This window comes from Thioalkalivibrio sp. XN279, assembly GCF_011089885.1.
In the GTDB taxonomy this organism is placed as follows: domain Bacteria; phylum Pseudomonadota; class Gammaproteobacteria; order Steroidobacterales; family XN24; genus XN24.
Genome location: NZ_JAANBD010000027.1, coordinates 1 through 56499, shown reverse-complemented (window position 1 = coordinate 56499; position 56499 = coordinate 1). Strand labels below are relative to the sequence as shown.

The following is a 56499-nucleotide window of genomic DNA, read 5'->3' as shown; positions in this document are numbered from 1 at the left end:
GCCGCAGGCAGCGCCAGGCGCTCCGGATGCAGGGCTGCAAGGGTTTTCGGTGCGACCTCGGAGAACACCAGGATCACCAGGGTCAGGATGCCGGCGCCGATCGCGATCGCTCCTTCGCCGCCGACGCGCAACGCGATCACGGTGACCAGCGAGGAGGCGAAGATGTTGACGAAGTTGTTGCCCAGCAGGATCAGGCCGATGAGGCGATCGGGGCGTTGCAGCAGGGCCTCCGCCATGCGCGCCGCGCGATGACCCTGGCGCGCGCGGTGGCGCAGCCGGTAGCGGTTGACGCTCATCAACGCCGTCTCGGTGCTGGAGAAGAACGCCGAGAGCAGCAGCAGCAGGGCCAGCAGGGAGAACAGTGTGCCTAGCGGGACCTCGTTCAAGGCGGGTGCGGACCTCCTAGCCCCACTGACGGCCGAGGATGAACTCCAGCACGAAGCGGCTGCCGAAATATGACAGCGCCAGCAGGCCGTATCCGGCCAGCACCCAGTGCACCGCCTGGCGGCCGCGCCAGCCGAGGCTCATGCGGCCGAACAGCAGCACCGCGAACACGCTCCAGGCCACGAGGGACAACACCGTCTTGTGCAGCAGGTGCTGCGCGAAGATGTCCTCGAGGAACATCAGCCCGCTGAAAAGCGCGAGCGTGAGCAGCGAAAAGCCGGCCACCAGCGCCGTGAACAGCGCGGACTCGAGGGACTCGAGCGGCGGCAGGATGCGTGTCCATGCCTGCAGGCGGCGCTGGCGCAGCGTGCGCTCGCGGTACAGGAACAGGATCGCCAGGGCGGCACCGAGACTCAGCAGGCTGTAGGCCAGGATGGACAGGGTCACGTGGGCGTGAATGCCCCAGTCCGGCGCGGCGCCGCTGGGCGCGACCGGGTCGGGCATCAGCGCCGCGAGGGCCGCCAGGCCCGCCGCCGGCAGAACCACGGCCGAGAGGCCGCGGAAACGCGGCTTGAGCGCCGCGAGCAGCGCGAAGGCGGCCAGCAGCCAGGCGACCAGGGAGAGGACGCCGCCCAGCGACAGGGCCGGGCCGCCAGCCGCGCCGATCAGCATGGCGAGGCCGAAGGAATGCAGTGCCAGCCCGGCCGCGCCGGTGAGCAGCGCGGGCGCGACACGGTCTAGCGCGGGCTCCGCGGATCCGCTCGCCAGCTGGCGCCGCAGCAACTGCAGCCCGGAAGCAAGGTAGAGGAGGAACACGATGATCGGTGTCATCAGGGCGCTCGATGGCCAGGGTCAAAACCGCATTCTGACACAGCGCCGCACCGGTATAGAAACGGGGAAATCCGAAGCGCGGCGCGGCGGGTATAATTGCCCACCGATTCCAGCAGCGACGCCGCCCGATGTTCGAGAACCTGACCGACCGCCTGTCCCGCGCCGGCGACGCCCTCAAGGGGCGTGGCCGCATCACCGAGGACAATATCCGCGACACCCTGCGCCAGGTGCGCATGGCCCTGCTGGAGGCGGACGTGGCCCTGCCCGTGGTCAAGGACTTCATCGCCCGCACCCGCGAGCGGGCGCTGGGCGCGGAGGTGGCCAAGAGCCTCACGCCGGGCCAGGCCTTCGTCAAGATCATCCACGACGAACTCGTGCGCACCATGGGCTCGGCCAACGAGAGCCTCAACCTGCGCGCCCAGCCGCCTGCGGTGGTAATGCTGGCGGGCCTGCAGGGCGCAGGCAAGACCACCACTGCCGCCAAGCTGGCGCGGCGCCTGCAGGAGCGTGACGGCAAGAAGGTGATGGTCGCCAGTGCCGACGTCTACCGTCCGGCCGCCATCCTCCAGCTCGAGCGCCTCGCCGCCGAGATCGGCGCGGCTTTTTTCCCCAGCGAGGCGGGGCAGGACCCGGTGGAGATCGCGCGGCGCGCGCTGGAGGCGGCACGGCGCGAATTGTGCGACGTGCTGATCATCGACACCGCCGGCCGCCTGCACGTGGACGGCGAGATGATGGCCGAGGCGGCGCGCATTCACGCGGCGGTGAGCCCGGTGGAGACGCTGTTCGTGGTCGACAGCATGGCCGGCCAGGACGCGGTGAACGCGGCGCGCGCCTTCGGCGAGGCGCTGGACCTCACCGGCGTGATCGTGACCAAGACCGACGGCGACGCGCGCGGCGGCGTGGCCCTCTCCGTGCGCCAGGTGACCGGCAAGCCGATCAAGTTCCTCGGCGCCGGCGAGAAGACCACTGCGCTCGAGCCCTTCCACCCCGACCGGCTGGCCTCGCGCATCCTCGGCATGGGGGACGTGGTGTCGCTGGTGGAGGAAGTCCAGCACAAGGTCGACCGCGAGCAGGCCGACAAGCTGGCGCGCAAGATTTCCAAGGGGCAGGGCTTCACGCTGCAGGACCTGCGCGACCAGATCCGGCAGATGCAGGACATGGGCGGACTGGCGGGCCTGCTGGACAAGCTCCCGGGCAAGGCCGTGCCGGCCAAGCTCGATTCCCGCCTCGGTGAGCGCGAGATGAAGCGCCAGGCCGCGGTGATCGACTCCATGACCCCGCGCGAGCGCCGTCATCCCGCGGTCATCGACGGCTCACGCAAGCGGCGCATCGCGGCCGGGGCGGGGGTGCAGGTACAGGAGGTCAACCGCCTGCTCAAGCAGCACGCCCAGATGCAGAAAATGATGAAGAAATTCAGCAAGGGCGGGATGACGAAGATGATGCGCGCCATGAAGGGGCGCCTGCCGCCGGGCTTCGGTTGAGGGCGCTGCGGCCTCGCTCTTCCCATCAGGCGAATTTCCAGTAGAATAGCGGGTTTACTTGCGGCAGCCCCTGGGCGGCCGCGTTGCGGTGCCCGGGTCCTGCCCGGCACGGCGTCCAGCGCAAACGAGGAAATCTGGATCCATGGTGACGATTCGTCTTACCCGGGGCGGCGCAAAGAAGCGGCCCTTCTATCACGTGGTGGTGACCGACAGCCGGAACCGTCGCGACGGGCGCTACATCGAGCGGCTCGGCTTCTTCAACCCGGTGGCGACCGGCAAGGAAGAGGGCCTCAAGCTCGACCTGGAGCGCGTGCAGTACTGGCTCGGCCAGGGTGCGCAGCCGTCGGAGCGCGTGGCCAGCCTGATCAAGCAGGTCGAGAAGCAGGCGGCCTGAGTCCGGCCGCGGAGCGACCGCGGCGGGGTTGATCATGAGCGCCGGCAAGCGGGTGATCCTGGGCAAGGTCGGCGCGGTGTTCGGTGTGCGGGGCTGGGTAAAGCTCTGGTCCTACACCGACCCGCCGGCGAACCTGCTCGATTACAGCGAGCTCGAGCTGGGACAGTCGGGCTCCTGGGCTCCGGCGAAGCTGGCCGAGGCGCGACCCCACGGCGAAGCCCTGGTCGGGCGCTTCGAGGGCGTTGCGGACCGGGACGCCGCTGCGGCGCTGGTCGGCGCGGAGTTGGCGGTAGCGCGGGAGGCGCTGCCGCAACCGGGCGAGGGAGAGTTTTACTGGACCGACCTGGTCGGGCTCGAGGTGTTCAATCGCGCGGGCGTGAACCTGGGCCGCGTCCGGGAGATGATGGCCACCGGGGCGAACGACGTCATGGTGGTCGAGGGCGACAGGGAAAGGCTGGTGCCTTTCCTGCCCGGGCACTGGGTGGACCGGGTGGACCTGGCAGGCGGACGGATCGTCGTCGACTGGGACCCGGATTTCTGAGGACGGCGGCATGCGCTTCGAAGTCGTGACGCTGTTCCCCGAGCTGGTCGCCGCGGTGGGCCGGTTCGGCGTGGTGGGACGCGCCGTGGAGCGGGGCCTGCTGCAACTGGGGATGACGGATCCGCGCGAGTTCGCGACGGATGCGCACCGCACGGTGGACGACCGGCCTTACGGCGGCGGCCCCGGGATGGTGATGAAGGTCGAACCGCTGCGCAGCGCGATCCGGGCCGCGCGGGCGAAGCTGCCGCGGGGCAGTCGCACCGTGGTGCTGTCGCCGCAGGGGCGGGTGTTCGACCAGCGGGTGGCGCGGGAGTACGCCGCGTTGCCGGCGCTGCTGCTCGTGGCGGGACGCTACGAGGGCATGGACGAGAGAGTCGTGCGCATGGAGGCGGACGAGACACTGACGGTCGGCGACTATGTCTTGAGCGGGGGCGAGATTCCCGCGATGCTGGTGGTCGACGCGGTCGCGCGGCTGGTGCCGGGCGTGCTGGGTGACGAGGACTCCGCGCTGGAGGACTCGTTCAGTGACGGGCTGCTGGATTGCCCGCACTACACGCGACCGGAGGAGGTCGACGGCCTGCGGGTGCCGCCGGTGCTGCTTTCTGGCGACCACGCCGCGATTCGGCGCTGGCGCCTGCAGCAGGCGCTGGGGCGGACCTGGAGCCGGCGTCCGGACCTGCTGGCCGGGCGCGAGCTGACGCAGGAAGAGCAGGGACTGCTGGAAGAATACATCGCCGCACGGGAAACCGACGGCGCGGAATGAACTGGAACTGGACTGGCTTTGGCCTGGGTGCGGGTGACGATATGAGCAACATCATCGAAGAACTGGAAAAGGAACAGATGCAGCGGGAGATTCCCGACTTTGCCCCCGGCGACACCGTCGTCGTGCAGGTCAAGGTCAAGGAAGGCAACCGCGAGCGCTTGCAGGCGTTCGAGGGCGTGGTGATCGCCCGGCGCAACCGCGGCCTGAACTCCGCCTTCACGGTGCGCAAGATCTCGCACGGCGAGGGCGTGGAGCGCGTGTTCCAGACCTACAGTCCGAGCATCGCGGGCATCCAGGTGAAGCGCCGCGGCGACGTGCGTCGCGCCAAGCTCTACTACCTGCGCGAGCGCACCGGCAAGGCTGCACGCATCAAGGAAAAGGTCTGATCCTTGCTGGGCCGTAGCATCGGCCGGGTGCTGGGCTTCGCCTGGCGGATCCTGGACGGGATCCGCCGCGTGGTCCACCTCGTGCTCATGCTGCTGGTGCTGGTGGTGCTTGGCGCCATCATCGCGCAACGCCCGGGCAAGCTGCCCGAGACCTTTGCCCTGGTGCTCAGTCCCCAGGGCGTGCTGGTCGAACAGTATGAGGGCGATCCGCTGGAGCGCGCGCTGGACGCCGCCCAGGGGCTGGATTCGAACCAGGTGCTGGTCAGCGAACTGGTCGACCTCATCGAAGACGCCGCGGCGGACTCGCGGGTCACCGCCATCCACCTGGAGCTCGACGGCTTCGAGGGCGGCAGCCTGGACAAGCTGGAGCGGGTCGCAGCAGCGATCACCCGCTTCCGCGATGCGGGCAAGCTGGTGGTCGCGTCGGGCGCCAGCATCGAGCAGGCGTCCCTTTACCTCGGGGCGCACGCCGACGAGTTGTACCTTGATCCGGCGGGCGACCTGTTCTTCACGGGCTACGGCTTCTACCGCAACTATTTCCGCAGCGCGCTGGACAAGATTTCAGTGGACTGGCACGTGTTCGCGGCCGGCGAGGCCAAGAGCTACGGCGACCCGTACGTGCGCGACAGCATGTCGGAGGCCGCCCGCGCCAACCTGCAGCCTATCGCGGACGGCCTCTGGGGCAGGTGGCGACGGGCCGTTGCCGAGGCGCGCGGGCTGGAGCCGGCGCTGCTCGACGATTACGTCGATCGCTTCCTGCCGCGGCTGCGCGCGGCCGAGGGCGACATGGCCCGGGCAGCGCTGGATGCCGGGCTGGTGGACGGCGTGCGCACCCTGGCAGAGCTCGAGGAGCGGCTGGCAGAGACCGGCGCGCGCGACGAGGACGGCAAGTTTGCCGGCGTCTTCGCAGAGGACTACCTGGCGGCGCAGCGAGTCGCGCAGGCAGCGCGGCCGGGCGACGGCGAGGGGCCTGCGGTCGGCCTGATCGTGGCTCGCGGCAACATCCTTCCGGGCTACCAGCCCTCCGGCAGCATCGGCGATGCCAGCCTGCGCGACCTGCTGCGCCGGGCGGCGGAAGACGAGGACGTCCGCGCCGTGGTGCTGCGCGTCGACAGCGGCGGCGGCAGCGCACTGGCCTCGGAGGCCATCCTGCGCGAGATGCAGATGGTGCGGGACGCCGGCAAGCCGGTGATCGTTTCCATGGGCGGGGTGGCGGCTTCGGGCGGATACATGATCTCCCTGGCCTCGGACGAGATCTGGGCCCATCCCACCACCGTGACCGGCTCCATCGGGGTGGTCGCCATGTTCCCGAATTTCGGGCGCCTGTTCGACCGGCTCGGGATCAGCGTGGACGGCGTCGGGACCACCCGTTTCAGCGGCGCCCTGCGGCTCGACGAGCCCATGAGCGACGAGGTGAAGGACGTCATCGAGACGGTCGTCGACGGCGTCTACACGCGCTTCAAGGGCCTGGTGGCGGAACACCGCGACATGTCCCCCGACGAGGTGCAGCGCTTCGCCGAGGGCCGTGTCTGGCTGGGTTCCACCGCGCTGGAGGCGGGCCTGGTCGATCGGCTGGGCACCCTCGACGAGGCCCTGGCGAGCGCGGCATCCATGGCCGGCCTGGAAGAGGATTTCCGCGTCGAGTCGATCGAGCCTGAGCTCGGATTCGCGGAACGGTTCATGGCCGACATGCTGACGCGCGGGGCCCGGGCGGGCTTGGTCCGCCTGCCGGGTTCATGGCTGGCGGAGGCACCCGCGCCGGTGCGCAGCGTGCTGCAGGAAGCCGGGCAGCTCGGCGAACTGTCCGACCCCCGCGACCTCTACTATCACTGCTTCTGCGACACCTTCTGAGGGCGCGGTTCAGCTCCAGTCGAGGATCACTTTCCCGGACTGGCCGGACCCCATGGTCTGGAAACCGGCCAGGTAGTCGTTCGCCGCGAAGCGGTGCGTGATCACGGGCGTGACGTCCAGCCCGCTCTGCAACATGCTCGCCATCTTGTACCAGGTCTCGAACATCTCGCGGCCGTAGATGCCCTTGATGGTCAGGCCCTTGAAGATGACCTGGTTCCAGTCGATCGCCATCTCTCCCGGCGGAATGCCGAGCAGGGCGACGCTGCCGCCATGGTGCAGGGTGCGCAACATGTCGCGGAAGGCTTGCGGGTTGCCGGACATCTCCAGGCCAACGTCGAAGCCCTCCTGCATTTCCAGCTCCTGCATCACCTCGTCCAGCGTCTGCCGGGACACGTTGACCGCGCGCGTGGCGCCCATCTTGCGCGCCAGCTCCAGGCGGTAGTCGTTGACGTCGGTGATGACGACGTGGCGCGCGCCGACATGGCGTGCTATGGCCACGGCCATGATGCCGATGGGACCGGCGCCGGTGATCAGCACGTCTTCGCCGACCAGGTCGAAGGACAGCGCGGTGTGCACCGCGTTGCCGAGCGGGTCGAGGATGGAGGCGACCTCGTCGCTGATGGCGTCGGGCAGCTTGAACACGTTGCTGGCGGGGATGCACAGGTACTCGGCAAAGCAACCCTGGCGGTTGACGCCCACGCCCACGGTGTTGCGACACAGGTGGCGTCGGCCGGCGCGGCAGTTGCGGCAATGGCCGCAGGTCAAGTGGCCTTCGCCCGACACGCGGTCGCCCGGCTGGATGCCCTGGACCTCACTGCCGACCGCCTCCACGACGCCGACGAACTCGTGCCCGGTCGCCATGGGTACCGGAATGGTGCGAGCCGCCCACTCGTCCCAGTTGTAGATGTGCATGTCGGTGCCGCAGATGGCCGTCTTGCGGACCTTTATGAGGACGTCGTTGTGGCCCGGTTGCGGGCGCGGGATGTCCTGCATCCAGATGCCGGGTTCGGCCTTGGCCTTGACGAGCGCGCGCATGTTGGACTCCGTGATGAAGAGGTTTGCTGTCGGGTTCGCCGGCCCGGCTTCAGCCGATGACACCGAGCTCGCGCCCGACTTTCTCGAACGCCGCGACGGCTTTCTCGAGGTGATGGGTACTGTGGCCCGCGGACATCTGGGTGCGGATGCGCGCCTCGCCGTGCGGCACGACCGGGTAGGAGAAGCCGATCACGTACACGCCTTCCTCCAGCAGCCGGTCGGCCATGGCGGTGGCAAGCTTCGCGTCGCCGAGCATGACGGGGATGATGGGGTGCGAGCCGGGCTTCAGGTCGAAGCCCAGGCGCGTCATGCGCTCGCGGAAGAAATGCGTGTTGTCCCACAGGCGACGGCGCAGCTCGTTGCCTGATTCCAGCAGGTCGAGCACGCGGATGGAGGTGGCGGCGATGACGGGCGCGACCGTGTTGGAGAACAGGTAGGGACGCGAGCGCTGGCGCAGCCAGTCGACGATGGGCGCGCGGGCCGAGACGAAACCGCCGGACGCGCCGCCGAGGGCCTTGCCCAGGGTCCCGGTGATGATGTCCACCCGGCCGAGCACGCCATGGCGCTCGTGTGTGCCGCGCCCGGTGGCGCCGAGAAAGCCGGTGGCGTGGCAGTCGTCGATCATCACCAGCGCGTCGTAGCGTTCCGCCAGCGCGCAGATGCGTGCCAGGTCGGCGATGGTGCCGTCCATGGAGAACACACCATCCGTGGCGATCAGGCGCACGCGTGCGTCGGCCGCCTCCGCCAGTTTTGCTTCCAGGTCGGCCATGTCGTTGTGGCGGTAGCGATAGCGACGCGCCTTGCACAAGCGGATGCCGTCGATGATGGAGGCGTGGTTCAGCTGGTCGCTGATGACTGCATCCTCTTCGCCGAGCAGGGTCTCGAAGAGCCCGCCGTTGGCATCGAAGCAGGAGGGATAGAGGATGGTGTCCTCCATGCCGAGGAAGGTGCTGATGCGCCGCTCGAGTTCCTTGTGCGGAGTCTGCGTGCCGCAGATGAAGCGCACCGACGCCATGCCGTAGCCGTAGCGGTCGAGCGCTTCGTGCGCCGCGGCAATGAGCTCCGGGTGATTGGCGAGGCCGAGGTAGTTGTTGGCGCACAGGTTGATGACCTCGCGGCCGCCCTGCATGTTCACCGCGGCCTGCTGCGGCGAGTCGATGACGCGTTCGGACTTGTAGAGACCCTGCGCCTTGAGCTGGTCGAGCTCCCCGCGCAGCCGGTCGAGCAAAGCCTGGTTCATCCTGGTGTCCTGCTGCATTGAAGCGGCAATTATAGCAAGGGCGACCCCTGCAACCGGAGCCTCCTGCGCTAAAATACGCGCATGGAACACGAGGAGGTCCGGCTGGATCGCTGGCTCTGGGCGGCGCGGTTCTTCAAGACCCGCGGCCTGGCGCAGGAAGCGATTGCGGGCGGGCATGTGCACGTCAACGGGCAGCGCAGCAAGGCGGCCCGCCCGGTGCATCCCGGCGACCGCCTGGAGATCACGCGCGGCGAGGAGCGTTTCGAGATCGAGGTTGTCGCGCTGGCCGTGCGCCGCGGGCCCGCGGCCACGGCGAGAACCCTGTACCAGGAGACTGCGGCCAGCGTTGCTGCGCGGGAGGCTGCGCAGCAGTTGCGGCGGGACCTGGCCGGCAGCCGGCCGCCGCCGACCCGCCCCGACAAGCGGGCCCGCCGCCGCATCATCAGCTTCACCAAGACCCATGAATCCTGAGATGATGGGCGGCCACGGGATGAGCCTGCTTGCGCCGCCCGCCAAGTCACTTCCCTTTGCGCGTTGTATCCGGAGCCGTTCATGAAGCCGCTGATTGCTGCACTCCTGTTAACCCTGTCATGCATTGCGAGCGGCGTTCCGGCGGCTGCAGCGGAGTTGCCCACGGCACAGCCCGCTGCGCTCCAGGACACGCTGCCGGCGCTGCAACAGGCGCTGGTCGAAATGCATGGCGAGGCACAGCGTGAGCGCATCCGCCGTGGATTGCGGCAGGCTGCCGGACTGTGGCGCGCCGAGGATGGCGATGCCGACGCGTTCGCGGAGTTCGCCCGCACGTATTTCGTCTCTGACCAGGAAGCGCTGGACGCGATGTTCGAGCGCTACCAGTACCTGCTGGAACGTTTCAACGGCCATATGAACAAGCTGGTGCAGGAACTGCGGCGCCACACCGACCTCGATCTCGGTCCGGTCGAGTCATTCGACAGGCTGTTCGCGGGGTTCGACCCGTCGGCGCACCTGGCCGAAGACATGTTCGGCAGCGGCATCGCTTTTGTCGCCCTGCTGAATTTCCCTCTGACCACGCTGGAGGAGCGCCTCGCCGAGGGCGACGAGTGGAGCCGCCGGCAATGGGCCGAGGCCCGTCTCGCGCAGCGCTTCGGGCGACGGGTTCCGGCCGAGGTGAACCAGGCGATCGCGCAAGCCAATGCACGGGCGGACCAGTACATCGCCGAGTACAACATCTATATGCACAACCTGGTCACCCAGGACGGCGAGCGCCTGTTTCCCGAGGGGATGCGGCTGCTTTCCCACTGGAACCTGCGCGACGAGATCAAGGCGAACTACGGCGCCGAGGACAGCGCGGAGGCGCTGGCGAAACAGCGCATGATCCAGCGCGTCATGGAGCATATCGTGGCGCAGACCATACCGGCAGTGGTGATCAATAATCCGGCGGTGGACTGGGACCCGTATGCCAACACGGTCGCATCGGGATCCGGCCGCGAAGGCATTCCGGGCGCCGCGGCGCCGGACAACGCCCCGGAACCCGACGAGCGCTACCGCGTGCTGCTGGACACTTTTCTCGCGGCTCGTCTCGCAGACCCGTATTCGCCCGCTGCGCCGACGCTGATCGCGCGCCGCTTCGACGAGAACCGCGAGATTCCGGAGGAGCAAGTCGAGGCCATGCTGAAGGCCGTCGTGTCCTCGCCACTGGTGCCGCGAGTCGCGCAGCTGATCGAGACTCGCCTCGGTCGCCCGTTGGAGCCGTTCGATATCTGGTACAACGGTTTCAGGGCGCCCAGCCCTTATTCCGCGGCCGAACTCGACGCGATTGTCGCCAAGCGATACCCCACGGCCGAGGCTTTCGATGCTGACCTGCCGAATTTGCTGGTCGAGTTGGGCTTCAGTCGCGAGCGTGCCGACTACCTGGCGGCGAACATAGTGGTGGAGCCGGCGCGGGGCTCAGGCCACGCCTGGGGTGCGGGAATGCGCTCGCAACAGGCGCACCTGCGCACCCGGGTCGAGCCCGGCGGCATGAACTACAAGGGCTACAACATCGCCATCCACGAGCTCGGCCACAATGTCGAGCAGACTTTCTCGCTGAACGAAATCGATTACACGCTGCTCGAGGGTGTGCCGAACACGGCGTTCACGGAGGCCCTGGCCTTCGTGTTCCAGGCGCGTGACCTGGAGCTCCTGGGCCTGGCGCAGCCGGACCCCGCCGCCGAGGCGCTCAAGACCCTGGACGACTTCTGGGGAACCTTCGAGATCGCCGGCGTCGCGCTGGTGGACATGGCGGTCTGGCACTGGATGTACGACAACCCCGATGCCACGCCGGCGGAACTCAAAGCAGCCACCCTGCAGATCGCGCGTGACGTCTGGAACGACTACTACGCGCCGGTATTCGGCATGCGCGACGTCCCGTTGCTGGGGATCTATTCTCACATGATCCACTCCCAGCTTTACTTGCCGGACTATCCCATCGGCGGGCTGATCGCGCACCAGATCGAGGAGCACGTGCGCAAGACGGGCGAGGTGGCCGCGGAGATCGAGCGGATGTCACGCATCGGCGACATCAGTCCCGACCTGTGGATGCGCCAGGCGACCGGGGCGCCGGTAGGCGCAGAAGCGTTGCTTGGCGCCACCGAGCGTGCGCTGGAGGAGTTCGAATGAGCGGTGATTCGGCCTTCATTTTTGCGGACAGCCAGGCAATGCCTTCAGGTGTGGCCGAGCGGGTCAATCCGCGCTACCTGGCAGACGAAACACCGCTGGTGCACGAGCTCGCGGACCTGGCGCGCCTCGGGCCGGAGGAAACTGCGGCGGTGCGGGCCACGGCGCTCAAGCTGGTGGAATCGGTGCGGCGCAATCGCAAGCGCGTCAGCGGGCTGGACGCTTTCCTGCAGCAATACGACCTGTCGAGCCAGGAAGGCGTGGTGCTGATGTGTCTGGCCGAGGCGTTGCTGCGCGTGCCCGACAAGGCCACCGCGGACCGCCTCATCGCCGACAAGCTCACTTCCGCCGACTGGCGCAGCCATCTCGGCACCAGCGATTCGACCTTCGTCAACGCCTCCACCTGGGGGCTGATGCTGACCGGGCGCATCATCCGCCCGGCCAGCCGCGACGTGGAGCAGCCGGGCAAGTTCATGCAGCGGCTGGTGAGCCGGCTCGGCGAGCCGGTGGTGCGCGGGGCCATGCGCCAGGCCATGCGCATCATGGGCCACCAGTTCGTCATGGGCCGCACTATAGGCGATGCGCTGAAGCGGGCTTCTGCGGGCGAGGGCGCGGCCTACCGCTATTCCTTCGACATGCTGGGAGAAGCGGCGCTGACCGCGGCGGACAGCCAGCGCTACCTCGAGGCCTACCATGCGGGCATCCGCGCCATCGCGGCGGCAGACCGCAAGCCGGCGTCGATTTTTGCCGCCGACAGCATCTCGGTGAAGCTTTCGGCGCTGTTCCCCCGCTACGAGTTCGCCAAGCGCGAGCGCGTGCTGGAAGAGCTCACGCCGCGCATCCTCGAGCTGGCCGTGGCGGCGCGCGAGGCCGGCGTCGGTCTCACCATCGACGCCGAGGAGGCCGACCGGCTGCAGATCTCGCTCGAGCTGTTCGAGCGCGTGTTCCGCGACGACGCCCTGCAGGGCTGGGACGGCTTCGGCCTCGCGGTGCAGTCCTATCTCAAGCGCGGCCTCGACGCCTGTCGCTGGGTGATCGCCCTAGCCGAGGAGACCGGGCGCTGCATCCCCATACGCCTAGTGAAAGGCGCCTACTGGGACGCGGAGATCAAGCGCGCGCAGGAAACCGGGCTGGAGAGCTATCCGGTCTTCACGCGCAAGGTGAACAGCGACGTCTCGTTTCTCGCCTGCGCGCGGGCGTTGCTCGCGGCCCAGGGCCGCGTCTATCCGCAGTTCGCCACCCACAACGCCCACAGCGTCGCCAGCATCATCCATTTCGCTGGCGAGAATCGCCAGTTCGAGTTCCAGCGCCTGCACGGCATGGGCGAGGAACTCTACGCAGAGGTGATCGGCAAGGACCATTTCGACCTGCCGTGCCGGGTCTACGCCCCGGTGGGCAACCACGAGGACCTGCTGCCTTACCTGGTGCGTCGCCTGCTGGAGAATGGCTCCAACACGTCCTTTGTGAACCGCATCGTCGACGAGGAGGCGCCGGTCGAGCAGATCGTTGCCGACCCGGTGGCCACCGTGGATGCGCTCGACAGCATGCCGCACCCCCGCATCCCGCCACCGGCCGGGATCTTCGGCGAGGAGCGCAGTAATTCGCGCGGCGTGAACCTCGCTGACCCGTCCGCGTTGCTGCCGCTGGCCGCGGCGATGCGCGCCGCCATGTCGCAGGCGCGGCGGGCGATGCCCGTCATCGACGGCCGGCACGCCGCCGGCGAGGCGCGACCGGTGCGTGATCCCGCCGACAACCGGCGCGTGGTCGGCGAGGTGGTGTGGGCCGCCGAGACGCAGGCGCGACAGGCGCTTGAGGTCGCGCACCAGGCCCAGCCGCGCTGGAATGCGGCCGGAGCGGCGGCGCGCGCGGCCGTGCTGGAGCGCGCGGCGGACCTGTTCGAGGTGAACGCGCCCGAGCTCCTGGCGCTGTGCATCCGCGAGGGCGGGAGGACCCTGCCGGACGCGGTCTCGGAGTTGCGCGAGGCGGTCGACTTCTTGCGCTATTACGCCGCGCAGGCGAAGCGCGAGTTCGCCGCGCCGGTTCGCCTGCCGGGTCCCACCGGGGAGAGCAACGAGCTGTCGGCCCACGGGCGCGGCGTGTTCCTGTGCATCAGCCCGTGGAATTTCCCGCTGGCGATCTTTACCGGCCAGGTCGCCGCCGCCCTGGTCACCGGCAACACCGTGCTGGCGAAGCCGGCGGAGCAGACGCCACTGACCGCGTCTGCAGCGGTGCGCCTGCTGCACGAGGCGGGGGTGCCTGGTGCGGTGCTGCACCTGCTGCCCGGCAGCGGCCCGCAGCTCGGCGGCGTGCTGCTCCCCGACGAGCGCATTGCCGGCGTCGCTTTCACCGGGTCCACGGAGGTCGCGCGGCTCATCAACCGCACGCTTGCGGCACGTGACACGGCCATCCCCACCCTCATCGCCGAGACTGGCGGGCAGAACGCCATGCTGGTGGACAGCTCCGCATTGCCGGAGCAGGTCGTGCTGGACACCGTCAAGTCGGCCTTCAACAGCGCCGGACAGCGCTGCTCGGCGCTGCGCGTGCTCTACCTGCAGAAAGACATCGCGGACCGCACGCTGCGGCTCCTCAAAGGCTTCATGCAGGAGCTGCGTATCGGCGACCCGGCGCTGCTGTCGACCGACGTCGGCCCGGTCATCGACCGCGAGGCGCTCGCGACCCTGGAAGCGCACGTCACGCGCATGGAGCAGCAGGGCAGGGTGCTGGCGCGCTGCCACCTGCCGGCGGCGGCGGTCAACGGCACCTTCCTGGCGCCGACCGTGGTCGAGCTCGACGGCATCGGCCAGCTCGAGGGCGAGGTCTTCGGCCCCGTGCTGCACGTCGTGCGCTACGCAGCTGCCGACCTGGAGCGCGTCCTCGACGAGATCAACGCCACGGGCTACGGCCTGACGCTCGGGGTGCACAGCCGCATCGACGCCCGGGCGCGGGAGATCTTCGCCAAGGCGCGTGCCGGCAACGTCTACGTCAACCGCAACATGGTCGGCGCCGTCGTGGGCGTGCAGCCCTTCGGCGGCTCCGGGCTGTCGGGCACCGGTCCCAAGGCCGGTGGCCCCGCCTACCTGCACCGCTTCAGCACCGAGCGCACCCTGACCATCAACACCTCGGCGGTGGGCGGCAACGCCAGCCTGCTGTCCCTGTCGGACGGTTGAGGCGAGCGTCGTGGCGATCAGCATATTCGACCTGGTCAAGATCGGTGTGGGCCCCTCCAGCTCCCACACCATGGGTCCGATGCTGGCGGCGCGGCAATTCCTGCTCGACCTGCAGGAGCGCGACCTGCTCGCGCGCGTGGAGCGCGTGGGCGCGCAGCTCTACGGCTCGCTGGCATTGACGGGCAAGGGACACTGCACCGACCGCGCCATCCTGCTGGGGCTCGAGGGGGAGGAGCCGAAAACCCTGGAGCCGGCGACCGTCGAAGAGCGCCTGGAACGCATTCGCGGCGCGGGGCGATTGCGCCTGCTGGGCGAGCGGGAGATCGCTTTCGACGAGCCCATGGACCTGCTGTTCCACAAGGAGCAGGTGCTGCCGCGCCACGCCAACGGCATGCGCTTCACTGCATTCGACGCCACAGGAGAGACACTGGCGAGCGAGAGCTTCTATTCCATCGGCGGCGGCTTCATCGTGCGCGGCGAGGAAGAGGAGGCGGGCCAGGGCGAGGCCAAGGTCTCGGTGCCGTTCCCCTTCGACAGTGCAGCGGAGCTGCTGGAGCAGTGCGGCCGCCACGACATGAAGATCCATGAACTGGTGCTGGCCAACGAGACGGCATGGCAGCCGCCGGAGGACACGCGGGCGCAGCTGCTGGATCTGTGGCAGGTTATGAAGACTTGCGTGCGGCAAGGCTTCGAGGCCAAGGGGGTGCTGCCCGGCGTGCTGAAAGTCCCGCGCCGCGCGCCGCGCCTGTACCGCGAGTTGTGCGGTGAAGGGGCCGCCGGCGACTTCATGGACTGGGTGAACGCCTATGCGCTGGCCGTGAACGAGGAGAACGCGGCCGGCGGGCGCGTCGTCACGGCCCCGACCAACGGCGCCGCCGGGATCATCCCCGCGGTGCTGCACTACTACCGCCGCTTCGTCAGCGGGGCGGACGAGGAGGGCGTGCTGCGCTTCCTGCTGACCGCCGGCGCCATCGCCATCCTGTACAAGAAGAATGCGTCCATTTCGGGCGCGGAAATGGGCTGCCAGGGCGAGGTCGGCGTAGCCTGCTCGATGGCCGCGGGCGGGCTGGTGGCGGCCATGGGCGGGAGCAATGCGCAGGTCGAGAACGCCGCGGAGATCGGCATGGAGCACAACCTGGGACTGACCTGCGACCCGATCGCGGGCCTGGTCCAGATTCCCTGCATCGAGCGCAACGCCATGGGCGCGGTGAAGGCCATCAACGCGGCGCGCATGGCTTTTCGCGGCGACGGCAGCCACAAGGTCAGCCTGGACCAGGTGATCGCCACCATGCGCCAGACCGGCCTCGACATGTCGACCAGTTACAAGGAAACCTCGCGCGGCGGCCTCGCGGTCAACGTGCCGGAGTGCTGAGCCGTGAGCAAGCGCGTCCAGTCCCGGGGCGAGGAGATCGCCAACAGCGTGAGCCACGGGGCCGGATTCGTCGCCGCTGCCGTCGCGACGCCGTTCCTGCTCGCCGAAGTGGGGCGCAATGGTGGGGTCGCCGACCTCGTCGGCGCGGTGGTGTTTGCCGTCACGGTGATGCTGGCCTACCTTTCTTCCACGCTCTACCACGCGGTGCCTCAGCCGCGCGCCAAGCAGTTGTTGCGCGCCATCGACCACGGCTCCATTTTCCTGCTGATCGCGGGGACATACACCCCTTTCACCCTGGGCGTGCTTCGCGGCGGCTGGGGCTGGACGCTGTTCGGGCTGGTCTGGACCCTGGCGCTGGCCGGGGTGGTGATGAAGGCGCTGGGCGGGGTGCGTTTCCGGCGCCTGTCAGTGGTGGTGTACCTGGCCATGGGGTGGCTGGTGATCGTCGCCATCGACCCGCTGCTGGAGCGGATGGAGCCGGCCGGCGTGGCCTGGCTGGTGGCCGGCGGCGTCGCCTACACCGCGGGCGTGGTGTTCTATGCCCTCGATCGCTACCGTTTCTGCCATTTCGTCTGGCACCTCTTTGTGCTCGCGGGCACGGTGTGCCACTTCATCGCAGTCATGCGTTATGCCTCGGGCGGCGCCGGCCTGGCGCCCGCCTGACCCCCCTGCGGAAACTGCTGACAGTATTCCTGCGGATGCCGCCCGGACGGATGCCGTCCTAAGCTCGAAACGGTAACGATCTCGGACCGGGCAGGGGCACCGTCCGCATGCGGGAGTACACGCCAGCCACGGAGGGCTACGCCGCCTTCCGCGGCTTCAAGACCCGCTTCAGGGTGGTCGGCAAGAGTCAGTCTCGCCGCGCGCTCCTCTGTATTCATGGCGGGCCGGGTTACGGACTCGACTACCTGGAGCCCCTGGATGCCATGCAGACCACGGGCCGACAGGTCGTGTTCTACGACCAGCTCGGATGCGGCCGCTCCGACCACCGCGGGCCGGACGCCGGGTGGTCGATGGCCCTGTTCCTCGAAGAATTGCAGGCAGTGCGGGACGCTGCGGGCCTCGCGGAGTGCCACCTGCTGGGACACGGCTGGGGCGGGATGCTCGCGCTGGAGTATGCGTTGGCCCAGCCCGGCGGGATCGAGAGCCTGGTGCTTGCGGACACGGTGGCCAGCATCCCGCAATGGCGCCAGGGACTCGCTCGCCTCGGCAGCAGCATGCCCGAGGAGATCAGCGGTCCGCTGCAGCGGCACCGTCTCACGGGAAGCCTCGCGACCCCGCCGTGCCGCTGCATCATCGACGCCTTCCTGCGGCGCCACTTCTGCCGTATGAACCCATGGCCGGAGTGCCTCGAGCGCAGTGTCGAGGAAGCCCGCCGCCACCCCGGGGCCCGGCTGGCCATGCTCGGACCCAGCGAACTGGAGCCGGCAGGGCAACTGGCGGACTGGGACGTCACGGCGCGCCTGGGGGAGATCGAGACGCCGACGCTGGTGGTCTCAGGGCGATACGACCTGGCGCCGCCGGAGGCTGCGGCGACGCTGTATCGCGGCGTTGCGAGCTCGGAGTGGGTCGTGTTCGAGCACAGCGCGCATGTCCCCCACCTGGAGGAGACGCAACGCTACCTCGAGGTGCTGGACGGATTCCTGGCCAGGACCGAGGGGCGGCGCGGGCCGGCCAGCGGTTGAAGAGGATGCCTCAGGCGGGTTGCTTGCGCGGATAGTCGAACCAGCACAGCTGGGCTTCTGTGGGGCGGATATCGGTCCAGGCTGTGGCAGCGAACTCCACGCACAGCATCGCTGCAGTCGGCATGTTGTCGATACGGATGTCGTCCAGCCGGTTGGCGACCTCGGTGAGGCCAGGGTTGTGGCCGACGACCATGAGGGTGTCGATGCCCGCCGGCGCCGCGCGGATCACGTCCAGTATCTCGTCCGGGGACGCCAGGTACAGCTGCGGCGCCTCCTCGATGCGATCTTCCCGATAGCCGATTTCCCGGGCCACCCCGCGCGCCGTCGCCAGTGCGCGTACGGCCGTGCTCGAGATCACCAGGTCAGGCACGAGCCGGCGCTGGGCCAGCCGTCGTCCCATCTCGGGCACATTGCGCAGCCCCCGCGGCGCGAGCGGACGCTCGAAGTCGTCGATGTGGGCATCATCCCAGCTCGACTTGCCGTGTCGCAGCAGGATCAGGCGCAGCATCGTTCAGTCCGGGAGTTCCACTTCGATGCGGCCCGCGTGGATGCGCACCGGAAAAGTCTGCACCGCCGCGTAGGCGGGCGGCGTGAGGGCGCGGCCCGTGCGCAGGCAGAAGCGTGCCCCGTGCCGCGGGCATACCACCTGGTCGCCGACGACCGGCCCGCCTGCCAGTTCCGCGCCGTCATGAGTGCACACATCCTCGATGGCGTAGAGCGTGCCGTCCACGTTGAACACTGCGGCTGTCAGGTCGTCCGTCTCCAGCAGGGCGAAACCGCCCGGCTCGATATCACCCTCAGCGGTCACGTCGTGCCACTTGCCCATCAGTACATCCCCGTCTGCAGTCGCGCCGCCTCGGACATCATGTCGCGGTTCCACGGCGGGTCGAAGGTGAGTTCGACCCGGGCCTCGCGGATGGTCGGAATGATCTCCAACTTGTCTTTCACATCCATGACAAGCACCTCGCCCATGCCGCAGCCGGGCGCAGTGAGGGTCATTTTCACTTCCACGTCGCGGTCGCCGCCGTCAGCGTGCTTGAGCTTGCATTCATAGATCAAGCCGAGATCGACGATATTGATCGGGATCTCGGGATCGAAGCAGGTGCGCAGCTGTTCCCACACCAGGTCCTCCACGTCCTCGTCCGCGGCGTCCGGCGGGAGTTGTGGCGGCGGCACGGGCGCCTTGCCCAGTGCATCCGCGTCTTCCCCCGCGATGCGGAACAGGTTGCCGTCGAGATAGACGGTGAAGCTGCCGCCGAGGGCCTGGGTGATGAGCCCGCGTGCACCCTTGCGCAGCACCACCTGGTCGCCGGCGGGCACGATGATGGCGACGCAGTCGCGCGCCAGGGTGACGGGTTCGCTGTCTTGTCCGTACATGCGTGGCCTTCCGCGGTTGAGCTTTATTCGGTGCTGACGGTGCCGCCCGCTTCGAGGGCGGAGTGGGCGGTGTGCCAGCAGAGGCTGGCGCATTTTACCCGGGTCGGATATTCGCGCACGCCTGCCAGGGCCGCCAGCTTGCCGATTGCGCCCGGATTGGGTTCCTCCCGCCCGGTGAGCATGGCGTGCATGTGCTCGAACAGGGCTTCGGCCTCGGCGCGGGTGCGGCCGCGCAGGGCCTCGGTCATGAGAGAGGCAGAAGCCACCGAGATGGCGCAACCGGAACCCTCGAAGGAAATGTCCTCGATGCGATCCTCTGCGTCCAGCTTCAGGTAGACCTGCAGCTTGTCGCCGCACAGGGGGTTGAGCCCCTCCGCGTGCCGGCAGGGCGGCGGGATCTTGCGGAAGTTTCGCGGCTTGCGGTTGTGATCGATGATCACGTCGCGATAAAGGTCGGCGAGGTCCATCAGGCGAAAACCTCCCGCGCCTGTTGCAGCGCCGCCGCCAGCCGGTCGACCTCGTCGCGGGTGTTGTAAAAGGCGAAGGATGCGCGCGCGGTGGCCGGCACGCCGTAAAAGTCCATCACCGGCATGGCGCAGTGATGCCCGGTGCGGATCGCCACCCCGGCATGGTCGACGATGGTGCCGATATCGTGCGGGTGGACGCCCTCCAGCGTGAAAGAAATGACGGCCGCCTTGTTTGGCGACGTGCCGATGATGCGCAGGCCGGCCACTTCCCCGAGGCGGGCGGTGCCGTATTTCAGCAGTTCGTGCTCCCACGCGGCCGCGGCCTCGAAGTCGAGGCGCTCCAGGTAGTCGATTGCGGCGCCGAGCCCGATGGCGCCGGCGATGTGCGGCGTGCCGGCCTCGAATTTCCACGGCAACTCGTTGTAGGTGGTCTTCTCGAAGGTGACGGCGAGGATCATGTCGCCGCCGCCCTGCCAGGGCGGCATGGCGCGCAGGAGTTCTTCCCGGCCCCACAGCACGCCGATGCCGGTAGGGGCGAACATCTTGTGGCCGGAGAAGGCGTAGAAGTCGCAGCCGAGCGCCTGCACGTCGACGCGCATGTGCGGCACGCCCTGCGCTCCATCGAGCAGCACCAGCGCGCCCGCTGCGCGCGCCAGGGCGGTCAACTCCGCCACCGGGCTGATGGTGCCGAGCGCGTTCGATACATGGGTGAACGCCAGCAGGCGCGTGGCGGGCCCTATGATCTCGCGTGCCGCCGCAACATCGATCTCGCCGCTCTCGGTCATCGGGATGACCTTCAGCTCAGCCCCCGTCTGCTGGCACAGGAGCTGCCAGGGCACGATGTTGGCATGATGCTCCAGGTGGCTGATCACGATCTCGTCGCCGGCGCCGAGATTGGCGCGGCCCCAGCTCTGCGCCACCAGGTTGATGGCTTCCGTGGTGCCGCGGGTGAAGATCACCTCGCGCTCGGAGGCGGCGTTGATGAAGCGGCGCACCTTTTCCCGCGCGCCCTCGAAGGCATCGGTGGCGCGCTGGCTGAGCTGGTGCACGCCGCGATGCACGTTGGCGTGATCGCGCCGGTAATACTCCGCCACCGCCTCGATGACCTGCACGGGATGCTGGGACGACGCGGCATTGTCGAGGTAGGCGAGGGGCTTGTCGTGGATTTCCTGGTGCAGCACCGGAAAGTCGCGCCGCACGGCCTCGACGTCGAACCGTGCCGCGGGCACCGCGGTTTCCTTGCTCACAGCGCTCATGTGAACTCCCTGATGCGGTCCGCATCCGGCAGGCGCCCCACCACCAGCTGCTCGGCATGGCGTCGCAGCGGCGCCAGCGGCATGCGGGCCAGCACCGTGTCGGCGAAGGCAAAGGTCAGCAGGCTGCGCGCAGTCTCCTCGTCGAGGCCGCGCGAGCGCAGGTAGAAGAGGGCGTCGGCGTCCAGCTGCCCGGTGGTCGCGCCGTGCGAGCACTTCACCTCGTCGGCATAGATTTCGAGCTCCGGCTTGGTGTCGATCTCCGCCTCAGGTGACAGCAGCAGGTTGGCATTGGACTGCTGCGCATCCGTGCCCGCCGCGCCCGGGCGCACGATGGCCTTGCCGTTGAACACGGCGTGGCTCTTGCCGGTCAGCACGCCGCGGTAGAGCTGGTCGCTGGAAGTGCGCGGCACGGCATGATCGACTCGCGTGTGGTTGTCGATATGTTGCCGGTCCCGGGCCACGTACAGGCCGTTCATCTCGACGTGGGCCCCGGGCGCCACCAGGGCGGCGTCCAGGTCCAGTCGGGCGATGCGCCCGCCGACGGCCAGGTTGTGGCTGACGAGGGTTGCGTCCCGCTCGATGCGGGCGGCCAGCACGCCGAGATGAAAAGCGCCAGGGCCGCTTTCCTGCAGGCGGTAATGTTCGATATGGGCGCCGGCTTCCAGCGCCACCTCGGTCACGGCCAGGCCGAGCGACTCGCCGGCCGCCGGCCCGTAATGCTCGATCAGGGTGGCGCGGCTGTTGACGCCGGCGCGCACCAGCACACGGGGGCAATCCAGCGCAGGACTGTCGCCACCGCCGCCAAGGAACACCAGCCGCAAGGGCTGCTCGAGTTCCAGCCCCGGGGCGAGATCGAGCAGCACGCCGTCCTGGAACAGGGCGGTGGAGAGCGCGGCGAAGCGGTGCCGGGCCGGGTCCGCCACGGTGCCGAGCAGTTCGCGGCAGGCCGGATGGTCGGCCGCGACCGCTGCGGCCAGCGACATGACGCCCAAGCCTTCGGGCAGCGCCGGCGCGGCGGCCAGCCGCCCGTTGATGAACACCAGCGTGGGGCAATCCAGCCCCTCGATCTCAGGCGTGGCCGGCACGCCCGCGACCACGGCGCCGAAATTGCGTCGCGTCACCAGCTTGAGATCGGTGTACTTCCAGTCCTCGTCGCGGCGGGTCGGAAAGCCTGCGGCCGTGAATTTCGCCAGGCCCGCCCGGCGCCGCTGCCGCAGCCACTCGGGCCCGCCGGCCGTCGCAGCGGCCTGCTCGATCCACTCGGGCAGGGCAGGGGCCTGATCGCTCCTGGCGGCGGTGGCGCTGCTCATGCCGCGTCCGCCCCCTCGCGCAGCCAGTCGTAACCGCGCTCCTCCAGCTCCAGCGCCAGCTCGCGCCCGCCGGTGCGCACGATGCGACCGTTCGACAGCACATGCACGAAGTCGGGCACGATGTAGTCCAGCAGGCGCTGGTAATGCGTCACGACCACCATGGAACGCTCGGGCGAGCGCAGGCTGTTGACGCCGTTGGCGACGACCTTGAGCGCATCGATGTCGAGGCCCGAGTCGGTCTCGTCGAGGATCGCCAGCGCCGGTTCCAGCACCGCCATCTGCAGGATCTCGTTGCGCTTCTTCTCGCCGCCGGAAAAGCCCTCGTTGACGCCGCGGTTGAGGAAGCTGTCGCCCATCTGCATCAGCTTCATGCGCTCCTTCACCAGGGCGAGAAACTCGAAGGCGTCGAGCTCCGCCTCGCCGCGATGCTTGCGCACCGCGTTCAGCGCCGCCTTCAGCAGGTAGACGTTGTTCACGCCCGGGATCTCGACCGGGTACTGGAAGGCCAGGAACACGCCCTCGCGTGCGCGCTCCTCCGGCTCGAGCTCCAGCAGGTCCTGGCCGCGGTAGGTCACGCTGCCCCCGGTGACCTCGATCTCGGAGCGCCCGGCAAGCACGCCGGCCAGCGTGCTCTTGCCGGAGCCGTTCGGGCCCATGATGGCATGCACTTCTCCGGGGCCGACCTCGAGGTCGAGTCCCTTGAGGATGTCGCGCTCTCCGGCGCGGGCGCGCAGGTTCTTGATGCTCAGCATTGCTCTCTCTTCCTGTCTGCTATCAGCCGACCGCGCCTTCGAGGCTCACGCTCAGCAGGTTCTGGGCTTCAACGGCGAACTCCATGGGCAGCTCGCGGAACACTTCCTTGCAGAAGCCGTTGACGATCATGTTGACGGCGTCTTCCTCCGAGATGCCGCGCTGGCGGCAGTAGAACAGCTGGTCGTCGCTGATCTTGGAGGTGGTCGCCTCGTGCTCCACCACGGCGCTCGGGTTGCCGATCTCCATGTAGGGAAAGGTGTGGGCGCCGCACTCGCTGCCCATGAGCAGCGAATCGCACTGGGTGTGATTGCGCGCGCCCTCGGCGCCGGGAAGGATCTTCACCAGGCCGCGATAGGCGTTCTGGCCGCGACCGGCAGAGATGCCCTTGGAGACGATGGTGCTCTTCGTGTTGCGGCCGATGTGGATCATCTTGGTGCCGGTATCGGCCTGCTGCATGTTGTTGGTCAGCGCCACCGAGTAGAACTCGCCCACGGAGTTGTCGCCGCGCAGGATGCAGCTCGGGTACTTCCAGGTGATGGCCGAGCCGGTTTCCACCTGCGTCCAGGAAATCTTGGCATTGCGGCCGCGACAGTCCCCGCGCTTGGTGACGAAGTTGTAGATGCCGCCGACGCCGTTCTCGTCGCCCGGGTACCAGTTCTGCACCGTCGAGTACTTGATCTCGGCGTCGTCCTCGGCGATGAGCTCCACCACTGCGGCGTGCAGCTGGTTCTCGTCACGCATGGGCGCAGTGCAGCCCTCGAGGTAGCTCACGTGGCTGCCCTCGTCGGCCACGATCAGCGTGCGCTCGAACTGGCCGGTGTTGGCGGCGTTGATGCGGAAATAGGTCGACAGCTCCATGGGGCAGCGCACGCCCTTCGGGATGTAGACGAATGAACCGTCGGTGAATACTGCGGAGTTGAGCGCGGCGAAAAAGTTGTCGCCGGGCGGCACCACGGTGCCGAGATACTTCTCCAGCAGCTCCGGATACTCCTGCACCGCCTCGGAGAAGGGGCAGAAGATGACCCCGGCGTCCTTCAGCTTCTGCTTGAAGGTCGTGGCCACCGAGACGCTGTCGAACACGGCATCCACCGCCACGCCCGCGAGCCGGGCGCGCTCGTGCAGCGGGATGCCGAGCTTGTCGTAGGTCTCGAGCAGCTTGGGATCGACTTCGTCCAGGCTCTTCGGCCCGTCGGTTTTCTTCTTCGGCGCCGAGTAGTAGGAAATGGCCTGGTAATCGATGGGCGCAATGTTGACGTGCGCCCAGTCCGGCTCGGTCATCGTCAGCCAGTGCTCAAAAGCGCGCAGGCGCCACTGCAGCAGGAACTCCGGCTCCTTCTTCTTCTGCGAGATAAAACGGATGATCGACTCATCGAGACCGGGCGGCACCGTGTCGGACTCGATGTCCGTCACGAAGCCGTGCCGGTACTTCCGGGCCACGAGTTGTTCGACGTCTTGCTGTCCAGTTGCCATGTCTTGCTCCAGGCTGTCTTCAGCCGCGTTCCAGTCGCGCCGTCCTGCCCGGCGACGCGACGATCGTCCTAAGGTCCACGCGCGGCCGGTAACCGGCCTGCATGTTCGCCAGTTCCGCCAGGCTGATCTCCTCGAGCGCCCGGCGAATGGCGAGGTTGATGCGCTGCCAGGCGTTGCCCACCAGGCACGACGCCTCCAGCTCGCAGCTGCCCGGCTCCACCGAGCACTCCGTCAGGGCCAGCGGCCCCTCCAGCGCGTCAATGACTTCCGCCGCGGTGATCTCGTTGGCCGGCCGCGCCAACAGGTAGCCGCCCAGCGCGCCGCGGTGCGAGGTCACCAGGCCGCCCCGCGTGAGCAGCTTCAGGATCTTGCTGACCGTGGCTGCCGGCAGGCCGGTCTGCTCGGCCACCTGGCTGGCGCTGTGCGGCGCTTCGTCCGCTGCCGCCAGGTAGGCCAGCACCCCGGTGCCGTAGTCCGTCAATCGGCTCATTTTCAGCATCTTGGCTCTCGTCCCGCCTCGTCCAGGCTCGAATGGGGACCATTTTAGTCCTGATTCGCTCGCGGGCCAACCCCGGGACAGGGGGAAACAGGGTTTGTGATAGCATGCGCGCAGTTTCAAGGGTCGTTCATGCCCCCGGTCCAGGATGCGCAAACAGGCGGCGGAGCAAGCGATGGAGCCCGGATGTCCCGGTGAGGACAACATCGTCGTCATCCGCGACCTGCGCTACGCGCGCGGCCAGTCGGTGGTGTTCGACGGCCTGGACCTGCGGATCCGCCGCGGCGGCGTGACCGCCATCATGGGCCCGAGCGGCACCGGCAAGACCACCCTGTTGCGACTCATTACCGGCCAGGAGCGCCCCGACAGCGGCAGCATCCTGTTCGACGGCCGCGAAGTGACGCGCATGAGCCGCCGCGAGTTGTTCCGCATGCGCAAGCGCGTCGGCATGCTGTTCCAGAACGGCGCGCTGCTGACCGATCTCAGCGTCTACGACAATGTCGCTTTCCCCCTGCGCGAGCACACCCGGCTGCCGGAGCGGCTGATCCGCCACATCGTGCTCACCAAGTTGCACGCGGTGGGCCTGCGCGGCGCCTGGCAGCTGATGCCCGCGCAGCTGTCCGGTGGCATGGCGCGCCGCGTGGCGCTGGCGCGCGCCATCGTCATGGACCCCGAGATCATCTATTACGACGAGCCCTTCGTCGGGCTCGACCCCATTTCCATGGGCGTGGTCGTGCGGCTGATCCGGCGCATGAACGACGCCCTCGGGCTCACCAGCGTGGTCGTCACCCACGACGTCGACGAAGTCTCGAGCATCGCCGATTGCAGCTTCCTCCTGTCCGGGGGGCGCGTTGCAGCAGCGGGGACGCCGGAGCAGCTGCGCGACCATCACTCGGAGACCGTCACCCAGTTCATGCAGGGCATGGCGGATGGCCCCGTCCCCTTCCATTACCCGGCGCCGGACTACAGCGAGCAGCTGCTCGCCGCCGATCGGGACTGAAAGGCACGGGCATGGAACACCGGGAGACAGGCGGGTTGCGGCGCGTGTTACGCGAGGTGGGCTACTCGCTGCGCGGCTTCCTCGGCACCTTCGGCGCCGGGCAGCTCTTCCTGCTGCGCATCCTGGCGGATCTCCCCTATGCGCTGGCGCGGCCGCGCCTGGTCATCAGGCAGGTCTACGTGGCGGGTGTGCAGTCGCTGGTCGTCATCATGCTGGCCGGGCTGTTCGTCGGCATGGTGCTGGCGCTGCAGGGTTACAACACCCTGTCGCGCTTTGGGGCGGAGGACACCATCGGCATGGTGGCTGCGCTCGGTCTGGTGCGCGAGCTCGGCCCGGTGGTCACGGCATTGCTGTTCGCGGGACGCGCCGGCACGGCCCTGTCCTCCGAGATCGGCCTTATGAAGGCCACCGACCAGCTCGCGGGCATGGAGATGATGGCCGTCGATCCCATCAAGCGGGTCGTGGCGCCGCGCTTCCTCGGCGGCGTGATCGCGGTGCCGATCCTGACGCTGATTTTCAGCGCCATGGGCATTTTCGGGGCCTGGCTCGAGGCCGTGGTGATCCTCGGGGTCGACGAGGGCGCCTTCTGGGGCCAGATGCAGGCCCAGGTGGACCTGCGCGAGGACGTGATGTCCGGGGTCATCAAGAGCGTGTTCTTCGGCGTCGCCGCCAGCCTGCTGGCCGTGTTCGAAGGTTACAATTGCGTGCCAACCGCCGAGGGCGTGGGTCGTGCGACGACGCGCGCCGTGGTTCACACTTCGCTCACCGTGCTGGTTCTGAATTTCATGCTGACGGCCTGGCTGCTGGGAGGAAACTGAGAGATGCAACAGACGCGGGCAGTGGAACTCGGGACCGGATTGTTTGTCTTCATGGGCATACTGGCCCTGTTTTTCCTTACCACCCGGGTGACGACCTTCGACGCCTACGCCGGGGACCAGGGCTACGAGCTGCAAGCACGTTTCGACCAGGTCGGGACGCTGAAGGTCCGGTCTCCGGTGTCCATCTCCGGCGTCCAGATCGGGCGCGTGACGGCGATCGAGTTCGACTCGGAGCGGCTGGAGGCCGTGGTGACCATGCGCATCGGGGCGGAATACGACCAGATCCCCAACGATTCGGACGCCAGCATCCTGACGGCCGGCATCCTGGGGGGCCAGTACATCGGCCTCCAGCCGGGTGGGGCCGAGGAATATTTCGCGGATGGTGACGAGATCCTTTTTACCCAGTCCGCCGTGGTGCTGGAGCAGTTGATCAGCAAGTACCTGTTCAGCCAGGCGGGCGGCGACGAATAGCCGAGAGAAGCATATGAAAGCACTGAGCATGAGAATCACCCTGTCCCTGGTCGCGTTGATGGCGATCGCGGCAGCTCCGGCACTCGCGGAGACGCAGCCCGGCCCCGAGCAGGTCATCCGCGAAGCGTCCGAGCTGACGATACAGGCCATCGACGGCCGCCGCGAAGAGCTGAAACAGGACCGCGCCGCGCTGTTTGCCATCGTGGACGAGGTGTTGCTGCCGCGCTGGGACCGTAGCGCCACGGGCCAGGCCGTGATGGGTCGCTACTGGCGCGAGGCCACGCCGGAGCAGCGCGAGGCCTTTATCAACGGGCTGTATCGCAAGCTGCTGGACAGCTACGGCGAGGGCATCCTCGAGTACAACTCGGACCAGCTCAAGATCACCGGGACCCGCGGGGACCCGGACAAGGGCCTGGCGGTGGTCGACTCGGAGGTGAAGCTGACCGATGGGACCGTGGTGCCGATCAGCTACCGGCTGCGTTTCCATGACGGCAGCTGGAAGGTCTTCGACGTCATCGTCGAGGGCATCTCCTATCTCACGACCTATCGCAACCAGTACGCCAGCGAGTTTCGGGCCAAGGGCATCCAGGCTGTGATCGACGAGCTCCAGGCGTCGCTGCCCGACAGCAGCAGCGGCTCTTGAACCCGGGCGCGCTGGAACCTTCCGGCGGCGACGCGGACGTCGAGTTCCAGCCGCAAGGGGACGGGCGCTTCCGGGTCGAGGGCGAGCTCGACTTCAGCACCGCGAGCGCCGCACTGGCGCGCAGCCGCAAGCTGTTCCGGGACCATGCCGTGATCGAGCTCGACCTTTCAGGCGTGCGGCGCGCCGACAGCGCCGGCCTCGCGTTGCTGCTGGAATGGGTCAACTGGGCGCGTAACAATGCGCGCGAGATCCAGTTTCACCACGTTCCGGCGCAATTGATGGCGATCGCCCAGATCAGCGAGGTGGAAGACATGCTGCATCGCGCGGAGCGCTGGTCGTCCGAGTGAGGCGCGGCGGCCGCCTCAGGGGTCGTCGTCGAAGTCGAACTCTTCCTCGAGATCGACATCGCCGCGGATCTCGAACTCCATGCGCTGGCGGTAGGATTCGCGCACGAAGATGTAGGGGTCCGGCGCCTCGTCAATCATCCGGTCAAACCGCAGCAGGCGATGGCGCAGCTCGACGAACTGCAGCACCGTGAGCTTGTCTCGCAGGCTGCGGTTGTCTTCCAGCCTGTTCCAGATGACGTCGGTCTGCAAACGCGCGTACCAGCCGACGGCGCTGCGCGGCGTGTTCGGTCCCAGGAAGGGCACCATGATGAAGGGGCCCGAGGGAATCCCCCACTTGCCGAAAGTCTGGTCGAAACGGGCCGTGTTCTCGGGCAGGCCGTTGCGGCTGGCCGGGTCGAGGACGCCTCCCAGCCCGAACGTGGAATTCATCAGGAACCGGCCCGTCTGGCGTGCCGCGTCCCCCGGGTTGCCCTGCAGGAGGTGGTTGAGCACCCAGATCGGCGCCGACAGGTTGTCAAAAAAATTGCCCACGCCGGTCTTGACGGGATCGGGCACGAAGCGGTCGTAGCCACGCGCGAGCGGCCGCAGCAACACGCGATCGGTGGCCTGGTTGAAGGCGAAGACCTTGCGATTGAGCGGCTCGAACGGATCGTAGGCGCTGGCCTCATCCTGTTCGGCGGGGACGGTGGCGCAACCGGTGGCGCCGAGCAACAGCAGCGCGAGCAGCAGCGGCCTTGCGGCGCGGCGCACGGCCGCGCGGCCGCGTGCCGGAGCATGGGCGGGGGGAGTCAGTCCCTGTTCCGTGTTCATTATTGCTTACTGGTCTCCGTGCGCCTGGCTCTGCGGCCTGCCAGGAAGGGCTCGAGCTCGGCCATCCGTGCCTCAAAGCGCGCCTGTTGCCAGGGCTGCAACCCGGGCTGCAACAGCGCCAGGCGGAGCTTGTCCAGCGCCATGGGCAGGTCGCCGTTGAGCAGATGATACTCCGAGAGGTAGAAAAGAGCCTCGGCCGGCAACCCCGCGGCGTCCGCCGCGTTGGCGATGAGCCGCACCTGGGCCGGGGTCGGGCGCACGGTGTTGAACAGGTCCAGCAGGACCGCGTGCGCGCGCTCGAAGTTTTGCGTGCGCAACAGGGCTTCGGCGTACCGCACCACCAGCGGGCGGTTACGCGGGAACAGGGCCACGGCGCGCTCGAACACGGCGAGTCCCTCAGCCTCGCGCCCGGCGAGGATCAGGGCCTCGCCCAGGGCGGAGTGAAACACCACGACGTTCTCGTCGGCGGCAAGCAGGGGCTCCAGGACGGCCACGGCCTCCGGGTAACGGCCCGCCCGCAAGAGCGCGAGGCCGTAACCATACAAGTCCGCGCTCGACCTGTCCTCGCCGGCGGCGAGTTGGGACTCGAAGCGGGCCAGCGCCTGGTCCGAGGAGCGGGCATTGAGGACCTGGACCCGCGCCTTCATGAGCGCATAGCTCCGGCTCTCGCGCACCTCGGCCACCTCGGTGCGTTCGGCGCGGTCGCGCGTCTCGGCCATCCGGGTGGTGGAGAGAGGGTGGGTCTGGAGGAACTCGGGCAGCCGCGAGCCGGGCATGGCAGCCTGCCGCGACAAAACTTCGAAAAAGGACGGCATGCCCATGGGGTCGAAACCGGCGCGGGCGAGATACTCCAGGCCCACGCGGTCGGCCTCGTACTCGTTGGCGCGGGTGTAGTTGATCTGCTCCTGCATCGCCAGGCCCTGGGCGCTGGCGATCGCAGCGGGCAGCACGTCCCCGCCGGCGCCGAGCAGGATGGCGGCGAGAATAGCCGCGGTGGCGAGGATCCCGGTCTTGCCGGTGCCCTGGATGCGCCGCGCGATGTGGTTCTGGCTGACGTGTGCGATTTCGTGCGCCAGCACGCCCGCCAGCTCGCTTTCACTGCGCGTCGCGGTGATCAGCCCGGTATTGATGCCGATGTAGCCGCCGGGCAGCGCGAAGGCGTTGATCTGGTCCTCGTCCACGACGAAGAAGGCGAAGCGGTGTTCGCCGTCATGGGCGTGGGGTGCGATGCGCCGGCCCAGGTCGGTGATGTACTCGGCGACCTCCGGGTCCTCGAGCACCACACCCTGCTCGCGCAGCTGGCGCAGCACCGTGCGCCCGATGGCTTCGGCCTGGCTGCGCGTGAAGACCGTGTCCGCCGGGCTGCCGATATCCGGCAGGTCCCAGCGTGGCTCCGCGCCGGCGACCGCGGTCAGCAGGCTTGCAGTGAGCAGGATGGCGAGTCGTTTGAGCATGACAAATCCGGAGCGGGGCATACCCCTTGCCTAACGTAGGACAGCCAGCGCCAGCAGGCGGTTCCCGGCCCTAAAGGGATTCAGAGGCAAAGTCCGCGAGCCGCGAGCGCTCGCCGCGCATGAGGGTGACGTGGCCGGCATGCGGCCAGCCGCGGAACCGGTTCACCACGTAGGTCAGGCCGGACGTGGTCTCGGTCAGGTAAGGGGTGTCGATCTGCGAGACGTTGCCCAGGCATAGCACCTTGGTGCCCGGCCCGGCACGCGTGATGAGCGCTTTCATCTGCTTCGGGGTCAGGTTCTGGGCCTCGTCTATGATGATGAAACGGTTGAGGAAAGTGCGTCCGCGCATGAAGTTGAGGGAGCGGATCTTGATGCGGCTGCGCAACAGGTCCTGGGTTGCGGCGCGGCCCCATTCGCCGCCTTCCTGGCTTTGCGTCAGGACCTCGAGGTTGTCCATCAAGGCGCCCATCCAGGGCTCCATCTTCTCTTCCTCGGTCCCCGGCAGGAAGCCGATGTCCTCGCCCAACGGCACGGTGACCCGGGTCATGATGATTTCGCGGAAACGCCCCTGGTCCATGGTCTGGGCGAGCGCCGCGGCCAGGGTCAGGAGCGTCTTGCCGGTGCCGGCCGGCCCGAGCACGGTGACGAAATCAACGTTCTCTGACATCAGCAGGTTGAGCGCGAAGTTCTGCTCGCGATTGCGCGCGGTCACACCCCAGATGGTGTTGCGGCCGCGGTAGCTCTGTGCCAGTTCGATGACTGCACTGTCGCCGTCGGTTTCGCGCACGATCGCCTCGAACTGGCTCTCGTCGTCGAGGTAAATGAACTCGTTGACCTGCCAGTGCGGCACGCGCTCGCCCCGCACCCGGTAGAAGGTCCGGCCATCCTCCTTCCAGGAGTCCATCGCCGTGCTGTGCGCCTCCCAGAAATCGGGCGCCAGCGCCTCGGCGCCGCCGTACAGGAGGTCGGCGTCCTCGAGGGTGCGATCGTTGAAGTAGTCCTCGGCGTGGACGCCAAGAATGGTCGCCTTGATGCGCAGGTTGATGTCCTTGGACACCAGCGTCACCCGCGCGTCAGGGTGCGCCTCCTGCAGCATCAGGCAGTTCTCGAGGATGGAGTTGTCGGCGCGGCTTCCCGGCAGCGTGTCCGGCAGCAGCGCCTGGTTGGGGCGGGTCTGGAAGAACAGCCGTCCGGGCCGCCGGTTGCCGGGACCGTTGAGGCGGTGCTCGCCCGGGATCTCGATGCCGTGGTCTATGTGCTGCTTGTCCGCGCCGTGGATCATCTGGTCGATGAACCGGCTCACCTGGCGCACGTTGCGCGCGGCTTCGGACATGCCTTTCTTGTTGGCGTCGAGTTCCTCGAGCACCACCATCGGAAGGTGGATGTCGTGCTCGTCGAAACGGAACAGCGCACTCGGGTCGTGCATCAGCACGTTCGTGTCCAGCACGAACACGCGCCGCGTGTCTTCCGGTTTGCTCACGAGAATTCCTGCCTCGCGGGACGGTTGCTCAGACGAACGCGGTGTCGGATCAAAGGGCTTTCACGGCCTCCAGGACCGCCTCGACGTGGCCCGGCACCTTGACCTTGCGCCACTCCTGGCGCAGCACGCCTTTCTCATCGATGAGGAAAGTGCTGCGCTCGACGCCCATGGACTTGCGGCCGTACATGTTTTTCTCTTTCATCACGTCGAACATCGCGCACAGCTTCTCGTCCGGATCGGAGATGAGATCGAAGGGGAACTCGTACTTCGCCTTGAACTTTTCATGCGAGGCCACGCTGTCGCGGGACACGCCGACGATCTCGGCGCCGGCCTTCTGGAAGGCCTTGTAGTGGTCCCTGAAGCCCTGGCCCTCGGTCGTGCAACCGGGGGTGTCGTCCTTGGGATAGAAATAGATGACGAGCTTGCGTCCCTTGAAATCGCCCAGGCCGAGCGCCTTGTCGCCCGTGACGGGCAGCTTGAACGTGGGTACCTTCTTGCCGATGACGGCGTTGGCCATGTCGGGTTCCTCCTGGTGCTTCAGCCCTTGACGGGCTCCATGATGGCGTCGAGGTTGAGATGGTCGCAGAAGTCCATGAACTCGTCGCGCAGCGCTGAAATCTGCAGGTTGCCCGGGATGTTGACGGTCATCTGCACCGAGAACATGGGCGCACCGGTATGGGCCGCGGAGTAGCTGCGGGTGGCCATCTCCGCGATGTCGATGTCGCGGCTGGCGAAAAAGCTCGCCAGGTTGTACACGATGCCGGGCTGGTCGAGGCAGACCACGTCGATCGCGTAGGGCAGCATGTCGGCGCGCGGCGCGCGCTCCTCGGTCCGGCGCATGGACAACGCCAGCCCGGAGCTTTCCTCGACCTTCTTCAGCTCGGATTCCAGCCTGGCCAGCGTGTGCCAGCTGCCGCTCACCAGCAGCAGCATGGCGAACTCGGAGCCGAGGGCGATCATGCGGCTGTCGAGGATGTTGCCGCCGCAATCCAGCACGGCGCGCGTGAGGTCGTGGACGACGCCGGAGCGATCGCCGCCGACCGCGGAGATGACAACAAGCTGCTTCAATGGCTGGGTTCCGGACACGGGAAGGGTCGAGGGTGGTAGTACCGCCAGTTTACCCGCATCGGTGACAGCTGCGAAGAGCGCGCCTGCCCAGGCCGCCTCGCTTGCTGCTGCCGCGGCTGGCCGATACCATCGTCGGCTGAGTTTGTCAGGCGCCCGGCGCCCGGAGAAAGCCGATGTTCGGCGGCAGCATCGTGGCCCTGGTCACGCCCATGCACGAGGACGGCAGCCTCGATCTCGAGGCGCTGGGCCGGCTGGTCGATTTCCACGCCGGGGCCGGGACCGCGGCGGTGGTCATCGCGGGCACCACCGGGGAGTCGCCCTGCATTTCGGCTGCCGAGCTGGACACCATGCTCAGGACCGCGCTCGAGGCGGCCGCGGGCCGGATCAGCGTCATCGCCGGCACCGGCAGCAACGCGACCGCCCACGCGGTCGAACTCACGAGAGTCGCCGCACGCGCCGGGGCGGCCGCGGCCCTGGTGGTGACCCCCTACTACAACAAGCCGACCCAGCAGGGCCTGTTCCTGCACTACCACGCCGTGGCCCGCGACGGCGGGTTGCCGGTGATCCTCTACAACGTGCCCGGGCGGACGGCTTGCGACCTGTTGCCAGAGACCGTGGCCCGGCTGGCGGAGGTGGAGGGCATCGTCGGCATCAAGGAAGCCGTGCCCGGCACCGAGCGCGTCGCCCGGCTGCGCGAGCTGCTGGGCGACCGGCTCGACCTGCTCAGCGGTGACGACGCCACGGCGATGGACTTCCTCCTGGCTGGCGGCGACGGCGTGATCAGCGTCACTGCCAACGTGGCGCCGCGGCTGATGCACGGCATGGTGGAGGCGGCCCGGCACGGCGAGCCGCGCAAGGCTGAGGCGCTGAACGACCGTCTTGCCGGCCTGCACCGGGCGCTGTTCGTGGAACCGAACCCGATCCCTGTAAAATGGGTCGTCATGCACATGGGGCTCATCGGCGCCGGGATCAGGCTGCCGCTGACGCCTCTCGACCCGGTTCACTACGACGAGGTGCGGGCGGCCATGCTACGCGCCGGAGTGGAATACACGTCTTGAAATCCCTGCTGCGAGGCTTCGGCCTGTTATTGCTCTGCCTGGCGACAGCCGGCTGCGCCATGAGTTCGGCCTGCGGGCCGGCACCCTACATGGATGCCCGTGCGCGGCCGTCCCTGGCGATACCCGAGGGGCTGGACGCGCCCGATCGTCGTGCGGCGCTGCGGGTCCCGGCGGCGGGCGAGGTCGGCGGTCGCCTGGCGAACGACCCTGGCAACTGCATCATCAATCCTCCGCCCTTCTACGCGGAGAGCAGCAGCGCGCGCGCCGAAGGTTCTGCTGCGGCTGCCAGGGCCGTAGCGGGGCCCGGCGGCGCCGCGACGGGCGTCGCCGGATTCGTGGAGCAGTGGGCCGCCTTGTGGAGCGGGCGCGATGCAGACGGGTGGCTGGGGCTGTACGCCTCGGACTATGCGCCGCAAGGCTATGGCGCGCCGGAGGAATGGCGCGCCGAGCAGCGTGGTCGCTTCCAGGTCCCGGCGTCCACGCGGGTCGACCTGGACACCCTGGAGGTCGAAGAGACTGCTGACGGTATCGTGCGCGCGCGCTTTGTGCAGCGCTTCGGCCAGCCGCCAGAGGAGCGCGCCGTGCGCAAGGAACTGGTGCTGCTGCCCTTGAGCAACGGCGCCTGGCGTATCGTCGACGAACGGATCCTCGCCATACTCTGAGTCCGCTTTCATTGAATGCGGACCCGGGGTGGGGTACATTTCCCGCCCCCTCGGGCTGTGACCTGCGGGGCGGATGGAGAGGTGGCCGAGCGGTCGAAGGCGCTTGCTTGGAAAGCAAGTTTAGGGTAACCCCCTAACGCGGGTTCGAATCCCGCCCTCTCCGCCACTAATCTCCGCATTCCTGACCGGGATTCGAACCCGCGTTAGTCATACATCATGGGTTCGAAGCCGAGACCGGCAACGCCGGCCGAGACGGCGCCCGCCAGGGCGCCTCATCCCGCCCTCTCCGCCACTTATCGCCCTCTCCGCCGGGCGCGCGCCCCCGGACTCATCTAGAATGGCGTGTTCGTGCCCCTCGGCCCAGCTGAGGCGGCGCCCGGGCCAGGACTACGTGGTTACTTCCGCATGAGCGAAGCATCGCACCAGGCGACCGTGATGGTGGTCGACGACACGCCGGCCAACCTCACCATGCTCGAGGAAATTCTTCGCGGGGCGGGCTATCGGGTAGTCACTGCGGCGGGTGGGCGCCAGGCACTCGAGCAGGCGCCGCGCCTGGCGCCGGATCTCATCCTCCTCGACCTCCTGATGCCGGAGATGGACGGCATCGAGCTGTGTCGCCTGCTGAAGGCCGCCCCCGCGCTGCGTGCGGTGCCGGTGATGTTCATCAGCGGGCTGGACGATGTGGCCAGCAAGTTGTGCGCCTTCGAGGAAGGCGCGGTGGACTATGTGTCGAGACCGTTTGCCGCAGAGGAGCTGCTGGCCCGGGTACGCACCCAATTGGCGCTCCGCGCCGCCCGGCGTGCCCTGGAGCGACAGCAGCACGACCTTGAAGCTGCAGTCGGCCAGCGCACGGAGCAGCTGCTCAACGCCCAGCGGATTGCCCGCATCGGCGCCTGGGCGATCGACCTCGAGCGGGACCGGATCGAGTGGATCGGGGACACCCACCGCATGTTCGGCTTGCCGGACCGGTCGCCGGTGAGCTTCACCGAGTCCATCCGCCGTGTCCACCCGCAGGACCGGCCGCGCGTGGAACAGGCCTGGCGCGACGCGCTTGCGGGCGAGAGCCCCGAGTACGCAGTCACTTACCGGGTCGTTGCGGACGGCAAGGTGTCCTGGATAGACGAGCGCGCCGAGCTGCAACGAGATGCAACCGGCCGGCCGCTGCGCGCGCTCGGCACGGTACAGGATGTCTCCGAGCGGAAGGCCTACGAGGCCGCGCTGCGGCAGCAGCAGGAAAGGCTCGAGGTCGCCCTGGAGGCGGCCAACGCCGGCGCCTGGGAGTGGGACATCACCGATGATCGCATCCGCGCCAGCGAGCGCTGGGCGCGCATGCTCGGCTATGCCGCCGGAGAGGTGGGCGAGCTGACCAAAGGGCGCTGGGAGGCCCTGGCGCATCCGGACGACCAGCATGCCGTACGGCGGGCGCTGCAGCAGTACCTCGCAGGCGCCGCGCCGGCCTTCGAAGTCGAGCACCGGCTGCGCAACGGGCGCGGCGAATGGACCTGGGTACGCAGCGTGGGGCGCACCGTGAAGCGGGACGCGCAGGGTCAAGCCTCGACCATTGCCGGCATCGACGTCGACATCAGCCAGCAGAAGGAGCAGGAAGCGCAGCTGGCCTATGTGGCCAGCCACGATGAACTGACGGGCCTGCCGAACAGGATGGCCTTCGCGCATCGCCTCGCGGAAGCGATGCAGCAGAGCCACCGGACCGGACAGCCACTGGCGGTGGCGTACATGGACCTGGACGGCCTGGCCGAGTTCAACGAGCGGCACGGGCAGCCCTGCGGGGACCGGCTCATCGCCGAATTGGCGTCGCGACTGGTGGCGTGCTGCGGCGCAGGTGAAGTGGCCCGGGTCGGAGGCGACGAGTTCACCTGCATCCTGCAGGCGCGCGCCCCGGGTGAGGACCTCGAGGACCAGCTGGAACAGCTCATGCGCGATATCGCCAGCCCGGTCGTCATCGATGGCGAGGTGTTCTCCGCCACTGCCAGCATTGGGGCAGCCGTGTTGCCGCCCCAGGGGGGTATCGACGCGGAACAGTTGCTGCGCCAGGCCGACCAGGCGATGTACCAGTCCAAGCTGTCCGGCAAGAACCGCTATACCTTTTTCGACGCCGAGCGCGACGAGATCACCCGCGAATACCGGGCCCAGGTGGAGGATATTCGCCGCGGACTGGACGCGAATGAGTTCGAGCTCCACTACCAGCCCAAGGTCAACATGCGTTTCGGTACCGTGCTCGGTTTCGAGGCCCTGGTGCGCTGGCGCCATCCGGGGCGCGGATTGCTGCGCCCGGCTGAGTTCATCCCGTTGCTCGAGGAGCATCCGCTCGCCATCGCGCTGGGGGAGCGCGGGATCGCCCTGGCGCTCGAGCAACTGGCGGCATGGAACGACAGCGGCCTGGAAACCAGCGTGAGCATCAATGTCACCAGCCTCCAGTTGCACGATCCTGATTTCCTCGGGCGGCTGCAGCGCCGGCTGGAGGCCCATCCCTCGGTGCGTCGCAACCAGCTCGAGATCGAAGTGGTCGAGACCGGCGCGATGCGTGATATCGCTCATGTCTCCGCGTTGATGGAACGGCTCCGCGACCTTGGCGTCGGGGCGGCGCTGGATGATTTCGGCACCGGTTTTTCCTCGCTGACATTCCTCAAGCGGCTCGCCGCCGGGACCATCAAGATCGACCAGAGCTTCGTGTGCGACCTGCTGGACGACCAGGAACATGCGGTCATCGTCGACAGTATCTGCCGGCTCGCGGAGAGTTTCAGCCGCAAGGTCATCGCCGAAGGCGTGGAGACCGAGGTGCACGGCCGGCTGCTGCTCGAACTGGGCTGCGAGCTCGGCCAGGGGTACGCAATCGCGCGGCCCATGCCGGCCGCGGAGGTGCCGGAGTGGATGCGCGGCTGGACGCCACCCGCATCGTGGCGCGAGAGCACGATGCTGCCGCGCGAGCGCGTGCCGGAGCTGTTCGCCGAACTCGGGCACAGGGCCTGGCGCAATGCGCTGCGCAGCTACCTCGAGGGGCGGCGGAAATCGTTGCCGGAGCTGGATCCGCGCGCCTGCCGGCTGGGTGAATGGCTCAGCAACGCGCGCGTGGTCTCGATGTTGGGTCATCGCGAGGAATTCCGCCGCGCCCGCGAGTTGCACGAGCAATGCCACGCTGGCGCCGAGCGCGCAGCGACCTGCGCGCGTGTTGGCAGGATGGAGGACAGCCAGGCGGCCCTGGACAAGACCATCGACACGAGCAACCAGGTCCTCGACCTGCTCAAGGCGCTGCGCAAGCGGCCGTGAACCTCGCATCCGCCCGCAGGTATTAGGGATATCCCCCGGGGCCACGCCCGGCTCCTGACTTGGTGACGGGCGTCACGGTTGTTCGCTCGAGTCTTTAATAGCATGGACGCCAAGTTCAGGCATGGCGGAGAAGGCTATGACCCGCAGGGCTGGGACGCGGCGCGCGGCACCGGACGACGCCTTGGCGCCGATCGCCCCCGAGAAGCTCAAGATCGCACGTCTCGCATCCCGTTTGGGGGACGGCGAGAGCGCCGAGCGCGCGGCCGCCAGCCGGGCCGGTGTGGCGCGCGTCGCGGTGCAATTGAACCGGGCGCAACTCCCGGTAGACGACGATCCGATGCATTTTCGCTTGAAAATGGCTTTGCTGCGCGGTCTGCGGCGACGCTTCCGTTACTCGCTCATCGAGGTGGACGACGCCCCCCCCGGAGTGGGCCAGAGCGAGCCTTTCCTCGTCGAGGTCGAACCGGCGGCGGCGTTGCCGGTCGAGCAAGCGCGCGCCGTCGTGGCTCGCGTGCTGCGCCGCCGCAAGTGGCGCGATGTGCCTGCGGAGGATGATTCACTCTGAGCAGGTGTTGCCTGCGCGCTTCCCTGCAGCGTCCTCGAAACCCCCTGTAACCTTGCGTTAGGATGCGGGGCCATTGATCGACGTCACGGAGGCTGCGATGGCAAGCGTGCTCATCGTCGACAGCGACGGGACCAGTCGGGCCTTGCTAGCGGGGCTCTTGGCCGGCCGGGGGCATGACGCTCTCGAGGCCGGCGATGGTGCCCGGGCCCTGGCGGTGGCACGCGACGCGCGGCCTGACATCGTGATATCCGAAGCGCTGATGCCTGGCATGGACGGCTTCCTGCTGTGCAGAGCCTGGCTGTCCGACCCCGCATTGCGCCACATTCCATTCCTGCTCTACTCGGCGATATGCACGGAAGACACGGACATGGATTTCGCACATGCGGCGGGTGCCGCAGGCGTCATCCAAAAGGGGCAGGATAACGCGCAAGTTCTCGCGCAGGTCGACGCTCACCTGGAGGGCCGCGTGCCTTTCAGGGCGCGCGAGGTCGTCCTCGATGAGGCGACATTCTATGCGCGCCACGCGCACCTGTTAGCGCAGAAACTCTGCGGCAAGGTGGCACAGCTGGAGGTGATGAATCGCGCTCTGGACTCGAGTGGCCGCGATTATGAGCAGCTGTTCAGCGCCAATCCCGTGCCGATGTGGATCTACGATCTGGATACGCTGCGCTTTCTCGCGTTCAACGATGCGGCCGTGGACACCTACGGGTATGCCCGCGACGAGTGGCTCGGCATGACCATCAAGGATATTCGCCCGGCCGAGGAGGTGCCGCGCCTGCTCGACCATGTCGATCGTGATCGCGACGAAACCTACTCCCCGGCCCAGGTGTGGACGCACCGGAAGAAAGACGGAAGCCTGATGCAGGTCGAGGTGTCGGCCCACAGCATGGCGTTCCGGGGTCGGCCGGCGCGCGTGGTCTCGGTGCTGGACGTCACCGACAGGCGCAGGCTGGAGACGGCGATGGAGCAGAGCGAGGCGCGCTACCGCGCGTTGTTCGAGAACAACCACGCCGTGATGCTGGTGATCGACCCGGAGACGACCGCGATCGTCGATGCCAATCCGGCCGCGGCCAGGTTCTATGGTTACTCCCGCGAGCAATTGCGCCAGATGCGGATCGGGGACCTCAACGTCCTCAGCGCGGAGGAAATCCGAGTGCGGATGGAACTTGCCCGCTCCGAACGCAAGCAGTTCTTCGAGTTCCGTCACCGGCTGGCCTCAGGCGAAGTGCGCAACGTGGATGCATACTCCGGACTGGTGCAGGTTGCGGGGCGACCGCTTTTGTACTCGATCGTGCACGACGTGTCGCGGCGATACGAGGCGGAGCAGGAACTCAGGGACACGGAGCTGCGGTTGCGCGTCCTGGTCGAGAATTCGGTGTTCGGCACATACATGCTGGAGGAGGGCCGTTTCAGCTATGCGAGTCCCAGCATGGAGGCCATGTTCGGGCGCGAGCCGGGTTCGCTGGTCGGAGAACCCGCTCTTTCAGTCGTGGCGCCGGAGGACCAGGCCCTGGTGGCGGAACAGATGCGGCGCCGCGCTGCAGGAGAGATCGAATCGGTGCGCTACCAGTTTCATGGTGCCCACCAGGAAGGGCGGCCGCTGATCGTGGAAGCCCACGGCGCCGTCGCCTGCATCAAGGGTCGACGTGTCATCATAGGCGTCGCCCAGGACGTGACTGAGAAAATGCATGCCGCGGCGCGTGAGCGCAGATACGCCGGTGAAGTCCAGGCTGCACTGCGGGGTGTCATCGATGTCCTGGGCCAGATGGTGGAAATGCGGGATCCGTTCACTGCCGGACACCATCGCCAGGTCACAATGCTGGCGACGGCCATCGCCAGGGAGCTTGGGCTTCCTGACGAGCGCTGCCAGGGCCTCGAGTTGGCAGCCTCCGTCTTTGACCTCGGGAAAATCGCCATCCCCTCGGACCTGCTTTGCAAGCCGGGACAGTTGTCTGAAGTCGAGCGCGAGTTTGTGCGGCTGCACGCAACCGCCGGGTACGAGTTGCTGAAGAGCGTGGCATTTCCCTGGCCGCTGGCCGAGATCGTGCACCAGCATCACGAACGGTTGGACGGCAGCGGCTACCCGCGCGGCCTGAGCGGAGACGAGATTCTGCTGGAGGCGCGCATTCTCGGCGTGGCGGACACGATCAGCGCGATGGTGTCGCATCGGCCTTACCGGCCCGCACTGCCCGTTGGGCAAGCCTTGAGCCATATCGAGGCACACGCGGGGTCGCTTTACGATCAGGCCGCGGTGTCTGCATGCCTGCGACTGGTGCGCGAGCAGGGCTTTAGCCTTGAGCGCTGAGGCAAAATGGCTCGAAAAGGGAGTGCAGCGGTGAAGGCCGGACACTCCCAGCAGGAACGCGAGCGACGCCAGAGCCGCAGCATTGCGCGGATCATCGGCATCTACGTGGTCGTGGCGGCGCTGTGGATCGTCTTCTCCGATTACCTGCTCAGCGCGCTCTGGCCGCAGCAGGAAGAACAATTGCTCGTCTCGATGCTCAAGGGGCTGGCGTTCGTCGGGATCACTGCAACCTTGCTGTGGTTGCTGATGCGCTCCGAACAGCGGCGCGAAACACGCCGCGCGGCGCGCCAGGTCGCGACCACGGCCGCATTGCTGGAGCACTTCCGCGAGCTCTCCGCCAAGGTGCGGGACGCGGTGCTGCTGGTCGACGCGTCGGGCAAGATCATCGAAGCGAACGACGCGGCCATCGGGCTCCTCGGTTGGCCGCGGCCGGTCCTGTGCGGCAAGCGCCTCGACGAAGTGGAGGTGGATCCCTCCGGTACCGGGGACAAGCGCCGCACCGCTTACTACGAGAGCATTTTCCGTGCCTCCGACGGCCGCATGCTCGCGGTGGAAGTCGATGCACTGTCGCTGCAGCTCGGGACGCGCATGTTGCGCCAGCTCATCATCCGCGAGCCCTTTGCCTGGGACGACACCGGGGCGGCGCGACGCGACCGGTCGTGGATCGACGTGTTTTTCGACATGCCGTTCATCGGCATGGCCATTACCTCGCCCGAGACCCGGCGCTGGGTGCGCTTCAACGACCGACTGTGCCAGATGCTCGGTTACTCGCGGGAGGAGTTCCGCAAGCTCAGCTGGGTCGAGGTCACGCACCGGGACGACCTGGGCAAGGACCTCGCAGAGTTCAACCGTGTAATGCGCGGCGAGATCGAGGGCTACCAGATCGAGAAGCGTTTCATCCGCAAGGACGGAGACGTCTTGCATGCGGAGATCGACGTGCGGTGCCGGCGCTTTCCCGACGGGCGGGTGGATTACTTCGTCGCGACGGTGCAGGACGTCAGTGAACAGGTCGAGGCGCAAAAACGCATCCGCGAATACGTGCGGCGGCTGGAGCGCTCAATGCGCGGCACCGTGGACGCGGTGACACGCATGGTCGACCTGCGCGATCCCTACACGGCAGGTCATGAGGCCCGCGTGGGAGAGTTGGCCGCGGCGATCGGCCAGGAGCTTGGCCTCGACCCGGCCACCTGCCAGGGCTTGAATATCACCGGCCGCCTGCACGACATCGGCAAGATCACCGTACCCTCCGAGATTCTCGCCAAGCCCGGCCGGCTCAGCGAGCTGGAGATGAATATGGTCAGGACGCATGCGGAACAGGGCTTCCGCATCCTGCAGGGAATCGAGTTCGACTGGCCCGTGGCCGAAGTCGTGCGCCAGCATCATGAGCGCATGGACGGCAGCGGCTATCCGCAGGGCCTGGCCGGCGACGACATCCTGCTTGAGGCGCGCATCATGGCGGTGGCCGACGTGGTCGAGTCGATGGCCTCGCACCGGCCCTACCGTGCCGCGGTAGGCCTCGACCTCGCCCTGGCGGAAATCGCGGCCGGCGCCGGCGTGCGCTACGATAAGACGGTCGCGGCCGCGTGCATTCGCCTGTTCCGTGAGCGCCACTTCAGCTTCTCCACCAGACCGTCCTGACCGGATCCCATGTTCGCCACCATCGTGCCCCTCAGCGCCCTGTTCTCCGGCGTCGCCGTGCTGCTGCTCGGCAGCGGCCTGCTCGGCACCTTGCTGGGTGTCCGCGGCACCCTGGAGGGCTTCGGCGACCAGGTGCTCGGGCTCATCATGTCCGCGTACTTCCTGGGTTTCTTCGTCGGCACTTTCATTGCGCCGCCGGTCATCCGGCGCATGGGACACATCCGCGCATTTTCCTTTTTCGGCGCGCTCTTCACTTGCACCGTGCTGCTCCACGCCATGTGGGTCACGCCGCTGGGCTGGGGCTTGCTGCGCGTCGGCACGGGGATCGCCGTGGTCGGGCTGTACACGGTCATCGAGAGCTGGCTCAACGCCACGGTGGAGGGGGCGCAGCGGGGACGGGTCTTTGCCGTCTACATGGCCATCAACCTGGTGGCGCTGGCGATCGGGCAGCAGCTGCTGCGTGTGGCGTCGCCCGAGTCGTTCGCCCTGTTCTCCCTCGCGGCGATCCTGGTATGCGCCGCCATGCTGCCGGTGACGGCGACGCGCATGGCGCAGCCTGTCTTGCTCGACGCGGAGCGGCTCGGCGTGCGGCGCATGTTCCGCCTGGCGCCGGCCGCATCCGCCGGCGCCTTGTTCTCCGGCCTGGCGGTCGGCGTCTTCTGGGGGCTGGGACCGGTGTATGCCGGGCGGCTCGGGCTGGATACCGACAGCATCGCCATGTTCATGACCGCCACCATCGTCGGCGGCGCGCTGCTGCAATGGCCGATCGGCCGGTTCTCCGACAGCGGCGACCGGCGCCGGACGCTGGCGTCGGCCTGCCTTGGCGCAGCGCTCGCCGCGGGGATCGCGATGGTGATGCCGTACGGCACCACGGCCGGGCTCTATGGCGCCTTCTTCCTGTACGGCGGGCTGGCTTTTGCCGTGTACCCGGTGGCGGTGGCGCACCTGCTGGACCACGTCGATCCGGCCGAGGTACTGCCGGCCTGCAGCACGGTGCTGCTGCTGCACGGCGTCGGTGCCGCGATCGGCCCCGCCATGGTGGGCTTCCTCATGGCGCATTTCGGTCCGCGGGCCCTCCCGGGCGCGCTCATGACGTTGCAGCTGGTGCTTGGGTTGTACGTGCTGGCGCGTCTTTCGTTGCGCCGCCGCGAATCCACGACGGATAGTCATTTCCATCCCATGCTGCGCACCACGCCGACCGCCATGGAGATGTTGCCGGAGGCGGAACCGGCGCTGGAGGCGGCTGCGGCCGCAGCGCAAGAGGAAATCCCCGCGGCGGACGCGCCTCAGGGTGCGGAGCGCCAGCCCAGGTAGAGGCCGAAGTCCGGGATCGTGTCGGTGCGCAGGTTCTGCAGCATCGCCAGCTCCACCAGGCTGCTGTCGCGCAGCCGCAAGCCCACGCCCGTCGTGAGCTGGATTCCGCCTGCGCCGAGCGCCCGCAGCTCAGAGTCGTAGACGGCGGTATGCAGATCGACCTGCATGCCGGCCTCGAAGCGCGGGTTCATGCGCCAGCGCAAACCGGCCGAGGCGATCCCCACGAAGTCTTCGCGCATCGAGTCCAGCACCTCTGATTCGCCCAGCCACAAAGCGCCCAGCGACCACGCCAGGGAGACGTTCCATGCCGCGAACGAGCGATGGTCGCTGGAGAGCACCTGCAACGACAAGTCCGTGCCGCCGCTGCCCAGGAGCCGGTCGCTGGAGCCGGTCGGCAGCTTGACGCCGCCGCGCAGGACCAGGCTGCGCTGGTCCTGGCCCGCCGGGCGCACATGCCAGTCCAGGTCGAGCCGCACGTCGCCGAGACCGCGCGCGGACTCGCGCAGCGCCACCTGTGCGGCGCCGTCCTGCAGGTAGCTGAAGTCGAGCTGGTTGTTTTCGAAGGCATTTCGACGCTCGTTGGACAGTCCCCACAGGTCGTGCCAGTCGGTGATGAAGCCGTCCATGAAGCCGCTGCTGTGCGCCACCAGCGGCACGGTGGCCGCCACCGCCAGGCCCGGACGCAGGCCGCGGGAGACGGTGAAGGCGCTGCGGTAAGTCTCCCCATCCAGCACGATGCGTTCCGCCTCAGCGTCGCCGTCCTGGATGGAGTTGTTGTTCAGTCGCAGGCCGAGATCCCAACGCCACTGGCCAGGTGCGACGGGCGCCCGCTCCCCCGGCGCCGGGGGCGCGTGCAGCTGCACCAGCGGATGCTGGTTGTGCACGTCGAACAGTACCGCCTGCGCCAGCGCGGGTCCGCTGGGAGTCAACAGGAGCGCCAGCAGGTACAATGCGCCGCGGACTTGGCTGGTGGGACTCGGCTTCATGCTAGCGGCACGTTTTAGCGCATCGCCCCTTGGAAAGCCATGGCGGCAGCGAGTTGGCCTCGCTGCGATCCTTGCGCTGCTGGTGCTGGGCTGCCTGCCGGCTGCCGCCCTGGCGGCCATGTCGAGCCCTGCTCCAGGCAGTGCGCTGGGGACCGCGACCGCGACCGCGACCGCGCCCGAGGGGCCCGACCGGGCCGGCTTGCGGCGCGACACCAGCTTCCTGCTGTCCTACCAGGTGGGCACGGTCGTGGTGCTCTACACGTTGCCCGAGAGCGTGACCAACTGGACCGAAGAACAGCGGTCAGACTACAGCCTCGATTCATGGTGGCAGAACGTCCGCAACCCGCAGTGGGACAGCGACGACTTTTACCTCAACTACGTGCTGCATCCCTACTGGGGCGCCGCCTACTACGTACGAGCCCGCGAGCGGGGTTACGACGAGCGTGCTTCGCTGTGGTATTCGTTTGCCATGTCCTCGGCATTCGAGTTCGGCGTCGAAGCCCTGTTCGAGGAGCCCTCTATCCAGGACATCATCGTGACGCCGGTGGCTGGCGCCATACTCGGCGAGTACTTTATGGGAGTGCGCGCCCGCACGCAGGCGCTTTATGAGCCCGGCGAGCCGATGGAGTTCCGCCATCGCGCCCTGTTGGCCCTGAGCGATCCTATCGGCGCCATCAACCGCCAGGTCGAGTCCTGGCTCGGGATCGAGGAGGGGAACGCGTCCTTCCGGCCCTACATGACCACCGGTCCGCGCCGGCACGCGTCCCGTTTCGACGGCGATATCGGTCCCGATGAGACGATTTACGGCCTCCGCCTTTATTACCGCTGGTAAGGTCGCCCCGACAAATTGATATTGGCGAAGGGCTGGCGGAGGCTGGCTTCAGCGCATGATCCGTGAGCATAATCGGGCGTGCTGCATTGCGACGACCGCCCGGAGCCGACATGAACAAGCCCAGATTCGAGACCCTGCAGGTCCATGCAGGCCAGTCCCCTGCTGCGGGAACGCATTCCCGCGCAGTGCCGATCCACCAGACCACCTCCTTCACCTTCACCGATGCCGATCACGGGGCGCGCCTGTTCGCCCTGCAGGAATTCGGCAACATCTACACCCGGATCATGAACCCGACCACCGACGTGTTCGAGCAGCGCGTGGCGGCGCTCGAGGGCGGGGTGGCGGCGCTGGCCACGGCCAGCGGCCAGTCGGCGCAATTCCTGGCGCTGACGACGCTGGCCGAAGCCGGCGACAACATCGTCTCGGGCAGCAGTCTTTACGGCGGCACCTGGAACCAGTTCAAGGTGCAGTTCCCCCGCATCGGCATCGACGTCCGCTTCGTCGCCACCGATGACTTCGACGCCTGGGAGGCCGCCATCGATGAGCGCACCCGCGCACTGTACGTGGAGAGCATCGGCAATCCCGGCTTCGAAGTGCCGGAGTTCCGCCGCCTGGCCGAGATCGCGCGCAAGCACGGCCTGCCGCTGGTGGTGGACAACACGTTCGGCTGCGCCGGCTACCTGGTCCGCCCCATCGATCACGGCGCCGACATCGTGGTGCAGTCGGCGACGAAGTGGATCGGCGGCCACGGCACGTCCATCGGCGGCGTCATCGTCGACGCCGGCCGCTTCGACTGGTTCGGCGAACGCTTCAAGACCTTCCACACGCCGTCACCCGGCTACCACGGCCTGAACTTCGCCGAGGTCTTCAGCCCCGACGGGCCGTTCGGCAACATTGCTTTCATCATCCGGGCGCGCGTCGAGGGCCTGCGTGACTGGGGACCGGCACTGTCGCCGTTCAACGCCTTCCTGTTCCTGCAAGGACTGGAGACGCTGTCGCTGCGCGTGCAGCGGCATTGCGACAACGCCCTGGAGCTGGCGCGCTGGCTGCAGGCCCAGCCCCAGGTCGAGCGGGTGAACTATCTCGGCCTCGACAGCCACCCCTTCCACCAGCGCGCCCGCGAGTACCTCGAGCACGGCTTCGGCGCCGTGCTGACTTTCGGTATCAAGGGCGGGCTGGAAGCCGGCAAGCGCCTCATCAACTCGGTGGAGCTGGCCAGTCATCTGGCCAACGTCGGCGATGCCAAGACCCTGGTGATCCATCCGGCCAGCACGACGCACCAGCAGCTTTCCGAGGCGGAGCAGCGTGCCGCCGGCGTCACGCCCGACCTGGTGCGGGTGTCGGTCGGCATCGAGCACATCGAGGACATCAAGTCGGATTTCGCCCAGGCATTCGCCAGGGTGGCGGCAGGGGACTGATGGAGGAATCCAGCCTGCGTACAGCGGGGCCGCTGGCGCGGGAAACCCGCGCCTGGCGCCTGGCGCAACCGTTTCATCTCGAAAGCGGCGCCGTGCTGCCGGCAGTCCAGGTGGCCTACCGCACCTGGGGGGAGCTGGCGCCGGGCGGCGACAACGCGGTGCTGGTGTGTCATGCGCTGACCGGGTCAGCGGACGCGGACGCCTGGTGGGGCGGCCTGTTCGGGCCCGGTAAGGCGCTGGACCCGGCGTGGGATTTCATCGTCTGCAGCAACGTGCTGGCCGGTTGCTACGGCACCAGCGGGCCGATCCAGCCGCATCCGGAGGACGGGCAGCCCTGGGGCAGCCGCTTCCCCGAGGTGACAATCCGCGACATGGTGCGCCTGCAGGCCCTGTTGCTGGACCATCTCGGCGTTGACACGCTCAAGCTGGTGCTGGGGCCCTCGCTGGGCGGCATGCAGGTGCTGGAATGGGCGGCGACGTTCCCGGGCCGCGTGCAGGCCATGGCGCCGATCGGGGTGTCCGGCCGCCACTCGGCGTGGTGCATATCGATCGGCGAGGCCCAGCGTCGCGCGATTTTTCTCGATCCGGACTGGCGTGACGGCCGCTATGCCGCGGACAAGCCGCCTCGCCACGGGCTCGCCGTCGCCCGCATGATGGCCATGGTGAGCTACCGCAGCTGGGAAAACTTCGAGACGCGGTTCGGCCGCAAGACCCAGGACTGGGACGGGCGTTTTGCTGCAGCGTCCTACCTGGATTACCAGGGCGAGAAACTGTATCGGCGTTTCGACGCCAACACCTATGTGCGGCTCACCCAGGCCATGGACAGCCATGACCTCGCCCGCGGCAGGGGCGAATACGCAGATGTCCTCGGGCGCATCGACATCCCGGCCCTGGTGGTGTCGGTGGATTCGGACGTGCTGTACCCGCCGCACGAGCAACGCGACCTGGCCGAGCTGCTGCCGCAGGCGCATTACGAGGTGCTGCACACCCCGGCGGGCCACGACGGCTTCCTCATCGAGACCGATGCGCTGAGCGACATGATCCTGCGCTTCATGCAGGGCTGACGGGTTCGAACCTCCCGAGAAAGAACCGGAGCTGTTCGGGCTCGTAGGCGAAGCGCAGTCCGAGAATCTGCCCGGCGTTCCCCGCGACCTCGATGACACTCTCGGCGACTACGTCCATGTGCGCCTGCGTATAGACGCGGCGCGGGATGGTAAGCCGGACCAGTTCGAGGCTGGGCATGTAGTTCTCGCCCGTCTCCTTGTCGCGCCCGGCGGACACGGCGCCTCGTTCCATGGAGCGCACTCCGGAGTCGAGGTAGATGGCAGCGGCGAGCGCCTGGGCGGGGAACTGGTGCTGCGGGATGTGCGGCAGTATGCGACGCGCGTCCAGGAAGACGGCATGCCCGCCGACCGGCTTGACGATCGGGACGCCGGCACGGTCGAGCAGGGCGCCGAGGTACTCCACCTGCCCCACCCGCGCGCGAATGTGGTTGTCGTCCACGCTTTCGCGGATACCGATCGCCATCGCCTCCATGTCGCGACCCGCCAGCCCGCCGTAGGTGTGGAGGCCCTCGTAGACCACCACCAGGTCGCAGGCGCGGCGGTAGAGGTCGGGATCATTCATGGCCAGGAAGCCGCCTATATTGACGAGGGCGTCTTTCTTCGCCGACATCGTGGCGATTTCCGTCAGGGCGCAGATCTCGTGCACGATATCGCGCACCTGTCGGTCGCGGTAACCGGCCTCGCGCTGCTGGATGAAGAAGGCATTCTCCGCCACGCGCGTCATGTCGTGCACGATCGGGATGCCATGCTCGTCGCACCAGGCGCGCAATGCCCGCAGGTTGGCCATGGAGACGGGCTGGCCGCCCGCCATGTTCACTGCGGTGGCGAGACTGACATAGGGGATGCGCTCCGCGCCGACGCGCGCCCGCAGGGCTTCGAGTTTCTCCAGGTCGATGTTGCCTTTGAAAGGGTGCGGGTCCGCCGGGTCGTGCGCGTTGTCGATGATGACGTCGACGAAGGCGCCGCCCGCCAGCTCCTGGTGCAGGCGGGTGGTGGTGAAATACATGTTGCCCGGGACGAAGTCGCCCGGCTTGATGAGCAGCTTGCTGACGAGATGCTCCGCGCCGCGGCCCTGGTGCGTCGGCACGGTGTGCCGGTAGCTGTAGATCTCCTCCACGGTGTCGCGCAGGTGGTAGAAATTCGCGCTGCCGGCGTAAGCTTCGTCGCCCCGCATCATGCCGGCCCACTGCCGGTCGCTCATGGCGGAAACGCCGGAGTCCGTGAGCAGGTCGATGTAGACATCCTCGGAACGCAGCAGGAACGTATTCCAGCCCGCCTGCTCGATGGCGTGTCGCCGTGCCTCGGGTGTGGTGGTCTTCAGCAGCTCCACCATCTTGATCTTGAAGGGCTCAGCCCACGAGCGGCGACGCTCAGCCATGGCGATTTCTCCTGCGAACACGGGCATGGACTGATAAGTTTCTCGCCTGGCGACCGGGCGGCCGACGGGGTTTCTACGGATTGCTTTCTTGGCCGGTGCGCCCGGACGAGGTATCGTTCCCAACTCGCAGCCCATCATCTGGAGATTTACCTATGCGGCACGTCCTGGTCCTCCTGCTGGCGCTTCTCGCGGCGTCGTGGTCCCCGGTCAATGCGAGCGAAATCAAGCCGCTCGATGCGGACACGCTCTGGGAACTGAAGCGGCTGTCCAATCCCGCGATCTCGCCCGACGGCAGCCAGGTGGTGCTCGCCGTGACGCGTTACGAGATGAAGGACGACAAGGGCATCACCAACCTCTGGCTGGTGGCCACCGACGGCAGCGGCGCGCGCCAGCTGACCACGCATTCGGGCAGCGACTCCAGCCCGGCCTGGAGCCCGGACGGGCGCCACATCGCCTTCATCTCGAAGCGTGGCGAAGACGAGCAGAGCCAGGTCTACGTCATCCCCACGGCCGGGGGCGAGGGGCGCGCGGTGACATCGGTGCCCACGGGGGCCAGCGCGCCCATGTGGTTCCCGGACTCCAGCGAGATCGCGTTCATCAGCCGCGTCTTCGAGGACACGGCCGACTGGGACGAGATGGCCGCGCGCCTCAAGGAAGAGAAGGACAGCAAGGACTCGGCCAAGGCCTGGGACAAGGCCCCGGCCCGCTACTGGGACCGCTGGCACGACGAGCGCAAGCCCCATCTGTACCGGGTCGCCATCGACGGCGGCGAGGTACAGCCGATCACCCCGGGCTCCGGCGTACACCTGCCGATCAGCGTCGCCGGCACCGAAAGCTACGACATCTCCCCGGACGGCGAGCAGGTCGCCGTGGTGGCGGACTCGGACCCCACCGGCACCGCCTCCAACCCGGATATCTATGTGCTACCGGCCGCGGGCGGCGAGGCGGTCAATCTCACGCCCGGGAACCCGGCGCCGGATTTCGCCCCGGCGTACAGCCCGAACGGGCGCTGGCTGGCGTTCTCGCAGCGACAGATCCCCGGCTTTTACGCCGATCGCGCGCGGCTGGTGCTGCACGACCGGCGCGACGGTACGCAGCGCGTGGTGACGGAGGAATTCGATCGCACGGTGAGCGGAGTGACCTGGGCGCCCGACAGCCGCAAGGTTTACGCGGCCATCGACGATGCCGCGCACAACCGCGTCTATGCTATCGACGTGCGCAGCGGCAAGCCGACGCCGCTGACTGCGGAGCACAGCTTCGGCAGCGTGGAGTTGTCCGCGGACGGGCGCACGCTGGTGGCGTTGCGCCAGAGCTTTATCGAGCCGCCGACGCTGGTGCGGATCGACCCGCGTCGCGGCACGGTGACCAAGCTCTCGGACTTCAACGACGAGATCCTGGCCGGCGTGGACTTCGGACGCTACGAGAGCGTGACTTACGAGGGCGCCAACGGCGACCCGGTGCAGATGTGGGTGGTGTATCCGCCCGGTTTCGACCCCGAGCAGAAGTACCCGCTGTACCTGTTGCTCCACGGCGGGCCGCACAACGGCATCACCGACGGCTTCCATTTCCGCTGGAACGCCCAGATTTTTTCCGGCTGGGGCTACGTGACCGGCTGGCACAATTTCCACGGCTCGAGCGGCTTCGGCCAGGACTTCACCGACTCCATCAATCCCTACCAGTCGGAGCTGCCATACATCGACACCATCAAGGCAGCGGAATGGTTCGCCGCCAAGCCCTGGATCGACAGTGAGCGCATGGGCGCCGGTGGCGGCAGCTACGGCGGCTACCTGGCCTCGATCCTGCTCGGCCGCGAGCACCCCTTCAAGACGCTGGTGGCGCATGCGGCAGTGTTCAACTGGCTCACCCAGTACGCCGCCGACTACGGCGCCTCGCAGCGGCGCCACGGCGAGTTCTGGGAAAAGCCAGGGCACTACGAGAAGTCCTCCCCGCACATGGGCGCGGCGAACTTCGACACCCCGACCCTGGTGATCCACGGCCAGCTGGACTACCGCGTGCCGCTGAACCACGGCATCGAGCTGTTCAACATCCTGCAGAACCGCGGCGTGCGCAGCCGGCTGGTGTATTACCCGGACGAGAACCACTGGATTCTCAAGCCGAACAACTCGCTGCGCTGGTACCAGGAGAAGAAGGACTGGCTGGCGGAGTTCCTGCAGCCGGCTGACTGAGGGCGCCTGATCGACGGGACGTCATCGACATGCAATGATCGTTGTCGATGGCGTCCCGCCCGACACCTCCGACACTGCCCGCGATCCCGCGCCCTCGCATCGCGGCGGGCCTGCGCGACGCCTGGCGCACGGGCTACGGCCTGCCCGAGCTGCGCAAGGACATCCTCGCCGGCCTGACCATCGGCATCGTTGCCGTCCCGTTGGCCATGGCGCTGGCCATCGCCACCGGCGTGCCGCCCCAGCACGGGCTGTACACGGCGATCATTGCCGGCATCGTGATTGCGCTGACTGGCGGGTCCCGCTTCAACGTCTCGGGCCCGACGGCTGCCTTCGTGGTGATCCTGCTGCCCATCGTGCAGGCCTACGGGCTCGGCGGCCTCCTCGTGGCGACCATCATGGCCGGCTGCATCCTCGTCGCCATGGGCGTCGGGCGCATGGGCGCCCTGATCCAGTTCGTGCCCTATCCGGTCGTGCTCGGCTTCACCGCCGGGATCGGCGTGGTGATCGCCACCCTGCAGCTGCCGGATTTCATGGGGCTGGCGCTGCCGGCCGCGGAGGCGGGGAGCGACTACCTGGACAAGCTGGTCGCCATCGTGCGGGCGCTGCCGGGGCTGGACCCGGCCGAGTTCGGGCTGGGGCTGGCGACGCTGGCGGTACTCCTGGCCTGGCCGCGGCTGAAATTGCCGGTGCCCGGACCACTGGTCGCGCTTGCGGCAGCCACGCTGCTGGCCTGGGCGCTGAACAGCCTGGGCTGGCACATCGAGACCATCGCGGACCGCTTCAGCTGGCAGGTCGGGGACGCGGCCGGCCGGGGCATCCCGCCCCTGCTGCCCGGCTTCGCCTTCCCGTGGCAGTTCCCGGGCAAGGACGGCGCTGCGATGCAGCTGGACTTTGGCGTCTTCCAGGCGCTCCTCGGCCCGGCCATCGCGATCGCGCTGCTGGCGGCCATCGAGTCGCTGCTGTGCGGCGTCATCGCCAACGGCCTGACCCGCACGCGGCATGATCCCAACAGCGAGCTGATCGGGCAGGGCATCGGCAACATCGTGGCGCCGTTTTTCGGCGGCATCACGGCGACCGCGGCCATCGCCCGCACCGCCACCAGCATCCGCAGCGGCGCGGTGTCTCCCGTTGCGGCCGTGGTGCACGGCCTGGTGGTGCTGCTGGCGGTCGTGGCGCTGGCCGGGCTGCTTGGACGGGTGCCCATGGCGGCACTGGCGGCGCTGCTCTTCGTCATCGCCTGGAACATGAGCGAGCCGCACCTGTTCCTGCGCACCCTGCGCTCGGCACCGCGCGGCGATGCCGCGATACTCGCGTTGTGTTTCCTGCTCACCGTGCTGTTCGACATGGTGCTCGCGGTGGGGGTCGGCGTCGGCCTGGCCGGGATGCTGTTTATCCGTCGCATGGCGGGCCTGACCCACAGCAGCCGTATTCATGGCGCGGCCGGATCGGACGCGGCGGCCCTGCCGCCGGAGGTGGCGGTCTACGACGTCAACGGCCCGCTTTTTTTCGCCGCGGCCGAGAAGGCCGTCACCTCGTTGCAGGTGGTGGATCCCGGCGTGCGCGTGGTGGTGCTGGACATGACCGACGTGCCCAGCATGGATGGGACGGCCGTCGTGGCGATGCAGGGGCTGCTCGAGGAAATGGATCGCCAGGGAGTGGGCGTGGTGATTGCCGGGCTGCAGGCGCGCATGGTGCTGAAACTGCTGCGCGCCGGCGTGATCCGGCGGAAAGGCCGGCTGAACTTCAGCCGCAACCTGGTGCAGGGGCTGCGCGTGGCGGCGCGCTGGTCGGGCGCGCGGACGTGACCTGCGTCGAGGCCTGACCGCGCGCCCCGGCGGCGGCCAAGCCGCCGGCGCCCGGCGCTAGTTGACCTGGCGCCGCAGCCGGCTGTCCGCGCCCGAGTTGCCGCGGCGCACTTGCGGCGCTTGCGCACGTCCGCGGCTGGACGAGTCGCTCTTCGCCCGGGACGGCCGTGATTGCGCCTGGCGGGCGGGTGCTGCCTGGCGCGTGGGTGCGGCTTGTCGCGCTGGAGCTGCCCGCGGTGACGGCGCAGCCTGGCGAGAGGGCGCTGCGCTGCGCGTGGCCGCTGCCTGGCGGGCGGGCGCATGCGCCCGGGCGGACGGCTGTGCACGCTGCACCTGGGCCTGCTGCCGGGTCGCGCGATAGCTCTGCGACTGGCGCGGGTTCGGCTGCGCGGGGCGCTGGCTGCGCTGCGTGGCGGTCTCGATCCGGCGCTGTAACGGCGCGCTGGCGGTGCGCTCCGGTCGCTCAAGCCTTGGCTGGCGTTCAGCACGCTGCTGGCGCTCCGTCCGGAGTTGGCGCTCGACGCGCGCCGGATCATTGCTCTCGCGGTAATTGCGTGGCGCCGAGCGCTGCTGCGACTGTTCCTGTCGTGTTGTCGACGAACCGAAGCGCTGTCCCGTCTGCGGCGCGCCGCGTCGCTCGGCGCGCGACTCGGAATAGCGCACGCTGGGCGGGCGGATATGGGGTTCGTAGCGCTTGCGCAACTCGTGGTGGCGGTACTTCACGCTGCGGCGATGCCACGGGTTGTGCTTCCAGCGCTCGCCCGGCACGTAATAGCGCTGGGCCCCGTAGTAATGCCGCGGGGGATAGTAGTAACGCGGCGCGCGCACGATGACCACGTTGCGGCTGGGCCAGTAGAAATCGCTGTAGAAGAACCCGGTCGCGACGTGGATGCCGCTGCTCCAGTAGAAACCGGTCGAGCCGTAATAGGTGTAGTAGGACGGCCGGGGCCAGTAGACCGGCGGGTAGGCCGGGCGCCACCAGTTGCCGTACACCACGCGGGTGTCGTAGTAGGGGATGTAGACGATGCGCTCGCGTGCCGGTTCGATGACGATGGTCCGCTCCTCGCGCACCACGCGCACCTGCTCGGTGTCCTGCAGGCTGCCGGCCTCGTCGGCCTTGGCGCGCAGGAACTGGATGGAATCCATGACGTCGCTTTCCTGCAGCAACATGGCCTCACCCAGCTGGCGCGTCCATTCCAGGTCCTGGTCCATCTGCGCGAGCAGGTCCGGGAATGCGACCAGCGACTTCACGCTGGGATCCCAGTCCTCCTCTGCGACGGCTTGCACCGCGGCCTCGCCATCCAGGCCGGGATTGGCGCGCGACCAGCGTGCAGCCGCCACGATCTCCAGCGGATAGGTTGCGGCGATGAGCACCTGCGACAGCAGGGCGTCCGGGTACAGCGCGATGGGCGCCAGCAGCTGGTCCAGCTCGGCCTCGGTGAAGAGCGCGTTCTCGCCGGCGAGGCCCGGCTCATCGACAATCGGCTCGACCACGTATTCCTGGGCCTGGGCCGGCACGGCGACGAACGCCAGTCCGAGCATGGCGATGAAGGTCGTGGCGGCGGTGCGGGTCCGGTTCATGGCGCACTCCTGGTTGATGCCATGGGCTAAACCTAGCACTTCGAACCTGAACGTAGGGCAACGAGAGCGCCTTTCCGGTTAACATAGGCGCCCCCGGCGTTCGCCGGGACCCGTCAATGGTGGCCCGTGCCGGTCCCCTCGCGACGGCCAGCCGTGAACCCCGCCAGGCCCGGAAGGGAGCAACGGTAGCGGCGACGCCGGGCGCCGGGGTGTGGCTGGTACGGGCCGCCACCTTTCACGGCGCCGCGGGCAGGCGGGATGATAAACTCACCCGCGTCCCGAAGCCGAACCAGGTACGCTGCCCCAAGCCCATGAGTTACCAAGCGCTCGCCCGCAAGTGGCGCCCCCGCGTTTTTGCCGACCTGGTGGGCCAGGAGCATGTCCTGCGCGCCCTCGTGCATGCGCTCGACAACGACCGGCTGCACCATGCCTACCTGTTCACCGGCACGCGCGGCGTCGGCAAGACCACCATCGCCCGCATCTTCGCCAAGGCGCTGAACTGCGAGCAGGGCGTCTCTTCGGCCCCCTGCGGCGAGTGCGCCGCCTGCCGCGATATCGACGACGGGCGTTTCGTGGACCTGATCGAGGTGGACGCCGCGTCGCGCACCAAGGTGGAGGACACCCGCGACCTGCTCGACAACGTGCAGTACTCGCCGGCGCGCGGCCGCTACAAGGTGTACCTCATCGACGAGGTGCACATGCTGTCGAAGCATTCCTTCAACGCGCTGTTGAAGACGCTGGAGGAACCGCCGCCGCACGTGAAGTTCCTGCTCGCCACCACCGATCCGCAGCAGCTGCCGATGACCGTGTTGTCGCGCTGCCTGCAGTTCAACCTCAAGCGCCTGCCGGTGGCCATGATCCGCGAGCGGCTGAAGTTGGTGGCGGAGCACGAGGGACTGGAATTCGAGCCGCCGGCGCTGGACCTGCTCGCGCGCGCCGCGGACGGCAGCCTGCGGGATGCCCTCAGCCTGCTGGACCAGGCGGCTTCCCACGGCGGCGGCCGCCTCACCGAGACCGAGGTGGCGTCGATGCTGGGCACGGTCGACCGCGAGTACGCGGTGCGACTGCTGGAGGCGGTGGTGGCGGGCGATGCGCCCAGTCTGATGGCCGAGGTGGCGGCGCTGGACGAGCACGTGCCGGATTATTTCGAACTGCTGGGGACCCTGGCGGCGCTGTTGCAGCGGGCGGCGGTGCTGCAGGCGGTCCCTGGCCTGGACGACGACGAGGACGGACTGACGCCGCGCGCCAGGCCGGTGGCCAACCAGGCCGCACCGGAGGACCTGCAGTTGTGGTACCAGGTCGCCGTCGCCGGGCGGCGCGACCTGCCGCTGGCGCCGTCGCCGCGCGCCGGCTGCGAGATGGTACTGCTGCGCATGCTGGCCTTCCGCTATGCCGAGCCCGGCGCGCTGGCTGCCGCGCCTGCAGCGCAGGGCGGCGC

Annotated in this window: 51 protein-coding genes, 1 tRNA gene and 1 other RNA gene (1 of these 53 only partly in view); 32 read left to right on the top strand and 21 right to left on the bottom strand. The window is 68.1% G+C overall.

The annotated features are described in order from the left end of the window. Window positions 1-386, bottom strand: partial view of an HlyC/CorC family transporter gene (locus G8346_RS07185; protein WP_166049700.1) — the 5' end (the start) only. The gene continues 892 nt to the left of window position 1, outside the view; 386 of the gene's 1278 nt are visible here — the first part of the coding sequence; its start codon is at window positions 384-386; its stop codon lies beyond the left edge, outside the window. A 16-nt stretch (window positions 387-402) separates the two neighbouring features. Then, entirely contained in the window at window positions 403-1215 is an 813-nt protein-coding gene (locus G8346_RS07180) for an inner membrane protein YpjD (RefSeq protein WP_166049698.1), read from the bottom strand. Between the two features lie 128 nt (window positions 1216-1343). Between G8346_RS07180 and ffh the strand changes: the two genes are divergently transcribed. The 6 genes from ffh (at window position 1344) to sppA (ending at window position 6631) form a co-directional block, all read left to right on the top strand. After that, window positions 1344-2696 carry a signal recognition particle protein gene (gene ffh, locus G8346_RS07175; protein ID WP_166049696.1) on the top strand — a complete coding sequence of 451 codons (1353 nt, stop codon included), beginning with the start codon at window positions 1344-1346 and terminating at the stop codon, window positions 2694-2696. Between the two features lie 142 nt (window positions 2697-2838). Further along, window positions 2839-3090, top strand: coding sequence for a 30S ribosomal protein S16 (gene rpsP / locus G8346_RS07170; RefSeq protein ID WP_166049694.1), 252 nt, complete (start codon window positions 2839-2841; stop codon window positions 3088-3090). 34 nt (window positions 3091-3124) lie between these two features. After that, window positions 3125-3631, top strand: a complete 507-nt coding sequence (gene rimM, locus G8346_RS07165) for a ribosome maturation factor RimM (protein ID WP_166049692.1) — start codon at window positions 3125-3127, stop codon at window positions 3629-3631. A gap of 10 nt (window positions 3632-3641) precedes the next feature. Beyond that, the gene (gene trmD / locus G8346_RS07160; protein WP_166049690.1) at window positions 3642-4394 is read left to right on the top strand and encodes a tRNA (guanosine(37)-N1)-methyltransferase TrmD; all 753 of its coding nucleotides are present in this window, start codon (window positions 3642-3644) and stop codon (window positions 4392-4394) included. Between the two features lie 41 nt (window positions 4395-4435). Beyond that, the gene (rplS, locus tag G8346_RS07155) at window positions 4436-4780 is read left to right on the top strand and encodes a 50S ribosomal protein L19 (RefSeq protein WP_166049688.1); all 345 of its coding nucleotides are present in this window, start codon (window positions 4436-4438) and stop codon (window positions 4778-4780) included. Window positions 4781-4783: 3 nt separating this feature from the next. Next, the gene (gene sppA, locus G8346_RS07150; protein WP_166049686.1) at window positions 4784-6631 is read left to right on the top strand and encodes a signal peptide peptidase SppA; all 1848 of its coding nucleotides are present in this window, start codon (window positions 4784-4786) and stop codon (window positions 6629-6631) included. A gap of 9 nt (window positions 6632-6640) precedes the next feature. Here sppA and tdh read toward each other — a convergent pair whose 3' ends face one another. After that, a complete protein-coding gene (gene tdh, locus G8346_RS07145) occupies window positions 6641-7666 on the bottom strand; it encodes an L-threonine 3-dehydrogenase (RefSeq protein WP_166049684.1) in 1026 nt (341 codons plus the stop codon). 49 nt (window positions 7667-7715) lie between these two features. After that, window positions 7716-8906, bottom strand: a complete 1191-nt coding sequence (gene kbl / locus G8346_RS07140; protein WP_166049682.1) for a glycine C-acetyltransferase — start codon at window positions 8904-8906, stop codon at window positions 7716-7718. Window positions 8907-8987: 81 nt separating this feature from the next. On the opposite strand from kbl, the gene G8346_RS07135 reads away from it, so the two are divergent. The 6 genes from G8346_RS07135 (at window position 8988) to G8346_RS07110 (ending at window position 17764) form a co-directional block, all read left to right on the top strand. Further along, window positions 8988-9377, top strand: coding sequence for an RNA-binding S4 domain-containing protein (locus tag G8346_RS07135; RefSeq protein ID WP_166049681.1), 390 nt, complete (start codon window positions 8988-8990; stop codon window positions 9375-9377). A gap of 81 nt (window positions 9378-9458) precedes the next feature. Beyond that, the gene (locus tag G8346_RS07130) at window positions 9459-11543 is read left to right on the top strand and encodes a hypothetical protein (RefSeq protein WP_166049679.1); all 2085 of its coding nucleotides are present in this window, start codon (window positions 9459-9461) and stop codon (window positions 11541-11543) included. Then, window positions 11540-14707: a bifunctional proline dehydrogenase/L-glutamate gamma-semialdehyde dehydrogenase PutA gene (gene putA / locus G8346_RS07125; RefSeq protein ID WP_206202637.1), complete on the top strand. Its 3168-nt coding sequence runs from the start codon at window positions 11540-11542 to the stop codon at window positions 14705-14707. Before G8346_RS07130 ends, putA begins: the two co-directional genes overlap by 4 nt. Window positions 14708-14717: 10 nt before the next feature. Next, window positions 14718-16079 carry an L-serine ammonia-lyase gene (locus tag G8346_RS07120; RefSeq protein WP_166049677.1) on the top strand — a complete coding sequence of 454 codons (1362 nt, stop codon included), beginning with the start codon at window positions 14718-14720 and terminating at the stop codon, window positions 16077-16079. Between the two features lie 3 nt (window positions 16080-16082). Next, the gene (locus G8346_RS07115) at window positions 16083-16742 is read left to right on the top strand and encodes a hemolysin III family protein (protein ID WP_166049675.1); all 660 of its coding nucleotides are present in this window, start codon (window positions 16083-16085) and stop codon (window positions 16740-16742) included. A gap of 107 nt (window positions 16743-16849) precedes the next feature. Beyond that, on the top strand, window positions 16850-17764 hold the full coding sequence (locus G8346_RS07110; protein WP_166049673.1) for a proline iminopeptidase-family hydrolase: 915 nt from the start codon (window positions 16850-16852) through the stop codon (window positions 17762-17764). Window positions 17765-17774: 10 nt separating this feature from the next. Here G8346_RS07110 and G8346_RS07105 read toward each other — a convergent pair whose 3' ends face one another. From G8346_RS07105 to G8346_RS07065, 9 genes are read right to left on the bottom strand one after another with little or no spacing between them, the layout of a single operon-like run. Then, complete coding sequence (locus G8346_RS07105) at window positions 17775-18272, bottom strand: histidine phosphatase family protein (protein ID WP_166049671.1); 498 nt, start codon at window positions 18270-18272, stop codon at window positions 17775-17777. A 3-nt stretch (window positions 18273-18275) separates the two neighbouring features. After that, the gene (locus G8346_RS07100; RefSeq protein WP_166049669.1) at window positions 18276-18590 is read right to left on the bottom strand and encodes a non-heme iron oxygenase ferredoxin subunit; all 315 of its coding nucleotides are present in this window, start codon (window positions 18588-18590) and stop codon (window positions 18276-18278) included. Further along, a complete protein-coding gene (gene sufT / locus G8346_RS07095) occupies window positions 18590-19141 on the bottom strand; it encodes a putative Fe-S cluster assembly protein SufT (protein WP_166049667.1) in 552 nt (183 codons plus the stop codon). Before sufT ends, G8346_RS07100 begins: the two co-directional genes overlap by 1 nt. Window positions 19142-19164: 23 nt before the next feature. Continuing rightward, window positions 19165-19608, bottom strand: a complete 444-nt coding sequence (sufU, locus tag G8346_RS07090; RefSeq protein WP_166049665.1) for a Fe-S cluster assembly sulfur transfer protein SufU — start codon at window positions 19606-19608, stop codon at window positions 19165-19167. Beyond that, a complete protein-coding gene (locus tag G8346_RS07085) occupies window positions 19608-20864 on the bottom strand; it encodes a cysteine desulfurase (RefSeq protein WP_166049663.1) in 1257 nt (418 codons plus the stop codon). The genes sufU and G8346_RS07085 overlap by 1 nt, the downstream gene beginning before the upstream one ends. Continuing rightward, window positions 20861-22174 (bottom strand): Fe-S cluster assembly protein SufD, encoded by a 1314-nt coding sequence (gene sufD / locus G8346_RS07080; RefSeq protein ID WP_166049661.1) that lies wholly within the window; start codon window positions 22172-22174, stop codon window positions 20861-20863. The genes G8346_RS07085 and sufD overlap by 4 nt, the downstream gene beginning before the upstream one ends. Continuing rightward, a complete protein-coding gene (sufC, locus tag G8346_RS07075) occupies window positions 22171-22926 on the bottom strand; it encodes a Fe-S cluster assembly ATPase SufC (protein ID WP_166049659.1) in 756 nt (251 codons plus the stop codon). Before sufC ends, sufD begins: the two co-directional genes overlap by 4 nt. 22 nt (window positions 22927-22948) lie before the next feature. Then, complete coding sequence (gene sufB / locus G8346_RS07070; protein ID WP_166049657.1) at window positions 22949-24397, bottom strand: Fe-S cluster assembly protein SufB; 1449 nt, start codon at window positions 24395-24397, stop codon at window positions 22949-22951. 19 nt (window positions 24398-24416) lie between these two features. After that, window positions 24417-24887, bottom strand: coding sequence for an SUF system Fe-S cluster assembly regulator (locus G8346_RS07065; RefSeq protein WP_206202636.1), 471 nt, complete (start codon window positions 24885-24887; stop codon window positions 24417-24419). 181 nt (window positions 24888-25068) lie between these two features. On the opposite strand from G8346_RS07065, the gene G8346_RS07060 reads away from it, so the two are divergent. From G8346_RS07060 to G8346_RS07040, 5 genes are read left to right on the top strand one after another with little or no spacing between them, the layout of a single operon-like run. Further along, window positions 25069-25893, top strand: coding sequence for an ABC transporter ATP-binding protein (locus G8346_RS07060; protein ID WP_166049653.1), 825 nt, complete (start codon window positions 25069-25071; stop codon window positions 25891-25893). Between the two features lie 11 nt (window positions 25894-25904). Further along, on the top strand, window positions 25905-26711 hold the full coding sequence (mlaE, locus tag G8346_RS07055) for a lipid asymmetry maintenance ABC transporter permease subunit MlaE (RefSeq protein ID WP_166049651.1): 807 nt from the start codon (window positions 25905-25907) through the stop codon (window positions 26709-26711). Between the two features lie 3 nt (window positions 26712-26714). Further along, window positions 26715-27182: an outer membrane lipid asymmetry maintenance protein MlaD gene (mlaD, locus tag G8346_RS07050; RefSeq protein WP_166049649.1), complete on the top strand. Its 468-nt coding sequence runs from the start codon at window positions 26715-26717 to the stop codon at window positions 27180-27182. A gap of 28 nt (window positions 27183-27210) precedes the next feature. Next, the gene (locus G8346_RS07045) at window positions 27211-27825 is read left to right on the top strand and encodes a phospholipid-binding protein MlaC (protein WP_166049647.1); all 615 of its coding nucleotides are present in this window, start codon (window positions 27211-27213) and stop codon (window positions 27823-27825) included. Then, on the top strand, window positions 27822-28172 hold the full coding sequence (locus tag G8346_RS07040) for a lipid asymmetry maintenance protein MlaB (RefSeq protein ID WP_166049645.1): 351 nt from the start codon (window positions 27822-27824) through the stop codon (window positions 28170-28172). Before G8346_RS07045 ends, G8346_RS07040 begins: the two co-directional genes overlap by 4 nt. Window positions 28173-28187: 15 nt before the next feature. Here G8346_RS07040 and G8346_RS07035 read toward each other — a convergent pair whose 3' ends face one another. The 5 genes from G8346_RS07035 to G8346_RS07015 all read right to left on the bottom strand — a co-directional run bounded on the left by G8346_RS07035 (window position 28188) and on the right by G8346_RS07015 (window position 32984). After that, window positions 28188-28982, bottom strand: coding sequence for a VacJ family lipoprotein (locus G8346_RS07035; RefSeq protein ID WP_166049642.1), 795 nt, complete (start codon window positions 28980-28982; stop codon window positions 28188-28190). Beyond that, window positions 28982-30436, bottom strand: a complete 1455-nt coding sequence (locus tag G8346_RS07030; protein ID WP_166049640.1) for a M48 family metalloprotease — start codon at window positions 30434-30436, stop codon at window positions 28982-28984. Before G8346_RS07030 ends, G8346_RS07035 begins: the two co-directional genes overlap by 1 nt. 70 nt (window positions 30437-30506) lie before the next feature. After that, on the bottom strand, window positions 30507-31862 hold the full coding sequence (locus G8346_RS07025; RefSeq protein ID WP_166050589.1) for a PhoH family protein: 1356 nt from the start codon (window positions 31860-31862) through the stop codon (window positions 30507-30509). 103 nt (window positions 31863-31965) lie between these two features. Then, entirely contained in the window at window positions 31966-32433 is a 468-nt protein-coding gene (locus tag G8346_RS07020) for a peroxiredoxin (RefSeq protein ID WP_166049638.1), read from the bottom strand. A gap of 20 nt (window positions 32434-32453) precedes the next feature. Continuing rightward, complete coding sequence (locus G8346_RS07015; protein ID WP_166049636.1) at window positions 32454-32984, bottom strand: glycine cleavage system protein R; 531 nt, start codon at window positions 32982-32984, stop codon at window positions 32454-32456. A gap of 173 nt (window positions 32985-33157) precedes the next feature. Here G8346_RS07015 and dapA point away from each other — a divergent pair, with 173 nt between their 5' ends. The 8 genes from dapA (at window position 33158) to G8346_RS06975 (ending at window position 43811) form a co-directional block, all read left to right on the top strand. Continuing rightward, a complete protein-coding gene (gene dapA / locus G8346_RS07010) occupies window positions 33158-34042 on the top strand; it encodes a 4-hydroxy-tetrahydrodipicolinate synthase (protein WP_166049634.1) in 885 nt (294 codons plus the stop codon). Beyond that, window positions 34039-34704, top strand: coding sequence for a nuclear transport factor 2 family protein (locus G8346_RS07005; RefSeq protein ID WP_166049631.1), 666 nt, complete (start codon window positions 34039-34041; stop codon window positions 34702-34704). The genes dapA and G8346_RS07005 overlap by 4 nt, the downstream gene beginning before the upstream one ends. 75 nt (window positions 34705-34779) lie before the next feature. Then, a tRNA-Ser gene (locus G8346_RS07000) sits at window positions 34780-34870 on the top strand. A 239-nt stretch (window positions 34871-35109) separates the two neighbouring features. Beyond that, the gene (locus G8346_RS06995) at window positions 35110-37989 is read left to right on the top strand and encodes an EAL domain-containing protein (RefSeq protein ID WP_166049619.1); all 2880 of its coding nucleotides are present in this window, start codon (window positions 35110-35112) and stop codon (window positions 37987-37989) included. Between the two features lie 181 nt (window positions 37990-38170). Further along, window positions 38171-38554: a hypothetical protein gene (locus G8346_RS06990; RefSeq protein ID WP_166049617.1), complete on the top strand. Its 384-nt coding sequence runs from the start codon at window positions 38171-38173 to the stop codon at window positions 38552-38554. Window positions 38555-38651: 97 nt separating this feature from the next. Continuing rightward, window positions 38652-40859, top strand: a complete 2208-nt coding sequence (locus G8346_RS06985) for a PAS domain S-box protein (RefSeq protein ID WP_166049615.1) — start codon at window positions 38652-38654, stop codon at window positions 40857-40859. 30 nt (window positions 40860-40889) lie between these two features. Beyond that, entirely contained in the window at window positions 40890-42497 is a 1608-nt protein-coding gene (locus G8346_RS06980; RefSeq protein ID WP_166049612.1) for an HD domain-containing phosphohydrolase, read from the top strand. A gap of 9 nt (window positions 42498-42506) precedes the next feature. Further along, complete coding sequence (locus G8346_RS06975) at window positions 42507-43811, top strand: MFS transporter (RefSeq protein ID WP_206202635.1); 1305 nt, start codon at window positions 42507-42509, stop codon at window positions 43809-43811. On the opposite strand, the gene G8346_RS06970 is transcribed toward G8346_RS06975, so the two are convergent. Continuing rightward, on the bottom strand, window positions 43784-44797 hold the full coding sequence (locus G8346_RS06970) for a DUF3187 family protein (protein WP_166049610.1): 1014 nt from the start codon (window positions 44795-44797) through the stop codon (window positions 43784-43786). The genes G8346_RS06975 and G8346_RS06970 overlap by 28 nt on opposite strands. A gap of 82 nt (window positions 44798-44879) precedes the next feature. On the opposite strand from G8346_RS06970, the gene G8346_RS06965 reads away from it, so the two are divergent. The 3 genes from G8346_RS06965 (at window position 44880) to metX (ending at window position 48111) form a co-directional block, all read left to right on the top strand. Further along, window positions 44880-45629: a DUF3943 domain-containing protein gene (locus G8346_RS06965; RefSeq protein ID WP_206202634.1), complete on the top strand. Its 750-nt coding sequence runs from the start codon at window positions 44880-44882 to the stop codon at window positions 45627-45629. A 110-nt stretch (window positions 45630-45739) separates the two neighbouring features. Then, window positions 45740-47047, top strand: a complete 1308-nt coding sequence (locus G8346_RS06960; protein WP_166049607.1) for an O-acetylhomoserine aminocarboxypropyltransferase/cysteine synthase family protein — start codon at window positions 45740-45742, stop codon at window positions 47045-47047. After that, window positions 47047-48111, top strand: a complete 1065-nt coding sequence (gene metX / locus G8346_RS06955; protein WP_166049605.1) for a homoserine O-acetyltransferase — start codon at window positions 47047-47049, stop codon at window positions 48109-48111. The genes G8346_RS06960 and metX overlap by 1 nt, the downstream gene beginning before the upstream one ends. Here metX and G8346_RS06950 read toward each other — a convergent pair. Further along, a complete protein-coding gene (locus G8346_RS06950; RefSeq protein ID WP_206202633.1) occupies window positions 48098-49489 on the bottom strand; it encodes a tyrosine phenol-lyase in 1392 nt (463 codons plus the stop codon). The genes metX and G8346_RS06950 overlap by 14 nt on opposite strands. A 152-nt stretch (window positions 49490-49641) precedes the next feature. Between G8346_RS06950 and G8346_RS06945 the strand changes: the two genes are divergently transcribed. Both G8346_RS06945 and dauA read left to right on the top strand, forming a co-directional pair. Next, the gene (locus G8346_RS06945) at window positions 49642-51675 is read left to right on the top strand and encodes a S9 family peptidase (protein ID WP_166049600.1); all 2034 of its coding nucleotides are present in this window, start codon (window positions 49642-49644) and stop codon (window positions 51673-51675) included. Window positions 51676-51722: 47 nt separating this feature from the next. Further along, the gene (dauA, locus tag G8346_RS06940; RefSeq protein WP_166049598.1) at window positions 51723-53480 is read left to right on the top strand and encodes a C4-dicarboxylic acid transporter DauA; all 1758 of its coding nucleotides are present in this window, start codon (window positions 51723-51725) and stop codon (window positions 53478-53480) included. Window positions 53481-53537: 57 nt separating this feature from the next. On the opposite strand, the gene G8346_RS06935 is transcribed toward dauA, so the two are convergent. Beyond that, window positions 53538-55061 carry a DUF3300 domain-containing protein gene (locus tag G8346_RS06935; RefSeq protein ID WP_166049597.1) on the bottom strand — a complete coding sequence of 508 codons (1524 nt, stop codon included), beginning with the start codon at window positions 55059-55061 and terminating at the stop codon, window positions 53538-53540. A 127-nt stretch (window positions 55062-55188) separates the two neighbouring features. On the opposite strand from G8346_RS06935, the gene ffs reads away from it, so the two are divergent. Both ffs and dnaX read left to right on the top strand, forming a co-directional pair. After that, window positions 55189-55285: signal recognition particle sRNA small type (ffs, locus tag G8346_RS06930), an RNA gene on the top strand. Window positions 55286-55372: 87 nt separating this feature from the next. Then, on the top strand, window positions 55373-56499 hold a 1127-nt coding region (dnaX, locus tag G8346_RS06925; protein ID WP_166049594.1), incomplete at its 3' end, for a DNA polymerase III subunit gamma/tau.

What these genes read in the sequence shown, in the direction of transcription:
- G8346_RS07180 (WP_166049698.1), bottom strand. Translation starts at nt 1,215, where the DNA reads ATGACACCGATCATCGTGTTCCTCCTCTACCTTGCTTCCGGGCTGCAG.
- ffh (WP_166049696.1), top strand. Translation starts at nt 1,344, where the DNA reads ATGTTCGAGAACCTGACCGACCGCCTGTCCCGCGCCGGCGACGCCCTC.
- rpsP (WP_166049694.1), top strand. Translation starts at nt 2,839, where the DNA reads ATGGTGACGATTCGTCTTACCCGGGGCGGCGCAAAGAAGCGGCCCTTC.
- rimM (WP_166049692.1), top strand. Translation starts at nt 3,125, where the DNA reads ATGAGCGCCGGCAAGCGGGTGATCCTGGGCAAGGTCGGCGCGGTGTTC.
- trmD (WP_166049690.1), top strand. Translation starts at nt 3,642, where the DNA reads ATGCGCTTCGAAGTCGTGACGCTGTTCCCCGAGCTGGTCGCCGCGGTG.
- rplS (WP_166049688.1), top strand. Translation starts at nt 4,436, where the DNA reads ATGAGCAACATCATCGAAGAACTGGAAAAGGAACAGATGCAGCGGGAG.
- tdh (WP_166049684.1), bottom strand. Translation starts at nt 7,666, where the DNA reads ATGCGCGCGCTCGTCAAGGCCAAGGCCGAACCCGGCATCTGGATGCAG.
- kbl (WP_166049682.1), bottom strand. Translation starts at nt 8,906, where the DNA reads ATGAACCAGGCTTTGCTCGACCGGCTGCGCGGGGAGCTCGACCAGCTC.
- G8346_RS07135 (WP_166049681.1), top strand. Translation starts at nt 8,988, where the DNA reads ATGGAACACGAGGAGGTCCGGCTGGATCGCTGGCTCTGGGCGGCGCGG.
- G8346_RS07130 (WP_166049679.1), top strand. Translation starts at nt 9,459, where the DNA reads ATGAAGCCGCTGATTGCTGCACTCCTGTTAACCCTGTCATGCATTGCG.
- putA (WP_206202637.1), top strand. Translation starts at nt 11,540, where the DNA reads ATGAGCGGTGATTCGGCCTTCATTTTTGCGGACAGCCAGGCAATGCCT.
- G8346_RS07110 (WP_166049673.1), top strand. Translation starts at nt 16,850, where the DNA reads ATGCGGGAGTACACGCCAGCCACGGAGGGCTACGCCGCCTTCCGCGGC.
- G8346_RS07105 (WP_166049671.1), bottom strand. Translation starts at nt 18,272, where the DNA reads ATGCTGCGCCTGATCCTGCTGCGACACGGCAAGTCGAGCTGGGATGAT.
- G8346_RS07100 (WP_166049669.1), bottom strand. Translation starts at nt 18,590, where the DNA reads ATGGGCAAGTGGCACGACGTGACCGCTGAGGGTGATATCGAGCCGGGC.
- sufT (WP_166049667.1), bottom strand. Translation starts at nt 19,141, where the DNA reads ATGTACGGACAAGACAGCGAACCCGTCACCCTGGCGCGCGACTGCGTC.
- sufU (WP_166049665.1), bottom strand. Translation starts at nt 19,608, where the DNA reads ATGGACCTCGCCGACCTTTATCGCGACGTGATCATCGATCACAACCGC.
- G8346_RS07085 (WP_166049663.1), bottom strand. Translation starts at nt 20,864, where the DNA reads ATGAGCGCTGTGAGCAAGGAAACCGCGGTGCCCGCGGCACGGTTCGAC.
- sufD (WP_166049661.1), bottom strand. Translation starts at nt 22,174, where the DNA reads ATGAGCAGCGCCACCGCCGCCAGGAGCGATCAGGCCCCTGCCCTGCCC.
- sufC (WP_166049659.1), bottom strand. Translation starts at nt 22,926, where the DNA reads ATGCTGAGCATCAAGAACCTGCGCGCCCGCGCCGGAGAGCGCGACATC.
- sufB (WP_166049657.1), bottom strand. Translation starts at nt 24,397, where the DNA reads ATGGCAACTGGACAGCAAGACGTCGAACAACTCGTGGCCCGGAAGTAC.
- G8346_RS07065 (WP_206202636.1), bottom strand. Translation starts at nt 24,887, where the DNA reads ATGAGCCGATTGACGGACTACGGCACCGGGGTGCTGGCCTACCTGGCG.
- G8346_RS07060 (WP_166049653.1), top strand. Translation starts at nt 25,069, where the DNA reads ATGGAGCCCGGATGTCCCGGTGAGGACAACATCGTCGTCATCCGCGAC.
- mlaE (WP_166049651.1), top strand. Translation starts at nt 25,905, where the DNA reads ATGGAACACCGGGAGACAGGCGGGTTGCGGCGCGTGTTACGCGAGGTG.
- mlaD (WP_166049649.1), top strand. Translation starts at nt 26,715, where the DNA reads ATGCAACAGACGCGGGCAGTGGAACTCGGGACCGGATTGTTTGTCTTC.
- G8346_RS07045 (WP_166049647.1), top strand. Translation starts at nt 27,211, where the DNA reads ATGAGAATCACCCTGTCCCTGGTCGCGTTGATGGCGATCGCGGCAGCT.
- G8346_RS07035 (WP_166049642.1), bottom strand. Translation starts at nt 28,982, where the DNA reads ATGAACACGGAACAGGGACTGACTCCCCCCGCCCATGCTCCGGCACGC.
- G8346_RS07030 (WP_166049640.1), bottom strand. Translation starts at nt 30,436, where the DNA reads ATGCTCAAACGACTCGCCATCCTGCTCACTGCAAGCCTGCTGACCGCG.
- G8346_RS07025 (WP_166050589.1), bottom strand. Translation starts at nt 31,862, where the DNA reads ATGCACGACCCGAGTGCGCTGTTCCGTTTCGACGAGCACGACATCCAC.
- G8346_RS07020 (WP_166049638.1), bottom strand. Translation starts at nt 32,433, where the DNA reads ATGGCCAACGCCGTCATCGGCAAGAAGGTACCCACGTTCAAGCTGCCC.
- dapA (WP_166049634.1), top strand. Translation starts at nt 33,158, where the DNA reads ATGTTCGGCGGCAGCATCGTGGCCCTGGTCACGCCCATGCACGAGGAC.
- G8346_RS06995 (WP_166049619.1), top strand. Translation starts at nt 35,110, where the DNA reads ATGAGCGAAGCATCGCACCAGGCGACCGTGATGGTGGTCGACGACACG.
- G8346_RS06985 (WP_166049615.1), top strand. Translation starts at nt 38,652, where the DNA reads ATGGCAAGCGTGCTCATCGTCGACAGCGACGGGACCAGTCGGGCCTTG.
- G8346_RS06975 (WP_206202635.1), top strand. Translation starts at nt 42,507, where the DNA reads ATGTTCGCCACCATCGTGCCCCTCAGCGCCCTGTTCTCCGGCGTCGCC.
- G8346_RS06970 (WP_166049610.1), bottom strand. Translation starts at nt 44,797, where the DNA reads ATGAAGCCGAGTCCCACCAGCCAAGTCCGCGGCGCATTGTACCTGCTG.
- G8346_RS06960 (WP_166049607.1), top strand. Translation starts at nt 45,740, where the DNA reads ATGAACAAGCCCAGATTCGAGACCCTGCAGGTCCATGCAGGCCAGTCC.
- metX (WP_166049605.1), top strand. Translation starts at nt 47,047, where the DNA reads ATGGAGGAATCCAGCCTGCGTACAGCGGGGCCGCTGGCGCGGGAAACC.
- G8346_RS06950 (WP_206202633.1), bottom strand. Translation starts at nt 49,489, where the DNA reads ATGGCTGAGCGTCGCCGCTCGTGGGCTGAGCCCTTCAAGATCAAGATG.
- G8346_RS06945 (WP_166049600.1), top strand. Translation starts at nt 49,642, where the DNA reads ATGCGGCACGTCCTGGTCCTCCTGCTGGCGCTTCTCGCGGCGTCGTGG.
- dauA (WP_166049598.1), top strand. Translation starts at nt 51,723, where the DNA reads ATGGCGTCCCGCCCGACACCTCCGACACTGCCCGCGATCCCGCGCCCT.
- G8346_RS06935 (WP_166049597.1), bottom strand. Translation starts at nt 55,061, where the DNA reads ATGAACCGGACCCGCACCGCCGCCACGACCTTCATCGCCATGCTCGGA.